Below are 55709 nucleotides of genomic sequence, written 5' to 3' on the forward strand. Positions count from 1 at the left end.
GCCAGGGCCGTTCGGCCCAGGGCAGCAGCGGGGGCGACACGTCGCGCACCTGCCGGTCGCCGCGGCGGTCGATGACCAGCCGGTATCCGGCCTCCAGCCGCAGCGTGCCCTCGGTGCCGTCGATCTCGATGAGGGTCTGGGGAAAGGTCTCGTCCCGCCGCGTCGCATAGGAGCAGTCCACGACCGACGTCACCCCACCTGCGTGATCCATCAGGATCGTCGCCACGTCCTCGCCGCGGATCGCGGGGTTGATGCGCGCGGTGCTGGCCGACAGGCGATCCACCTCTCCGAAGAGGGCGCGGGCGATGTCCAGGATATGGATGCCCAGATCCTGGATGATGAAGCGCGGATCGGTCGCCAGATAGGGCTGTCCCGAGAAGACGTCGTAGCCCGACCGGAAGCTGACCCGCCCGAAGAAGGGCCGCCTCACCGCGCCCTCGCGCAGCGCGGCCAGCACGGCGCGGATCGGCGACTGCCAGCGGAAGTTCTCATGCACCATCAGGACGCGGCCCGCGCGCTCCATCGCGGCGACCATGGCGCGGGCATTCTCCAGCGTCTCGGCAAAGGGCTTCTGGCAGATGGCGTGCAGGCCGGCCTCGGCCGCCGCCATCACCAGCGGGCGGTGCGAGGGCAGGGTCGTGGCGATGTCGACCACGTCCAGATCCGCCTCGCGCATCATCCGCGCCGCGTCGTCAAAGCGCTGCGCGATGCCGAAGCGCGCGCCCATCGCGGCCAGCCGGTCCGGGTCGCGGTCGCAGATCGCGGTGACCTGCGCCCCCTCGGCATCGGCCCAGCCCTGCATCTGGTTCACCGCGAAGAAGCCGCAGCCGATCAGTCCGACCTTGATCATGGCATCATCCACCAGCCCAGCCCCAGGGAGATGGCGGGAACATAGGTGATCGCCGCCAGCATCACCAGAACCGTGGCGATGGGCCAGACCAGCGACCGGAACAGCGCCTGCACCGGAACCTTCGCCACAGCGGCCGCCGCGAAGAGGTTCACCCCCAAAGGCGGCGTGATCATGCCCAGCGCCAGGTTCACCACGATGACGATGCCGAAATGCACCGGATCGATGCCGAAGCTGATCGCCACCGGCGTCAGGATCGGGGCCAGCACCAGGATCGCGGCGCTGGTCTCGATGAACATGCCCACGACCAGCAGCAGCAGGTTGACGCCCAGAAGGAAGGTCAGCGCGCTGCCGAAATTCTCCTGGGCCCAGGTGCCGACGGCACCGGGCAGGCCCGACAGGCTGATCAGGAAGCTGAACAGCGCCGCCGCCGAGATGATCAGCATGACCGCCCCCGACGACACCGCCGCCGCGCGGAAGATGCCCGGCAGGTCGGACCAGGACAGTTCGCGATAGACGAAGATCGACAGGATCAGCGCATAGATGACCGACACGGCGGCGGCCTCGGTCGGCGTGAAGACGCCGCCATAGATGCCGCCCACGATGATGATCGGCATCATCAGCGCCCCGAAGGCGCGGCGCGCGGCGGGCAGGATGGCCCGGCGGCCCTCGCCGTCCCGCTTGCCGTGGCCCTTCACTCGGCACCAGATCTGGACCATCACGACCAGAGCGGCGGCGATCATCAGCCCCGGCACCATGCCCGCCAGGAACAGCCGCGTGATCGAGGTCTCGGTCGAGACCGCATAGAGGATCAGCGGCACCGAGGGCGGGATGATCACGCCCAGTTCGGCGGATGACGCCTGGATCGCGCCCGCCATGCCCACCGGATAGCCGTGGCGCAGCATCGCCGGGATCAGGATGGACCCCACCGCGAAGGTCGTGGCCACCGACGACCCCGAGATGGCCGCAAACAGCATGCAGGTCAGCACGCAGCTGCTGGCCAGCCCGCCCTGGATGTTCCCGACCATGGATTTCACCAGATCGACCAGCCGGGCCGAGATGCCCCCCTGGGTCATGATCGCGCCCGCCAGGATGAAGAACGGCACCGCCATCAGCGGAAAGCTGTCCAGCCCGGTGAACATCTTCTGCGGGACGACCACCAGCGGTAGGTTCGAGAAGAAGTGGATCGCGATGATCGAGGCCAGCGCGATGGACACCGCCACCGGTACCGACAGCGTGAACAGGGCGATCAGCCCGGCAGCGAGGGCAGAGTTCACGGGCGTTCCCTTTCCTGATCAACATGGCGCAGCAGCACGCCCGGAATGGCCATCAGCGCGCCCAACGGGATCGCCGCATAGAACAAGCTCATCGAGGTGCCCAGCATCGCGACCCGCTGCGCCTGCACCCGCAGCGTCATGGACCAGCCCTGCCAGACCAGCACCGCCAGAAAGGCCAGCGTCAGCAGCGTGACCAGCCGGATCACCCAGATCTGCGCAGGGCCGGGCAGCAGCCCGCGGAGAAAGTCGATGGGGATCATCGCGCCAAGGCGGAAGCCCGCCGCCGCGACCAAGAGCGTGGACCAGATGATCAGGCCACGGGCCAGGATCTCGGACCAGCCGGCGGCATGGCCCAGGCCAAAGCGCGTGACGACCTGGAAGAAGACCAGCCCCGTCGCCACCGCCAGCAGCAGCGCGGCCAGGTTGTGGGCCAGCCGGACGACGCCCTCGGCCCAGGCTTCGACATGTCTCATGGTGATGACCCCGATATGGGGCGGGGCCACAGGCGGCCCCGCCGGACGCCCTAGTCCTGCGCCGCGCGGATGCGCGCGATCAGCTCGGGCGCATAGCGGTCGGCGAACTCGTCATAGGCCGGCTGGACCGCGGCGGCGAAAGCGGCCTTGTCAATGCCGTCGATCACCTCCATCCCGTTCTCGCGCATCAGGGCGATGCCCGATTCCTCGTTCGCGGCGACGGTCTTGCGCGATGCGGCGGCGGCGGCCTGGGCGGCCTCCACGAACCAGCCCTGCTGTTCCTCGGTCAGGCCGTCCCAGTGGATCGCGGACATGGCCACCACGGCGGGCGAGTAGACATGGCCCGTCAGGGTGATGTTGTCCTGGATCTCCCACATGTTGTTGGCGGTGACGATGGGGATGGGGTTCTCCTGCCCGTCGATGGTGCCCTGCTGCAGCGAAGTCAGCACCTCGGTCCAACTCATCGGCGTGGGGGCGGCCCCGGCGGCGCGGAAGGCCGCGATATGCACCTCGTTCTCCATCGTGCGCAGCTTCAGCCCGGACAGGTCGGCAGGCTCGCGGATCGGACGGACCGAGTTAGTGATGTGGCGAAACCCGTTCTCGGCCCAGGCCAGGCCCACGATGCCGTGCGGCTGGAAGCTGGCCAGCAGCTCCTGTCCGATCTCTCCGTCCAGGACCGCATGCGCGCTGGCGTAGTCATCGAACAGGAACGGAAAATCCAGTGCATAGACCTCTGGGACGAAGTTGCCGATGGGTCCGGTCGAGGAGATCGTCAGCTCGACCGTGCCTATCTGCAGCCCCTCGATCACGTCGCGTTCGCCGCCCAGGGCGCCTGCCGGGCGCAGCGCGATCTCGAAGGCACCGTCGGACCGTTCCGCGATGGTGTCGGCAAAGGCGCGCGCTGCGTCGCCGTAGTGGCTGTCGGCGGGCGGGGTGAAGGCCAGGTTCATCACCTTTGCCTGGGCCAGCGCCGGTCCCGCACCCAGCAGCATGGCCAGCATCGACGCGGCGGTCATCATCTTGGTCATCGAAGGTCTCCTCCCTTGTGTTGGTGATCGCGGCGGACGCTCCCCCGCCCGCCGCGCGATGTCAGGTGATGCGGTGGATGCTGGCCTCGACCTCGTCCCAGTCGAAGACGCGCTTCCAATCGTCGCGCATCAGCATCGGCTTGCCGAATTCGATGGCCTTGTTGCAGGCGTCCGAGAACGCGCCCTCGCGCTCGTTGAACAGCACCGCGCCCAGGATGTTCATATGGCCTAGCAGAAAGTCGCGGGCGCAGTCGTGGCTGACGCCGCTGCGCGCCACGCATTCGTCCAGCGCCTCGCGCATCACCGCCAGCAGCGAGGCGCAGACCGTCTCGGACAGGCCCGGCTCCAGCATGGCCATCTGCCTGACGGTCACCTCATGGCTGCGGGCGACGGGGGCATAGATCGCGCGGGCGATGCTGTCGCCCAGTGCGTAATGCTCGCGCGGGCCCTGCATCAGCGCGTTGACCACGCCCTGCTTGGCCGCCACGCCGCCGAAATGGTCGGCCCGGCCCTCGGGCGTGTCCTCGTCGTTCCAGATCGGCGGGTGGCAGGGATGGGTCACGAAATAGGTGATGTCGGCCCGCTCGGGCAGATGGCCCGCAAAGGGCGCGGCCGCATCCAGCACCACGACCATGGTCCCCGGCGCCAGCTGCGGCACGACCGCGCCCGCGACCTTGCCGATCACCGTGTCCGGCACCGCCAGGATCACCACCTCGGCGCCCGCCAGCGCCGCCTCCTGCGGGACGCAGCCCAGCCCCGTCTCGGCCTTCAGCCGGGCCTGTCCGGCGGGGCTGACCTCGACATGGGCCACCTCGAAATCGGTCCGGGCCAGGTTCGTCGCCAGACGCACCCCCATCTTACCGCCCGCCCCCAGCAGCGCCACCTTGGTCATCTCGGTCTCCTCCGGCCTTCGGGAATCACTTGCCTAACTGGTATGATGAGGTGATAATTATTCCGTTACGTCAAGAGGGGATGCGAATGACCGATCTGCGGCTGGCCTGGCTGGGCGACGACTTCACCGGCGCCGCCGCGGTGATGGAGGTGCTGACCTTCGCCGGCCTGCCATCGGTCCTGTTCACCGAACCGCCCACAGCCGCGATGATGGCGCGGTTCGCGGATTGCGCGGCAGTGGGGCTGGCCACGACCGCCCGCGCACAGGGACCGGACTGGATGGCCGAACACCTGCCACCGCTGTTCGCCGCGCTTGACGCGCTGCAGCCGCAGATCCTGCATTACAAGATCTGCTCGACCTTCGATTCGTCGCCACATATGGGCTCGATCGGCGCCGCCATCGCGGCGGGCCTTTCGGTGCGCCCCTCCCGAGCCGTGCCCCTGCTGACCGCCGCCCCCGCCATGCGCCGCTATCAGGCCTTCGGGCATCTCTTCGCGGGCAGCCCGCAGGGGGTGTTCCGGCTGGACCGGCACCCGGTCATGGCGCACCACCCCGCGACGCCCATGGCCGAATCCGACCTGCTGGCCCATCTGTCCGCGCAGACCGACCTGCCCGGCGCGCTGATCGACCTGGAGGCGCTGGCAACCGACCCGCAGGCCCGGCAGGAGGAGGCGCTGACCCAGGGCGCGCGCATCCTGTCCATCGACGGCATGGACCCGGCATCGGAGGCCGCGGCGGGCGCGCTGATCTGGCGGAACCGCGCGCGCATGGGTTTCGTCGCGGGCAGTCAGGGGGTCGAATACGCGCTGGTGCGCCACTGGCAGCAGACGGGGGACCTGCCCGCGCCGCCGCCGCCCGCCTCGGCCGGGCGCGTGGCGCGCATCGCGGCGGTGTCGGGATCGGTCTCGCCGGTGACGGCGGCGCAGCTGGACTGGGCGGGGCGGCACGGCTTTGCGCTGCTGCCCTTTGACGCGCGGGCAGCCTGCGGGTCCGAGGCCGATCTGGCGGCCGAGGTCGCGCGCCTGACCGCCGCCGCCCTGCGTGCCGCAAGTGACGGCTCCAGCCCGCTGATCCATTCGGCTGCGGGCCATGACGGCGCACAGGTCGGCGCGTTCCGCAGCGCTCTGTCGGCCTCCGGCCTGGCGCCCGAGACCGCCGCCCGGCGCATCGGAGAGGGGCTGGGCCGCATCCTGGACGGGGTGCTGCGCGGGTCAGGCATCCGCCGCGCGGTGATCTCGGGGGGCGACACCTCGGGGCACGCGATGCGGCAGCTGAGCCTCAGCGCCCTGACCGCGCTGGCCCCCACCATCCCCGGCGCCGCGCTGTGCCGGGCCTATGGTGACGGCCCGCATGACGGGCTGGAGATCGCGTTGAAGGGCGGGCAGATGGGCTCGACCGATTATTTCGGCTGGATCCGCGACGGCGGCGGCCCCCGACATCAGGAGCAGCCATGATCCGCGTCACCTATCGGCTGGAGACCCCGGGCGACCCGCGCGCCATGGCCGAGAAGATCGCGGCCGACCAGTCCACCGGCACTTTCACCGACCTGCCCGGAGAGACCGACGCCCTGCGCGCCCGCCACGCCGCCCGGGTCGAGGACGTGACCCTGCTGGAGCCCCTGCCCCAGCCCTCGCTGCCCGAGGGCGGGGGGCCGGTGCGGCGCGCCCGCGCGACCATCGCCTTTTCGCCCGACAGCATCGGCGGCGACATCGCGGCGCTGCTGACGGTCACCACGGGCGGCCTGTTCGCGGCGCGCGGCTTGACCGGCATGCGGGTGTTGGATTTCCACCTGACGCCCGATTTCGCGGCCCACCCGGGGCCGCAATTCGGCATCGAAGGCTCGCGCCGCCTGACCGGGGTGGCAGAAGGGCCGATCATCGCGTCGATCATCAAGCCCTCGCTTGGCCTGACCCCCGATCAGACCGCCGAGGTCGTGCGCACCTTGTGCGAGGCCGGGGTCGATTTCATCAAGGACGACGAAAAGATGATGTCGCCCGCCTATTCCCCATTCGAGGCGCGGGTCGATGCCGTCATGGCGGTGATCCGCGATCACGAACAGCGGACGGGCAAGCGGGTGATGTATGCCTTTGGCCTGTCATCCGCGGACCCGGACGTGATGATGCGCCGCCACGATCACGTCGTGGCACGGGGCGGCAATGCGGCGGTGGTGAACATCAATTCGATCGGGCCGGGGGCGATGGCCTTCCTGCGAAAGCGGTCGGCGTTGTGCCTGCATGCGCATCGCAACGGGTGGGACCTGCTGACGCGCCATCCGGGCCTGGGCTTCGACTTTCGCGCCTGGCAAAAGATCTGGCGCCTGCTGGGCGTCGACCAGTTCCAGATCAACGGCATCGGCGCGAAATACTGGGAGGGCGACGACAGCTTCGTGCAGTCGTTCCAGGACGTTACAACGCCAATCTTCTCGGACACGGACCGGGCGCTGCCTGTGGTCTGCTCGGGCCAATGGGGCGGGCAAGCCTTCGAGACCTGGGCCCGCACAGGCGGCACGCTGGATCTGATGTATCTGGGCGGCGGCGGCATCCACGGGCATCCGAACGGACCGGCCGCCGGGGTGCGCGCCATCCGCAATGCCTGGACTGCGGCCGGCGCGGGCCTGACGCCCGCCCAGGCCGCAGCCGATTGCCCTGACCTGGCCGCCAGCTTTCAGCGGTGGGGCATGCCCGCGACATAGGCCGCCAGCGTCGCCCGCACCCCGTCCCGGCGCAACGCGGCCAGCGCGTCGCCGAAGGCCGCGACCAAGGGCGCGGACCCCGCCAGATCGCCAAAGATTGCGTGCTGGGACAGGAACGCCTGCGGATCGTACTTTGCCGCCAGCGCATGGTCGCGCAGCGTCGCATGGGCGTCGTCATTGGGTGCGATCGGCGCGCCCGCCTCGGTCGTGCCTTCGCAATAGCGGCACCACAGCGCCAGCTCCAGGGCCAGCCCGTCGATGGGCGCGCCCGCCGCCAGCCGGTCGCGCAGCGTCGGCAGGATGAATTTCGGTTGGCGGTTCGACCCGTCCAGGCACAGGCGCGGGATGGTGTCGCCGATTTCCGGGTTCGAGAAGCGGCTGACGATCAGCGCCAGGTATTCGTCATAGCTGACGCCCGGAATGGGCTGAAGGGTCGGGATGATCTCGCGCGTCTCCAGCGCGCGCAGCCAGGCGGCGATGTCCGCGTCCGCCATCGCGTCATGCACGAAGTGATGCCCCAGCAGCGCCGAGGCATAGGCGATGGCCGCATGCCCGCCGTTCAGGATGCGCAGCTTCATCAGCTCGTGGCGGCTGACATCGGCGACGAATTCGGCGCCCACGGCCTCCAGCGCCGGGCGGCCTTGGGGGAAGTTGTCCTCCAGCACCCATTGGCGGAAGGGCTCGCAGACGACGGGGGCGGCGTCCTGGATGCCGAAGCGGTCGCGGACCAGGGCGCGCTCGCGGTCGCTGGTGGCGGGGGTGATGCAATCGACCATGCTGTTCGGAAAGGCCACGTTGGCCTGAACCCAATCGGCCAGCGCGGGGTCCTGCGCGCGGGCCAGCCCCGTCAGGGTGCGGGCACAAACATGGCCGTTTTCCGGCAGGTTGTCGCAGGACAGGACGGTGAAGGGCGCATGCCCCGCCGCGCGCCGCGCCCGCAGCGCAGCCAGGATCATGCCGAACACGGTGCGCGGCGCATCCGGCGCGCTTGCGTCATGGACCATGTCGGGGTGACCGGCATCGAAGCCGTCGGTCTTGGCGTCGACGTAATAACCGCCCTCGGTGATGGTCAGCGAGACGATGCGGATCGCCGGATCGGCCATCGCGGCGGTGGTGGCTGCGGGGTCCACGGCCACGAAATCGATCATCGACCCCAGCACCTGTGCGGACAGGCCCGCGGGGTCCAGCTCGACCAGCGTGGTCAGCCAGTCCTGGGCGGCCAGCCGTTCGCGCATCGCGGCGTCGCCCGGACGCACGCCCGCGCCGATCAGCGCCCAGCTGTGGTCGCGCCCCTGAGCGAACAGCCGGTCCAGGTACCACGCCATGTGCGCGCGGTGGAAATTGCCGACGCCGACATGCAGGATGCCCGCCGTCAGGGCGCTGCGGTCATAGGCGGGGCGTGCCACGGTGTCGGGCAGCCCGGCCAGCGCGGATTGGGTCAGTTGGATGGCCATGATCGGACCTTTCGTCAAATCGCCCCGTGGCCGCGGCGCAGGATGCGCGCGGGGGGCCGGGAATTGCAGGGGGTGCGGCGGTCAGCTGAGCCAGTTGCCGCCGTCGACATTGTAGGTCTGGGCCACGATGTAGTCGGCCCCGTCGGATGCCAGGAACACCGCCATGCCGGTCAGGTCGGCCGCAGTGCCCATGCGGCCGAAGGGGACGGCGGCGCCGACCTCGGCCTTTTTCTGGCCGGGGGCCTTGCCTTCGTATTTCGCGAAGAAGGCGTCCACGCCGTCCCAATGTTCGCCGTCGACCACGCCGGGCGCGATGGCATTCACGTTGATGCCGTGGGCGATCAGGTTCAGGCCCGCCGATTGCGTCAGGCTGATCACCGCGGCCTTGCTGGCGCAATAGACCGCGACCAGCGCCTCTCCCCGGCGGCCGGCCTGGGACGCCATGTTGATGATCCGCCCGCCCTTGCCACGCGCGATCATGGACCGCGCGACGGCCTGCATCATGAACAGCGTGCCCGACACGTTGACCGCCATGATGCGGTCGTAATCGGCGCGGGCGATCTCGGTGATGGGGGCGGCGGTGAACAGGGCCGCGTTGTTGATCAGGATGTCGATGCCGCCGAACTGCTGTTCGACGGAGGCCACGCAGGCGTCGATGCTGGCCTGATCGGTCACGTCCAGCGCCGCGGCGATGGCACCCTCGCCCAGACCCGCGGCCGCCGCGCGGGCGGCCTCCAGGTTGATGTCGCAGATGGCGACGCGCGCGCCCTGATCCAGATAGGCGCGGGCGAATGCCAGCCCGATGCCGCGCGCGGCCCCGGTGATCAGGGCGGTCTTTCCCGACAGCATCATGCCACCCGCGCCCCCGTGGCGTCAAAGCGGTGCATCTGCGCGTCGTCCGGGGTCAGCCAGACGGTGTCGCCGTGATGCAGGTCGATATTGCCGCCCGCGCGCACCGTGATGGTGTCGGCCAGACCCGTGTCCTCGACATAGAAGAACGTGTCCGATCCCAGATGCTCGCTGACGCCGACGCGCCCGCGCCACTTGCCGTGATCGGGCGACACCGCGATGTGTTCGGGCCGGATGCCAATGGTGTGGGCACCGTATTCCGCGGCCGCCGCCCCGTCGATCAGGTTCATCTTGGGGCTGCCGATGAAGCCCGCGACGAACAGGTTCCTGGGCGCGCGGTACAGCTCCATCGGGCTGCCGACCTGTTCGATGTTGCCGGCGCGCAGGACCACGATCTTGTCGGCCATGGTCATCGCCTCGACCTGGTCATGGGTGACATAGATCATCGTGGTCTTCAGGCGGTTGTGCAGCTCGCTGATCTCAAGGCGCATGCCGACGCGCAGGGCGGCGTCCAGGTTCGACAGCGGCTCGTCGAACAGAAACGCGGCCGGTTCGCGCACGATGGCCCGCCCGATGGCCACGCGCTGGCGCTGGCCGCCCGACAGCTGGCCCGGCTTGCGGTCTAGGTAATCGGTCAGGTTCAGCGCCTTGGCGGCCGCCGTGATGCGGCGGTCCTGTTCGTCCTGCGGCACACCCGCCATGCGCATCGGAAAGGCAATGTTCTTTCTGACCGACATGTGCGGGTACAGCGCATAGGACTGGAACACCATCGCCAGGCCGCGCTTGGCCGGGGGCGTGTCGGTGGCATCCTTGCCGTCGATCAGGATGCGCCCGCCCGACGTGTCCTCCAGCCCCGCGATCAGGCGCAGAAGGGTGGATTTCCCGCAGCCCGAGGGGCCGACGAAGACCACGAACTCTCCGTCGTTGATGTCCAGGTTCAGGGGCGGGATGACCTCGACGTCTCCGAACCGCTTGGTCACTGCTTCAAGGGTAATGCGTCCCATGATGGTCCCCTTATTTCACCGCGCCGAAGGTCAGGCCGCGGACAAGTTGTTTCTGGCTGAACCAGCCCATGATCAGGATCGGCGCGATGGCCATGACGGAGGCCGCCGAGAGTTTCGCCCAGAACAGCCCCTGCGGGCTGGAGAAGCTGGCGATGAAGGCCGACAAGGGCGCCGCGTTGGTGGTGGTCAGCTGGATGGTCCAGAACGCCTCGTTCCAGGCCAGGATGACGTTCAGGAGCATGGTCGACGCGATGCCCGGAACCGCCATGGGCGTCAGCACGTACAGGATCTCGTCCTTGAGCGTGGCACCGTCCATGCGCGCGGCCTCCAGGATCTCTCCGGGGATCTCGCGGAAATAGGTGTAGAGCATCCAGACCACGATCGGCAGGTTGATCAGCATCAGCATGACCGTCAGGCCGATCCGCGTGTCCATCAGCCCGGTGCGCAGGAAGATAAGATAGATCGGCACCAGCACCGCGACCGCGGGCATCATCTTTGTGGACAGCATCCACATCAGGATGTCCTTGGTGTGCTTGGTGGGAGAGAACGCCATCGCCCAGGCCGCCGGGATCGCGACGATCAGCGCCAGGATGGTCGAACCCACCGCCAGGATCACCGAATTGGTGAAGGGCTTCCAGTAGTTGTTCTGGGTCTGCACCGCCTCGAAGCTGGACAGGGTGAAGGACGGGATCAGGCTGAAGCCCGAAATGGCCTCCTGTTCCGTCTTGAGGCTGGTGATGATCGTGTAGAGGATCGGGAAGAAGATCACCAAGGCCACGATCCAGGCGGCAATGGTATAGCCGAACTTGGTGCGGGTGCTTACTGCGCGTGCCATGGGATGCTCCTCAATCCAGGTTCTTGCCGACGGCGCGCATCAGGAAGAACGCGACGATGTTGGCCAGGATGACCGCGATGATGCCGCCCGCGGCCGCACCGCCGATGTCGAAGTTCAGACGGGCCGCGCGATAGATGAGATAGGTCAGGTTGGTGCTGGCATTGCCCGGACCGCCATTGGTGGTCACCAGGATCTCGGCATAGATGCCCAGAAGGAAGATGGTCTGGATCAGCACCACGACGGTGATGGCGCGTGCCATGTGCGGCAGGGTCAGGTGGATGAACCGGCTGACGGCGCCCGCTCCGTCCATCTCGGCCGCCTCCATCTGTTCGCCGTCCAGCGACTGCAGGGCGGTCAGCAGGATCAGCGTCGCGAAGGGCAGCCATTGCCAGGCCACGATGATGATGATCGAGGTTAGCGGATATTGCGCGAACCAGTCCACCGGCTGCACGCCGATGGCGCGCGCGATGTCGGCGAAGACCCCATAGGATGGGTGCATGATCATGTTCTTCCAGATCAGCGCGGCCACCGGCGGCATCACGAAGAACGGAGAGATGATCAGGATCCGCACGATCCCCTGTCCGAAGATCGGCTTGTCGATCAGCAGGGCGATCGCGATGCCGCCGATGACGGTGATCGCCAGCACGCCCAGCACCAGGGCCAGCGTATTCCAGATCGCGTCGAAGAAGGCCGGATCGGTGTAGAAATACTGATAGTTGAACCACCCTGCCCAGCTGACGGAGGCCGGGTTCAGCAGGTTGTAGTTCAGGAACGAGTAGTACAGCGTCATCCCCAACGGGACGATCATCCAGATCAGCAGCAGGATGATGGCAGGTGCGCGCATCAGGCGCGCAAGACTTGCGGTCTGGCGGGTGGCCATGGCTTGCGTCCTTTTGGGGAAAGCGGGGGTGCGCCGCCCCGCATGTCGGGGGCGGCGCGGGTCGCGGCTTACTTGGGATAGCCCGCGCGCGCCATTTCACGGGCGGTGCTGGACTGTGCCGCCGCAAGGGCGTCCTCGGCCGACATCTGGCCTGCCAGCGCCGCCGAGAAGGTCTGTCCGACCGCCGTGCCGATGCCCTGGAATTCCGGGATCGCGACGAACTGGCCGCCGGTATAGGGAATGTCCTGGACCGACGATTTCTGCGTGTCGGCGGCGTTGATCGATTCCAGCGTCATGGCCGCGAACGGAGCCTCGGCCTGATAGTCGGGGTTCTCGTACAGCGACGTGCGCGTGCCCGGAGGTGCGGCGCGCCAGCCCTCGGCTTCGGCCACCATGTTGGTGTATTCCTGGCTGGTCGCCCAGGCCACGAAGGTCTTGGCCGCGTCCTGCTTCTGGCTGGAGGCCGGGATGGCCAGGTTCCACGCCCACAGCCAGTTGCCGTGGTTGTCGACGCCTTCCTTGTTGGGGAACTGCGCAAAGCCCACGCTGTCCGCGACGGTCGAATCCTCGGGGTCGGTCACGAAGCTTGCGGCGACGGTCGCGTCGATCCACATGCCGCACTTGCCCTGCTGGAACAGCGACAGGTTCTCGTTGAAGCCGTTCGACGACGCGCCCGGAGGACCGTATTCGTTCATCAGCGTCAGATAGTCGGTCAGCGTCGCCTGCCATTCGGGGCTGTCGAACTGGGGCGCCCATTCCATGTCGAACCAGCGCGCGCCATAGCTGTTGGCCATGGCGGTCAGGAAGGCCATGTTCTCGCCCCAGCCCGGCTTGCCGCGCAGGCAGATGCCATAGACCTCGTTATCCTTGTCCGTCATCGCCTTGGCGGCGGCGGTGATGTCGGTCCAGGTCGGGTTGTCGGGAATGGTCACGCCCGCGGCCTCGGCCAGGTCGGTGCGGTACATCACCATCGCCGATTCGGCATAGAACGGCGCGGCGTACAGCGTGTCGTTCACCGACAGGGCGGCACGCACGGCAGGGACCAGGTCGTCCACGTTGTAGCTTTCGGGAAGGTCGTCCAGGGGCGTCAACCAGTCCTGCGCCGCCCAGATCGGAACCTCGTAGGTGCCGATGGTCAGCACGTCATACTGCCCGCCGCTGGTGGCGATGTCGGTGGTGACGCGCTCGCGCAGGATGTTCTCCTCCAGCGTGACCCATTCCAGCTGGATGTTCGGGTTCGCCTCGGTGAAGGGCGCGGTCATCTGCTGCATGCGGATCATGTCCCCGTTGTTCACGGTCGCGATCGTCAGGGTCACGTTGTCCTGCGCGGCGGCCATGCTGCCGACGGCGCACAGGGCCGTAGCGCCCAGAAGGGCGCGGAATGTCGTGGTCATGTAGTCCTCCCTTGGCGGTTGGGCATTTGCCCTTCCGATGGGCATATACTCGCCCCGTCTTGCAAATCTGTCAACGCAGATTCCCCGCCGCAGCGCAGCGAGGGTGTAACAGCCTGACGACAGTGCAATTCTTCAGGCCAGCAGGCGTTCCGCCGTCGCCTCCGAGGTAATCAAGCCGTTGATCAGCCCCCCCACCATCGCCGCACGGATGGCCGGCAGCTTGGCCTGTCCCGAGGCGACGGCGATCACCGGACGGTCGCTCCCGCAGGGCAGCGGCGCCGACGCCACGCGGCGGTTGAAGTCGCAATCGATCACCTGGCCCCGGGCGTCATAGACCCAGCTGGTGATCTCGCCCACGGCACCGGCGCGGGCCAGCTGCGCCATTTCGGCCTCGCTCAGGAAGCCGTCGACATGCAGCGGCGCGGTCATGTCCATCTGTCCGATGCCCACCAGCGACAGGTCGGCGCGGGCGCACAGGTCGATGGTGTTGCGGGCGGCCTGCTGTCCCTGCATCGCCGCCAGTTCCGCCGCGTCGCGCGCCAGCACCGGCAGCGGATAGGGAAAGTGCGGCGCGCCGATGCGCTCGGCCAGCCGGATCGTGGCGTTGTAGGGGTGGCCGACCCGTCCTCCATCATGTTGCCGAGGCGGGACACGACGACATGCTGAGGACAGGTCATGCGGGGCAGCTGTTCCACCGTGGCGCGCAGGTTGCGCCCGGTGCCAAGGCTGACGATCCGCCGTTCGGGCGATTTCAGCACGCGTTCCAGATGCGCGGCGGCGGCGATGGCGATGCCAGCCAACAGGTCCGGCGCCTCGGGGTCCGACGGCGCGACCTCGGCCGTCAGCAGGCCGAACCGGTCCTGCAGCGCGCGCGCCAGGTCCATGCAGCGTCCGATCGGGTGATCCAGGCGGACCTTGACCAGCCGTTCGGCCAGCGCCATCGCGACCAGACGCTGCGCGGTCTGGCGGCTGACGCCCAGCTTGCGCGCGATCTCGTCCTGGGTGTTTCCGGCGACGTAGTACAGCCACCCGGCGCGGGCGGCATCGTCCAGGCGGGTCGTTTCGGGGGTGAAGTGGTTCTGGCTCATGCGGGCACCTGGATGCGCGCCAGCAGATCGGGGAACTGCGACCAGCAGTCAAAGCCCTCGTCCGTTGCGGGCTGTCCCGCCAGATGGGCGCCGCCGCGGTACTGCAGGACCCGCATTCCAGCCGCGCGGGCCGCCTGCAGGCCGGGCTGGCTGTCCTCGATCACCAGGGCATGGGCGGGATCGACGCCCATCCGTTCGGCCGCGAACAGGAACAGGTCGGGCGCGGGCTTGCCGCGCGCCACCTGGCTGGCCGTAAAGACGTCCGCGCCGAACCGCTGCGCCAGGTCCAGCACCGCCAGCGTCCGCGCCACCCGCGGCGGGCTGGACGAGGTCGCGACGCAGACCGGCAGCCGGATCTGCGCCAGCGCATCGGCAAAGCCCGGCGTCGTGCGCAGATCGGTGTCGAACCGCGCCAGCAGGCGGGCCCGATAGGTGGCCTCGAAATCGGCGGGCAGGGTCAGGGCAAAGCGGTCGCGGATCGAGGCTGCGACCGTGGGAAAGCTGCGCCCCAGGAAATCGCGGCGCACATCGTCGGGCGTCACGACGATGTCCAGACGCGCCAGCTGGTCGATCAGCACCTGCGCGGACAGCACCTCGCTGTCGGCGATGACGCCGTCGCAGTCGAAGATGATCAGGTCCACGCGCATCGGTCCGGCTCCCTTGCCTTGTGCGGCAGCCATAATCGCATTCCGCCCGGCGGGGAATAGGCCTCAGGCCGCGGCCATGCCCAGCAGCACCCCCGATATCGCCTCCGACAGGTCCGGCCCCACGCGCTGAAAGCCCAGAAGGCGCGCCACGGCGCGGGTCAGCTGGTCGGGCGTCATGCCGCCGTTCTCGGTCCGGATCATCCGCGCGGCGGCGGCGATCTCCTGCGGGGGCAGGCAGGCGGCCTTCAGCAGGCTGCCCGTCTCGGCGCTGCGGTCGCGGACGGGGGGGCTGTCGGCCTGCGCCCGGGTCATCAGGAAATCGCCCTGCCGCGTCAGATCGGCGTCGCCGCGCAGGGCCAACGCGGTGGCGCGGGCCACGGCCTCTCCGATCCGGCTGCCGGTGCGGGTCTTGCCGAACGCGGCGGCGATGCGGCGCGCCACCTCGTCGGCATGGACCGGACCTTCGGCGCGGATGACGGTGGCGGCCAATTCGGCCAGCACGGCATCGGGCTGGTCATGCGGCTCTCCCTCGGACGGGGCCTGCAACTCCGCCCGGCGATAGGGCGGCACCGACAGCGACGGCTGCGCCAGTTCAAGGGTCGCTTCCGGGGCGTCCAGCGGGACGGGCCGCGCCCCATGGTTCGCGCCGCGCGGGCGGATGCCGTCCTGCGCCGCATCGCGGGCCTTCGACAGGGCATCACGCAGCCGCGCGATTTCCGCCTCGCGGCGGTGGAACCAGTCGGTGCTCCAGATGCGGTGGAACCGCCAGCCCAGATTCTCCAGGATGTCCTGGCGCAAACGGTCGCGTTCGCGCGCCCACAGCGCACCGTGATAGGCGGCGCCGTCGCATTCGACCGCCGCCAGGTACTGGCCCGGACGGTCGGGATGGCGCACGCCCAGATCAATGCGGAACCCGGCACTGCCGACCTGCGGATCGGCCAGATAGCCCAGATCGCGGATCACGCGCGCGACATCCTCCTCGAACGGGCTGTCGGGGGCCAGACCGGTGGGGCGGCGTTCCTCGATGATGCCCGACTGCGCAAAATCCAGGAACCGCTTCAGGACGCGCGGCCCCTCGCGGGTGGTCCGCGACGGATCGATCTGGCCCGGGTCAAAGGACGCGAACACCTCGCAGCGGATGCGCGCGCGGGAAAACAGCACGTTCAGACGACGCTCTCCGCCCTCGCCGTTCACCGGGCCGAACTGCATCCGCGTCAGCGGCCCATCGGGTTCGGACGGACCGTAGCCGACCGAGATCAGGATCACGTCGCGTTCGTCGCCTTGCACGTTCTCGATGTTCTTGACGAACACGTCCTCGGCCCCGCCCTCGCGCAGCAGCGCGTCCAGCGCCGGGTCGCGGCGGCGGGCGGCATCCGCCACCTCGGTCAGCATGTCGGCCTGCGCCTTGGAGAAGGCGACCACGCCCAGGGACAGGCCCGGCCAGTTGCGGGCGTGATCGGCCATGGCGGCGACGACGGCCTCGGCCTCGATCCGGTTCGTGCCCGCGCGCCCCCGCCCGCTGCCGCGCGCGGCATAGGCGCCGGACACGCGACGGAACTTTAGCCCGTAATCAGGGTCCAGCTGCAGGGGCGACGGCGGCAAAACCAGCCGGTCGTCATAGAATTCCGCGTTCGACACCCGGATCAGCGACGGGTCGCGCGACCGGTAATGCCATTCCAGCATCCGCGACCGCAGCCCGCGCGCCTCGCACAGCGACAGGATGCTCTCCATGTCGGCCACGTTCGCGCCTTGGGGGCCGTCCTCGGGTTCGTCCTGGTCTTCGGCATCGTCGACCAGGCGGTCGAAGAACGATGTCGGCGGCAGCTGCTTCTGGTCGCCCACCACCACGATCTGGCGCGCGCGCGCGATGACGCCCAAGGCGTCCTCGGGGCGGATCTGCGACGCCTCGTCGATGACCAGCAGATCAAAACTGATCGCATCGGGCGGCAGGAACTGGGCGACCGAGATCGGGCTCATCAGCATCACCGGCTTGATGCGCTGGACCATCGCGCCCGCGTTGCGCATCAGCAAGCGCACCGGCTTGTGCGCGCGGCGGCGAGCGATCTCTCCGCGGATCAGGCCCATCTCTCCCTGGGTGCCGCGGGGCAGCTGATCGAAATGTCGCGACAGGATCAGCGTCTTGGTGGCCTCGATCCGCTCGGCCTCCAGCTGGCGGAACAGGCCGACCAGGTCGTGGCGATCCAGCATCGGCAGATCGTTCAGCGCGGGACGCGCCTGGCGGGCGGCGTTCCAGCGCGCCTCGGCGCAGGCATAGGCGAACTCGGTCGCGGCGTCCTGCGGGGCCAGATGCCCGGCGCGCACGGCCTCGACCACCGCGGCTGCGCCGTGGCGGCCCGCCACCTGTGCGTCGCGCGCCAGATCGGCCCATTCGGCATAGCGGGCGGGCGCGTCGGCCATGCCCGACAGCGCCGCCTGCCAATCCGCGATCGGCGCATCGCCCGCAAGGCCCGCGGCCTCCGCGTCCAGGTCCAGCCTGTCGCGAACCCGCGCCAGCGCCGCCCGCGCATCCTGCACGGCCGTCGCCAGCGCATCGCCCTGTGCCGCGGGGTCGGGAATGTCGGTCAGCGCTTGCACCACCGCCGCCCCGTCCGGCAGGCAGCCGTCCAACTCTCCCAGCCAGCCCGCCACCGCGGCCAGCCGTGCAAAGGGCGTCCGCTCGCCCCGCCAGTCGGTCCCCAGGGTCGCCGCCAGATAGGCTTCGTCGTCGGCCAAGATGCGGCGCAGGCGGCGCAGCGCCACCAGCTCATCCGCCAGCGCCAGCCGGTCGGCGGCCGCCGACGGCATCGGGCCGACCAGCAGCGTCTGCAGCTGTGCCGACGCCGCGCGATAGGGGCCGAACAGCCGACCCAGGAATGACCCCACCCCGCGCGCCAGCCCGGCCCGCAGGGGCGCGGGGTCAAGATCCGGCGCGGCGGGGGTGAAACGGGTCAACACCTGTTCCTGGGCCGCCGCCCATTCGGCGCCCGCCTGCAGCGCCTGGACCAGGCGGGGATCGCGGGCGGCCGCGAACAGGGTCGCGGCGTGATCCGCCGCCCCCTGGGGGGCGCGCGCCAGCAGACGCAGCATCCGCACCCGCGCTTCGGCCCGGTCCAGCGTCGGCTGGCCCTGTGCCGCGACCGCCTGCAGCGCCGCCAGCGCGGCGCGCAGGTCGTCGCCAAGCCGCGCCAGATCGGTCGGCTGCAGGTCCAGCGCCCGCGCGCCGCGGAACGGATGGGCCTGGGGCGGACCGGCCCGGTCGCGCGCCGCCACGAAACGGGCGATGGCCTGCGCCGCCTGTTCGCGTGCGGTGGCGTCCAGCGCCTCCAGGCCGTCCAGCGGGATGGCCGGCGGGCGGGCGCCCTGTCCGATGAACCCGATGATCCGCGACAGCGCCGCATAGGGCGCCTCGTCCCAGGGCGGCAACGGGTCGTGCAGCAAGCCCGTGACCGCGTTCAGCATGTCGCGCGTCTGGCGCAGGCGCGCGGGGTCCGCCGTGGCGGGCAACGGATGCGCCCCGGCCATCAGGGTCCGGCCCAGCTCCTGCGCCAGGGCCTTCTTGTTGGCGCTGCGCGAATGCAGCTCAAGGCAGATGTCGCGCAGGCCCGCGCGGGCAAGGCGGTCGTGGACGACCGACAGGGCGGCCATCTTCTCGGCCACGAACAACACCGTCTTGCCGTCATGGGCGGCGGCGGCGATGATGTTCGTGATGGTCTGCGACTTGCCCGTGCCCGGCGGGCCCTGCACGACCAGGCTGGCGCCCGCACGGACCTCCTCGATGACCTTGGTCTGGGATGCGTCGGCGTCGATCACCTGGATGATGCGCGCCGGGTCCAAACGGTCGTCCAGCCGGTCGCGATCGCCGAACAGCGGCGCGTCGCCCGCAAACCCCTGCGCCAGCAGCCCGTCCAGCAGTGGGTTTCCGTCGAACGCCCCCTCGGGGCCAGTTGGCGGGGTCCAGGTCGCGGTGCATCAGCAGCTTCGCGAAGGAAAAGAACCCCAGCTGCATTCCGTCGCGGTCCACCTGCCAGTCCTGCTGGCCGGACACGGCGTCCTGAACCAGGCTCAGATAGTCGCCGGGCGTCCAGTTGTCGTCCTCCTCGATCTCGGGCAGATGGATGCCGAAATCCTGGCGCAAACGCTCCTGCAACGGCAGGTTGGCGGTCAGGTCATCCTCGCGCGCCATCAGGTCGAAGGTCGAGCTGCGGTCGTTGCGCACCAGCTGCACAGGCAGCAGGATCAGCGGCGCCTCGCGCAGGACCTGCGATCCGGGCGCCTCGCGCCAGCGCAGGAACCCCATCGCCAGGTACAGCACGTTCAGGCCCTGCTCCTCCTCCGCGGTGCGGGCGTCGTGGGACAGGCGCAGCAGGCGGCGGGCCAGCGCCTCGGGGCCCAGGGGGGTCTCCAGTTGGCTGTCGGACTGGGTCTGCGCACCAGGCGCGGCCAGCAGCAGCACGCCCTCGGGCGTGGCCGTGTCGCTGCCCATGGCGCGAAAGCGCATGCGTTTGCCCTGGATGCGCAGCAGGCGCCAGACCTCGTCGCTGCGTTCGTGGATGATGTTCAGGCAGCTGGCGCGCTGATTGTCGCGGTTCACATGGATCAGGCGGTTGCGCGTCCCCGTCTCCAGCAGCTTGCGGCGGGCGGCATCCAGAGTGCGGGTCAGGGCGGCGGGCTGGGATTGGGTCATCGGTCCAGGTCTTCTCGTTGCGCGTCCGACCCCAGGGGGGCGGAAGGGGAACATAACCGCAACCTGAACGAAAGACGAGGGATTCCAGACGGAAAACGCCACTTCCTCGGGACATTACGAGGGGTGCGGCCCGGTTTGCCGGACCACGGGGGGCCATCAGAACCGCAGATCGGCCGTCAGCGCGATGCTGCGCCCCGGTTCCAGCTGCTGCACGACGGTGCTGAAATCCGCCCCATAGGTCGCCCGGTCGGCATAGGCGCGGTCGAACAGGTTGTTGACCTCGGCGCGCAGGGTCACGTTGCGGAACGCGGCCGGTTCGTATTCGGCAAAGACGTCGACGACGGTATAGCCGGGCCAGTCGCCGTCGACATCCACGCCCTGCCCGTCCTCCTCGATCGCGTGCTGGATGACGCCGCCCAAGGTCAGCCCGGCCATGACGGCATGGCGCGCCTCCAGCGACAGCATGCCGCCCGGCACGGTGCCCAGTTCGCGCAGGTCAAAGCTGGAGGCCGGCTGGCCGTCCAGCTCGACCTTTGTGTCGCTGTAGCGCAGCGCGGCAAAGCCGCCCTGCCAGTCGCGGCGGGCGGACAGACGGAACCCCCGGCTTTCCAGATCGCGCGACACCAGCCCCTTGCGGACCCCGTCGATGCGGGTCTGGAACAGCTCGGCCCCCAAGGTCGTCGCCCCCGGCTGCCATTCGACGCCCATCACCACGTTGCGCGCCCGCGTGGGCTCCAGCGCGTCATAGGCCTCGGGCGCGACATAGGGCGCGTCCAGCTCATAGACCGAGGCCAGCTGCGTGCCGCCGAACACCGTCGACCAGCCCGCGTTCAGACGCAGCGCATCGGTGGCGTGCCAGGTGGCCGCGGCGTTCGCGCTGGTCCCGTCGGTGTCCAGGCGCTGCCCCCCTGCGCCGGTGAACCGGCTGAAATCATGGCGCAGCCCCGCGCTGTAGTCGATGTCCCCCGCCGTGCCCCGCCCCTGCAGGAACAGTCCAGTCGTGGTTCGGTCCTCGCGGAACGCGGCGGCCGTGCCGCGGAACACCCCGTCATAGGTCGCGCGTGTGCGATAGTTGTCTAGGCCCGCGGTCAGTTCGACCCCGTGCACGGTCATCCGGTTCTGGAGGACGACGCTGACGGTATCCGCATCGCCATTGTTGAAATCGGGAACGGGGGCGTCGGGCGTGGGCAGGTCGACGGTGTCCAGCTGGTTGCGGCTGCGCGCGATGCGGATCTCGGGGTCCAGCAGGCCGTCCGCGACCGTGCGGCGCAGGGTCAACGTCTGGGTCGATTGTTCCAGCGCATAGCGGCGCGTCTCGGGGACCGGGCGGCCCCCGATCGTGCCGGTGAAGTTCGCGCGATAGGGGCGCAGCGCGTCGTCCCGGAACCGGATCGCGCCCAGCTCCGCCCGCCAGTCGCCGAACTCGGCCCCCAGCTTCAGCGCCTCGCTGTTCAGGTCGGCCCCTGTGCGGGCCACGGTACGGCCGTTCCCGTCCTGATAGGCGTCGCCCGTCGCCCGCTTGGCATAGATCAGCGCGTCGACCGGCCCCTGGCGCCCGTACAGCGTCACCGCCCCCGTCGCCGTGCCGCCGTTGTCGCCATAGCCGATGGTGACGCGCCCGCCGCGGTCGCGCCCGTCCTCCAGCATGTCGATGGCCGATTTCGTCTCATACGCGATGCTGCCGCCCAGCGCGGCAAAGCCCGCATCCGCCGGCGCCACGCCCGGAGCGACGCGCGCGGCCTTCAACAGGCCCGGATCGATCATGTTGGTGCCGGTATGGTGGAACATGCGGTTGTTCTGCGCGGCCCCGTCGACGCTGACCGACAGCTGCTGTTCGTCGATGCCGTTGACAAAGACGCGTTCCGCGATGGCGATGCCGCTGCTGACGGTCACGCTGGGTTCGGCGCGGAACACGTCCTCGATGGTGCCGGTGCGGGCATCCTCGATCTGTTCCGCGCTGGGGGCGATGCGGGCCGGGGCCTCGCCTTCGGCCGTCAGGGTGATCTCGTCCAGCAGGATCGGCTGGGACAGGGCGGGCAGGGGGCAAGCGCGGTGCCCAGCATCAGGGCGGCCAAGGGGTGTCGCGTCATCGGGTTCTCCATCCATCGGGTCAATGGCTGGCGATGGCGCGGGGCCGGGCTGGCAACGCCATCCTCATAGGGGCAAAGCCGCCGCCTGTTAAGCCCGGATCTCGCGCGGGCCCGCCACCCCTGTCACCCGATCGTCACCGCATCGTCGGATGGGTGTCACGCCCCACCGCTAGACGGCCCCCATGACATCGAGAGGCCCCATGCTGGACATTCGCGACGCCACCCGCATCTTCGGCCGCAAGGCTGCGGTCGACCACGTTTCCTTCCGCATCGACGGCCCGGCCTTCGTCGGCATCATCGGCCGGTCCGGCGCGGGAAAATCGACGCTGCTGCGCATGATGAACGGGCTGACCCCCGCCACCAGCGGCCGGATCCTGGTCGAAGGGCGCGACGTTGCCGCCCTGACCGGCGCCGCCGCCCGCCAGTGGCAAAGCCAATGCGCGATGATCTTTCAGCAGTTCAACCTGGTGCCGCGCATGGACGTGGTGTCGAACGTGCTGCACGGCATCCTGAACCGGCGCGGCACGCTTCAAACGGTGCTGAACCTGTGGCCGCGCGGCGACATCCTTCGCGCGCTGGAGATCCTGGACCGCCTCGGCATCGCCGAACAGGCGCCCAAGCGCGCCGAGGCCCTGTCCGGCGGCCAGCAGCAGCGCGTGGCCATCGCCCGCGCGCTGATGCAGGACCCCCGCATCATCCTGGCCGACGAACCCATCGCCAGCCTGGACCCGATGAACGCGCAGATCGTGATGGACACCCTGCGCCGCATCAACGTCGAGGATGGCCGCATGGTCATCGCCAACCTGCACACGCTGGACACCGCGCGGCGCTATTGCGACCGGGTGATCGGCATGCGCGACGGGCGCGTGGTGTTCGACGGGCTGCCGTCGCAGCTGACCACGGGCGTGGCCCGCGACATCTATGGCGCCGATGCGGATTTCAACGAAAGCGCGACCTCGACCGCCATGCCCACCGATACCAGCGCGGATGTCGAATACGCCGCCCGCATGCTGGCCTGATCCCGAACCGGAGAGCACCATGACCCGACTGCTGAGCCTGCTGGCCGCCACCGCCGCCCTGACCACCCCCCTGCACGCGCAGGAGATCACCGAATTCCGCATCGGCCTTTTGGGCGGAGAGAACGCCCAGGACCGCATGGCGTCGAACGAATGCCTGCGCGACTATGCCGAACAGGCCCTGGGCGTCCCCGTCCGCCTGTTCACCCCCGCCGATTACAACGGCGTCATCCAGGGGCTGCTGGGCGGGTCGCTGGACATGGCGTGGCTGGGCGCGTCGGCCTATGCCGCCGTGTACGTCGCCGACCCGGAGGCGGTCGAGCCGGTGCTGGTCAAGACCAACCTGGACGGCAGCTATACCTATCACTCGATCGGCTTCGCGCGCGCCGACAGCGGCATCACCTCGCTGGACGACATGGAGGGCAAGAGCTTTGCCTTTGCCGACCCGAACTCGACCTCGGGGTTCCTGATCCCGAACGTGGAACTGCCCGAGGCGGGCTATTCGATGACCGAAGGCGAGTATTTCAGCCGCATCGCGTTTTCGGGCGGGCACGAACAGTCGATCATCGGCGTCGTCAACGGCGATTTCGATGCGGGCGTGACCTGGGCCGACGGCCAGGGCGCGTGGGAGGACGGCTACAACTCCGGCGCGCTGCGCAAGGCGGCCGATGCGGGCATCGTCGACATGAACGACATCGTCGAGATCTGGAAATCCTCGCCCATTCCGGAAGGCCCGGTGGTCGTCCGCAAGGATCTGCCCCAGGACGTGCGCCAGACGATGATCGACCTGGTCGCAGGCCTGCACGCATCGGACCCCGAATGCGCCTATGGCGTCGCCGCCGGAGAGACCGCGGGCTTCAGCCCCGTCACCCACGCGGAATACGAGACGATCATCGCCATCCGCCGCGCCGAGATGAACTGATCGCCACCCCGTCCGTGCCGGGCCCCGCACAGGGCCCGGCCTTCGCATATCCAGGAGGCAGCATGGCACTGGCCGAAATCCAGCACGACTATCTGGCGCTGACGCGGCGGCGACGCCTCTATGGCGGGCTGCTGGTCGTCATCTTCGTGGCGATGATGGTGTCGGGGTTCCGCGTGGCCGACGCCCGCAACGCCGGCGGGTTCTGGCAGGGACTGCACCAGGTGGGCGATTTCCCCGCAGCCCTCGTGTCCGAGGCGGTGCAGAAATCGGCCAACCTGCCCGGCCACATGATCCGCGCCCTGCCCGCCCTGGTCGAAACGCTGAACATCGCGCTGGTCGCCACGCTTCTGGGTTGCATCGCGGGCACCGCCCTGTCGCTGGCGGCCACGCGTGGCCTGGCCCGGTGGCCGCGCCTGGTGCCGGTGGCGCGGCGGGTGTCGGACGTCTGCCGCGCCATCCCGGAAATCGTCATCGCGCTGGTGCTGATCTTCATCCTGGGCGGCGGCCCGGTCCCCGCCGTCATCGCCATCGCGATCCACACCGCGGGCGCGATGGGCAAGCTGTTCTCCGAAGTGAACGAGAACGTCGACCTGAAACCGGTCGAGGGTCTGGCATCCGTCGGCGCCACCTGGTCGCAGCGCATCTGGCTGGGCGTGTTCCCGCAGGTCGCGCCGAACTATCTGTCCTATGGCCTGCTGCGGCTGGAGGTGAACATCCGCGCATCGGCCATCCTGGGCTTCGTCGGCGCGGGCGGCATCGGATACGAGCTGCGCAACGCGATGACCTTCGGTCAGGGCAAGTTCGATCAGGCGGCGGCGATCTTCCTGCTGCTGTTCGCCACCATCGTGGTGGTGGACCAGATCTCGGGCCTGGCCCGCAACCGTCTCACGCATGGGGCCACGGTATGACCACGATGACCCTGCAGGACCGCACCATCCGTATCATGGACCGCAGGCGGCGCATGGCGCTGGCGGTGCCGGCGCTGATCCTGGCCTATCTGGTCTATGCCGCGATCAGCTTCGATCTGGCGGGGCTGGCGCAGCGGGCGCGGCTGGACAACGCGGCCGTGCTGATGGCCGACACGGTCAGCCACAAGATCCACGTGACCCGCGACAACCGCCGCGACGCCCTGTCCGTCAGCGTCGAGGGCAGCGCCCGCGCCACCTTTGCCCCCGACCGTCTGCCGGACTGGGTCGCGGCAGAGGGGTCGCGGACGGTGATCGACCTGGGCGCGGGCCATGTCGTCACCTATGACGGGCCGCGCACCACCTATGACATTCCCGATTACGGCCCCGTCACGCTGACCGTGGGCGACGGCGTGACGCTGGACACGCCCGACGGGCAGGTGCCCGCGTTCATCAACGCCAGCCCCGCCCGCGTAACCATCACCACCGATCAGGGCCGCGTCACCGCCACCCGCGCCCGCACGGAAACCCTGCGCTATTTCTGGGGGTGGGAGATGTTCTTCTTCGACCTGTCCAGCCCGCTGGCAGGCCTGTCCGCGGGACAGGTCGCGGCCGCGGTCCTGTGGGGCGACCGGATCGATCCGGCACGGCCCAATCTGTCGCTGGCCCTGTCGGAGTTCTGGACGAACGACATCTGGCAGCACGGAGCCGTGGCCTGGGCCCTGTTCGAGACGATCCTGATGGCGTTTCTGGGCACCTTCGGCGCGGCCTTCGTGGCGCTGCCGCTGGCCTTCCTGGCGGCGCAGAACTTTGCCCCGTCACGCATGCTGCGCTTTGCGGTGCGGCGCGTGTTCGATTTCGTGCGCGGCGTGGATGCGCTGATCTTCACGATCATCCTGTCGCGGGCCTTCGGTCCGGGTCCGCTGACCGGGGCGCTGGCGATCCTGCTGACCGATACCGGCAGCTTCGGCAAGCTGTTCTCCGAGGCGCTGGAGAACGTGGACGCCAAGCCGATCGAGGGCATCCGCTCGACCGGCGCGGGCGCACTGCAGCGCTACCGCTTCGGCGTCATCCCCCAGGTGATGCCGGTCCTGCTGTCGCAGATGCTGTACTTTCTGGAAAGCAACACCCGCAGCGCGACGATCATCGGCGCGATCACCGGGGGCGGCATCGGACTGATGCTGACGCAGGCGATCCAGACCACGCAGGATTGGGAAAAGGTCGCCTATTACATCCTGTTGATCGTGGTGCTGGTCATCGCGATGGACGGCCTGTCGGGCTGGCTGCGCCGCCGCCTGATCCGCGGGTCCTAATCCGCCAGCACCAGCGACACCCGGTCGCCCGCGAACCACGTCCGGCCGTATTCCACGGGCCGGCCCCGGTCATCCAGGTTCACCGCCACCGAGCGGAGCACCGGCGCGCCTTGCGGGATCTGCAGGGCCACCGCCTGCGTGGCATTGGCCAGCTTGGCCGTGATGCGGGTGCTGGCCCGCGTATAGTCGGCCACCCCGCAGGCGGCCAGCGCCGCGGTGATCGACTGATGGTCGCGGGCCTGGTCGCAGAACCCCGCCAGCCATCCCGGCAGCACCGACCGGAACAGCGCCAGCGGCTGGCCGTCGGCCAGCGACAGCCCCTCGACCACGTGGACCGGATCGCCGGGGGACAGGTCCAGCATCTGCGCCTCGACCGCGTCGCAGGGGCGGGTTTCCAGCCGGGTGAAGCGGTGCGACCCCGTGCGCCCCGCCGCCGCCAGGTTCTGCGAAAACCGCACCCGGCGGCCCAGGGCATAGTCGGTCGGACGCGCGGTCACGAAGACCCCGGCCCCGCGCCGCGCATGGACCAGCCCCGCGTCGGCCAGCTGCGCCAGCGCGTGGCGCACCGTGTGGCGGTTGACCCCGAAACGGGTGGCCAGCGCCGCCTCGGACGGCAGGCGGTCGCCGGGGGGATAGTGGCCCGAGGTGATCTCGGCCCGCAGGGTGTCGGCGATGGCCTGCCACAGGGGGGTCTTGTCCGTCATCAAAAATTCACACGGTTCCGGTTGAGAACATGGCGCGGGCGCGCTATCACTTGTCTAGTTGTATAGATAACGGGACACCCCGGCAAGATGTCAGCTTCCCCCCTTCCCCATCGCCACGACTGGCTGTCGATCCTGGCCCGCAGCGCGCCCGACCGGCTGGCGCAGCTGCTGCCCGACCTGCCCGATCACGCCCTGCTGCGCGCGCCCGAAACCGGCACCGTGATGGTCCAGGGCCGCGTCGGCGCCACCGGCGCGCCCTTCAACGTCGGAGAGATGACCGTGACCCGCTGCGCCCTGCGCCTGCCCTGCGGCACGCAGGGCCACGGCCATGTGCAAGGGCGGTCGCACGCCCATGCGCGGCGGGCCGCGGCGATGGACGCGCTGATGCAGACCGACCCCGCCACCCACGCCCCCCTGATCGCCGCGCTGCGCGACGATGCGCAGGCCGCCCGCGACACCCGCGCCGCCAAGGCCGCCGCCACCCGGGTCGAGTTCTTCACCCTGCAACGCGGAGAGGACGCATGACCGGCCACGGATTCACCGATCCCTCCCGCCAATCGGCCCAGGGGTTCCGCGTGCTGATGGACGCCATGGCCCGGCCCGGCACGATCCACCGCCTGGATCAGGCCCATGCCCCCGGGGTCGGCCCCGCCGCCGCGACGGTGCTGCTGTTGCTGGCCGATCCGACGACACCGATGCATCTGGCGGGCGCGCTGCCCGGCCTGGCCCCGTGGCTGCGGTTTCACGCGGGCTGCCCGATGGCGGATGCACCGTCGGCCGCGTTGGCGGTGGGGCGCTGGCCCGACCTGCTGCCGCTGGACCGCTTTGCGGTGGGCCTGCCCGATTATCCCGACCGTTCGGCCACGCTGATCGTCGAGCTGGACCGGCTGGACGCGGACGGTCCCGTCCTGCGCGGGCCGGGCATCCGCGACCGCGCAACGCTGTCCCTGCCCGCGACCGCGCCGTTCCGCGCCAACCGCGCCCTGTTCCCGATGGGGCTCGACTTCATCCTGACCTGCGGCGACCGGCTGGCCTGCCTGCCGCGCAGCACCCGCGTGGAGGCCGCCTGATGTATGTCGCCGTCAAGGGTGGCGAACGCGCCATCGAGAACGCCCATGCCTGGCTGGCCGAGGAGCGCCGCGGCGACCCCGACCTGCCGCTGATGTCGGTCGACCAGATCAAGGCGCAGATGGCCCTGGCCGTGAACCGCGTCATGGCCGAGGGCTCGCTCTATGACCCCGACCTGGCCGCGCTGGCGATCCGCCAGGCACGGGGCGACCTGATCGAGGCGGTGTTCCTGATCCGCGCCTATCGCACCACGCTGCCGCGGTTCGGTGCGTCCGTGCCGGTGGACACGGGCGCGATGGCGGTGGACCGGCGCGTCTCGGCCACGTTCAAGGATGTGCCGGGCGGTCAGGTGCTGGGGCCGACCTTCGATTACACGCACCGCCTGCTGGACTTTGCCGATCAGGCGGCGGTGGACCCCGCGCCGCTGGCCGCGCCCGACGCCGGCGCCATGCCCCACGTCATGGCGATCCTGGACCGCGACGGGCTGATCGAACCCAGCCCCCGCGACGACACCCCCGCCCCCGACCTGACCCGCGAGCCGCTGGAACTGCCCGCGAACCGCCCGCTGCGCCTGCAGGCGCTGGCCCGCGCGGACGAGGGGTTCGTGCTGGGCCTGGCCTATTCCACCCAGCGTGGCTACGGGCGCACCCATGCCTTTGTCGGCGAATTGCGCATCGGCCGCGTGCCCGTGCAGATGCACATCCCCGAGCTGGACCTGACCATCGACATCGGAGAGATCGCGCTGACCGAATGCGAGACCGTGAACCAGTTCAAGGGCTCGCGCACCGAACCCGCGCAATTCACGCGTGGATACGGCCTGGTCATGGGACAGTCGGAACGCAAGGCCATCGCCGTCAGCCTGGTCGACCGCGCCCTGCGCTGGCAGGAGCTGGGCGAGGATTTCACCGGCGCCCCCGCGCAGGACCAGGAATTCGTGCTGTCGCATTGCGACAACATCCAGGCGACGGGGTTCCTGGAGCACATCAAGCTGCCCCATTACGTCGATTTCCAGGCCGAACTGGAGCTGGTGCGCCGGCTGCGGGACGACAACGCAAAGGATGCGCAATGATCAAGGCAATCGTCTTCGACATCGGCAACGTGCTGGTCCGGTGGGACCCGGTGGCCGCCTTCCTGCCCCTGCTGGGCGACCGCGCGTCGGTCCTGGCGTTCCTGGATCGCGTGGATTTCGCCACGCTGAACCAGCGCGCGGACGGGGGCGCGTGCTTCGACGATCTGGCCGAGGCGATCGCCGATCCCCGCGACCGTGCGGCCTTTCTGGCTTATCGGGCCGGACACGCGGCCTCGATCCGCGAGCCGATCGAGGGGACATGGGCGCTTCTGGACCGCCTGCGGGCGCGGGGCCACGCGGTCCACGCGATCACCAACTGGTCCGCGCAAACCTGGCCTATCGGCCTTGCCACCCACCCGCGGCTGGCCACAGCCTTTGGCGTCACCATCGTGTCGGGGATCGAGGGCGTGTTGAAGCCCGACCCGCGGATCTTCGCCACGCTGTGCGACCGGGCGGGCGTGGCGCCCGACCAGTGCCTGTTCATCGACGACAGCCCCCGCAACGTCGCCGGCGCGCGCGACGCAGGCATGGCCGCGCATCATTTCACCGATCCCGCCGTGCTGGAGGACGACCTGATCCGACGGGGGCTGCTATGAGCGGTTACAACTTCGCCTATCTGGACGAACAGACCAAGCGGATGATCCGCCGCGCCATCCTCAAGGCACTGGCGATCCCCGGATACCAAGTGCCCTTCGCCAGCCGCGAGATGCCCATGCCCTATGGCTGGGGCACCGGAGGGGTGCAGCTGACCGCCGCCTGCCTGACCCCCGACGACCGCCTGAAGGTCATCGACCAAGGCGCCGACGACACCACCAACGCGGTCAGCATCCGCACGTTCTTTCAGCGCACGGCGGGGGTCGCCATCACCACCGCCACCGCCGACGCGACGCTGATCCAGACCCGCCACCGCATCCCCGAGACGCCCCTGACCCAGGGCCAGATCCTGGTCTATCAGGTGCCCATCCCCGAACCGCTGCGCTTTCTGGAACCGCGCGAGACCGAGACCCGCAAGATGCACGAGCTGGAGGAATACGGCCTGATGCACGTCAAGCTGTACGAGGACATCGCCCGGCACGGCCGCATCGCGACCTCCTATGCCTATCCGGTCAAGGTCGAGGGGCGGTATGTCATGGACCCGTCGCCCATTCCGAAATTCGACAACCCGAAACTGTCGGACAGTCCGGCGATCCAGCTGTTCGGGGCGGGGCGCGAACAGCGCATCTATGCCCTGCCCCCGCATACCCATGTCGTCAGCCTGGATTTCGACGACCACCCGTTCAGCCCCTCGAAGGCCGATCACGCCTGCGACCTGTGCGGCGCTGACGCCAGCTATCTGGACGAGGTGGTGACCGATGACGCGGGCGGGAGGATGTTCGTCTGTTCCGACACCGATTTCTGCACCGCGCGGGTCGCCGCCGGGCACAGGGGCCGCCTGGCCGCGAAGGCCGCATGAGCGCCCCCATCCTGTCCGTCCGGGACCTGGAACGCCGCTATGGCGCGCGGATCGGCTGCACCGGCGTCGGCTTTGATCTGTGGCCCGGAGAGGTCCTGGGCATCGTCGGGGAAAGTGGGTCGGGCAAATCGACGCTGCTGTCCTGCCTTGCCGGGCATCAGCGCCCCGATGCGGGCACCGTCACCTATGACGGGCGCGACGTGCTGGCGATGGCCGAAACCGAACGCCGCCGGCTGGCGCGCACCGAATGGGCCTATGTCCACCAGCATGCCCGCGACGGGCTGCGCATGGGCGTCAGCGCCGGGGCCAATGTGGGCGAACGGCTGATGGCCGTGGGCCAGCGCCATTACGGCGACATCCGCGCCGCCGCCATCGACTGGCTGGACCGGGTCGAGATCGCCCAGGACCGCGTCGACGACCGCCCGCAGGCCTTTTCCGGTGGCATGCAGCAGCGGCTGCAGATCGCGCGCAACCTGGTGACCGGGCCGCGGCTGGTGTTCATGGACGAACCCACGGGCGGGCTGGATGTCAGCGTGCAGGCACGGCTTCTGGACCTGCTGCGCGGGCTGGTGCGCGACATGGGCTTGTCGGTCGTCATCGTCACGCATGACCTGGCGGTGGTGCGCCTGCTGGCCGACCGGCTGATGGTGATGAAATCGGGCCGCGTGGTCGAACAGGGACTGACCGACCAGGTGCTGGACGATCCGCAGCACGGCTATACCCAGCTTCTTGTCTCCTCCGTCCTGCAGGTGTGACGATGATCCAGGTCGAAAACCTTTCCAAGTCCTTCACCCTGCACAATCAGGGCGGCACCGTCATCCCGGTCATGGCCGGGGCCGCGCTGCACGTCGATCCCGGCGAATGCGTGGGGCTGGTAGGCCAGTCCGGGGCGGGCAAATCCACGCTGATGCGGATGATCCAGGGCAACTATCTGCCGGGCGGCGGCAGCATCCGCATCGCCGGCACGGAACTGGTGGGCGCCGCGCCCCGCACGGTCACCGCGCTGCGGCGGGGCACCTTGGGCCATGTCAGCCAGTTCCTGCGCGTGCTGCCGCGGGTGCCTGCGGTGGACGTGGTGGCCGAACCGCTGCGCGCGCTTGGGGTGCCCGCCGCGACGGCGCGCGCGCAGCCGAGGGCCTGCTATGGCGGCTGAACATCCCGCGCCGGCTGTGGGGCCTGTCGCCCACCACGTTTTCCGGCGGCGAACAGCAGCGCATCAACATCGCCCGTGGCTTCGTCCATCCCTATCCCGTGCTGCTGCTGGACGAACCCACGGCCAGCCTGGACGCCGCGAACCGACAGGTCGTCCTGTCCCTGATCGCCGAGGCCAAGGCCCGCGGCGCCGCGATCCTGGGCATCTTTCACGACGCCGAGGCGCGCGACGCGGTCTGCGACCGGTTGGTGGACGTGACCGGGTTCACGCCGGGACGCGCGGCATGATCGCGGCGGTCGTCGGACCATCCGGCGCGGGCAAGGACACGCTGATCGCCGCGGCCTGCGCCGCGCGGCCCGATCTGCGCCTGGCGCGGCGGGTGATCACCCGCCCCTCCGACGCCGGAGGAGAGGATTTCGACGGCGTCACCCCGGCACGCTTCGCGGCCCTGCGCGACGGCGGGCATTTCGCGCTGGACTGGCGGGCGCATGGCCTGTGCTACGGTATCCCGCACGATCAGCTGACGGGGCCGTCGGTGATCTTCAACGGCAGCCGCGCGGCCCTGCCGCAGGCGCTGGCCCGGCTGCCGGACCTGCGGGTGATCCTGATCACCGCCCCGGCGGAGGTGCTGGCGCGCCGCCTGGCCGACCGCGGCCGCGAGGGGTCGGCCGACATCGCCGCACGCCTGCGCCGCGCCGCCTTCGCCATGCCGCCGGGCATCGCCCACCTGACCGTGTGCAACGATGCCTGCCTTGCGCAGGGGACCGCGCGCCTTCTGGCCGCGCTTCAGCCCGACAGGGGCGCGCGATGACGCAGGTGGAACCGGCCCTGCGCATCCTGGGCCACCAGGCACAGGTCGGCGATCACGAAAGGCCGCGGCAGAACAGGGCCCAGCCAGGCCTGCGCCGCGGCCTGCACCCCGGGCCGTTCCGCGGCGGACAGCCGGTCGGTCAGGGTCAGGTGAAACCGAAACTCCTCCATCACGAAGGGATAGCCCCACCGGTCCAGCAGGGCGCGCTGGCGCGGGGTCAGGCTGTCGGGGCGCCGCCGCGCGACCTCTTCGGCCGTCAGCGGCGCGCGCAGCGGATCGGTGGCGCGCACCACCGCATCGGCCAGCGCGATCAGGTCGGACTGGCCCCCGGTGGGCATCAGCGCAAGGAACCCGCCCAGATCGCGCAGCGCCAGCGTCCTGCAGGTCACCGCCGGACGGTTGCTGGCCAGCGCGTCGACGGCCGCGATCAGGTCCGCTTCGGGGACGACGGGGCGGAAGGGCGCGCGGATGGTGCCGTGGAACCCGTATCGGCGCGGCTGGCCCACCGGGCGCGCCGGCAGGGACGGATCATCGACCGCATGGCCGCCCGCCAGGTCCCAGCCCAGCCACGAGGCCGCACGGTCCGCGAAGATGCCGGGTTGCGGCGCGTAGTAGACGGCATATCGTGTGAAATCCTGCATGCGCGGCACCCTAAGCCCGTTGTGTCACACGGCTGTGACAGCCGTCTGCCAGATGACGCCCTTCGACATGATCCTTCAAGACGGAACCCGACCGCATGACCGACATCATCCTTGCCAACGCCCGCCTTGTCCTGCCGACCGAGGTGATCCACGGCCACCTGGTCCTGCGCGACGGGCTGATCGCCGAGATCGGCCAGGGCCGCGCCCTGCCCGCGGGCGCGCTGGATTGTCAGGGCGACCTGCTGATGCCGGGCCTGATCGAATTGCACACCGACAACCTGGAACGCCATATCGAGCCGCGCCCCGGCGTCGACTGGCCCCATGCCCATGCGATCATCGCCCATGACGCCGAACTGGCCAGCGTGGGCATCACCACCGTCTTTGACGCGCTGCGCGTGGGGTCGGTCGTGACGTCGAACAATGCGGGCTACGGCGAATATGCCCGCGCCCTGGCCGACGAGATCCTGGGCCTGCGCGCCCAGGGGGCGCTGCGGATCAGCCATTTCCTGCACCTGCGCGCCGAGATCTGTTCCCAGACCCTGCCCGAGGAGATGGCCAAGTTCGGCCCCCGGGACCGCATCGGCATCGTCAGCCTGATGGACCACACACCCGGCGAACGCCAGTTCCGCGACATCGGCAAGCTGCGCGACTATGTCTGCGGCAAGAAGGGCCTGTCGGATGCCCAGTTCCTGGACCATGTCGCCGACCAGCAGGCCCTGCGCGCCCGCGTGGGCGAGCTGCACGAGGCGACCGCCGTGGCCGAGGCGCGCCGCTATGGCGCGGTGCTGGCCAGCCACGACGACACCACCGCCCCTCAGGTCGCGGTCAGCGCGGCGCATGGCTGTCATTTCGCGGAATTCCCCACCACGGCGGATGCCGCACAGGCCTGCCGCGACCACGACATCCGCGTGATGATGGGCGCGCCCAACCTGATCCGCGGCGGATCGCACAGCGGCAATGTCGCGGCCAGCGACCTGGCGCGGGCCGACCTGCTGGACATCCTGTCGTCGGATTACGTGCCGTCGTCGCTGCTGTCGGGGGCGATGATGCTGGGCGATCTGTGGGGCGATCTGGCGCGCGGCATCGCGACCGTGACGCAGGCGCCTGCCCAGGCCGTGGGGCTGCACGATCGCGGCAGGCTGGCACCGGGCGCGCGGGCCGACGTCATCCGCGTGGCACAGATCGGCGGCGCCGCGGCCGTGCGGGGCCTGTGGACACGGACCGCCGCCTGAGCCGCGCGCCCCGCCGGGGGCGCGCGGCCGCGATCAGCCCGACACGCCGCGCAGCCGGATGATGCCGTCGGCATAGGGTTCGAACCCCTCGATCCCCTGGCGCATCGTGTAGAAGTACTTGATATGGTAAAGATAGATCAGCGGCAGATCCTGTTTCAGGATGTCGCGCGTCTGGTCGTACAGCGCCTTGCGGGCCGCGGTGTCGGGTTCAGACCGGGCCTGTGCCAGCAGGGCATCGATCTCCGCATTGCGGTAGTGCTGGTCGTTGTTGGCCCCGTCTGACCCGACAAAGGGGTGGATGTTGGCATCCGGGTCGATCCGGCCTGACCAGCCCTGCAGCGACATGTCGAAATTGCCGGCGACGTTCTCGGACAGCAGCGTCGCGAACTCCGTCGCGCGCAGAGAGATGTCGAACCCCGTCTCGGCCGCCATGGCTTGGACCACCTGGCCGACCTGCTGGGCGATGGGGTTGTTTCCGATCTGCATCTCGACGCGGATGGGGGTCTGGACACCCGCCTCGGCCAGCAGGGCGCGGGCAGCATCGGGGTCGCGCGCGGGGATCGGATCGCGGTCGTCGTAATAGGGGTGCCTGGCGCGGCCCATTGATTGCCGACCACGTATTCCCCCTCGAACACGACCTGGTTCAGCGCCTGGCGGTCGATGGACAGCGACAGCGCCTGGCGGACGCGGGCATCGGCGCCCAGCGGCGCCTCCGCGCGGGGTCCGTTGCCGACGTTGATGGTGATGCCCTGATAGCCGATGTTCGGCACCTCGAACAGCTGCAGGCGCTCGTCGGGCCGCACGCCCGGCACGTCGGCGGGGGCGGTGCGTTCGATGATGTCCAGATCGCCAGACCGCACGTTGGCCAGCCGCACCGTCGTGTCCGGGATCGGCAGATAGATCACCCGGTCGTAATGGAACTGGTCCGCGTCCCAGTGATCGGCAAAGCGTTCCAGCACGATCCGGTCGCCCTCGACCCGGTCGACAAAGGCATAGGGGCCCGAACAGACCGGGGCCCGGCCAAAGGCGGCGCCGGCCGCATCGGCGGCATCGGGCGAATACATTCGCCCCGCGTGATGGGCCAGCTGCGCCAGCAGCGTCACGTCGGGTGCAGTCAGCGTGATGGTCAGTTCATGATCGCCCGTCGCCTCGACCCGGTCGATCGATCCTAGCTCCGCCTTGCGGCGGCTTTCCTGCATCGTCATGTTCCGCTCCAGCACGCGGCGGGCGGATTGCGCGTCAAAAGGCGTGCCGTCGTGATGCGTCACCCCCTCGCGCAGCGTCAGGGTCAGGGTCCTGCCGTCATCGGACCAGGCCCAGTCGGTGGCCAGTTCGGGGATGATCTCCATGTCGGCATTGGTGTTCAGCAACCGGTCGCACAGCGATTCATAGACCAGCGAGGACACGAAGGTCCGCGACTGTGCGGGATCCAGCGAATCCGGGTCCTCGTTCAGGCCGATGCGCAGGTCGGCGGCGGCGGCCATGCCGCCGATAGCGGCGGTGCCCAGGGCCGTGGCCAGAAAGGTGGTCAGCTTCATCAATGTCTCTCGATCGGTTCCGGCGCTTGGAGACGCCCAGTGCGGCCAGCCCGAAATGGGACCGGATCATTAGTGCATACTAAGGTTCACAATCTGCGGCTGGCAACCGTGATGCGTCTGCGCCTCGAAATTGCACATCCTGCAAATTTCTTTCGGTCAGAGCATTGATGCAGGCCAACGATATCCTTAGCTAGCTAACGAACCAGCCGAAAGGACGCGTCATGCCCCGCGAAAGCCCGATCCTTGACACCCTGCTGCGGGTCATGCGGACCCTGCGGCGCAGCTATGACCGCAGGGCGCGGGACGTGGGCCTGACCCTGTCGCGGGCGCGCGCGCTGACGACGCTAGCGCATCATGACGGCATCACCCAGACCGAACTGGCCGCCGAACTGGCGATCGAGGCGCCGACCCTGAAACGCCAGATCGACGCCCTGGTCGCCGGCGGTTTCGTCGAACGGCGTCCTCTGGACGGCGACGGCCGCAAGAACGGGCTGGCCGTGACCGAACGCGGTCGCGACAGCGCCATCGTCGAATTCACGCACCGCCTGCGCGGCGAAGTGCTAGAGGGAATCGATCCGCAGGACCTCGACCGCGCGGCCCAGGTGCTGGACCGGATCGCCCGCAACATCGAACGGATGGACCGGACATGAGCGCCCCTGCCGCACCCCCGCCGCCGCATCCGCCGCTGCCCGGATTGCAGGCCGTGGCCTATATGCTGGCCGCCACCGTGATCGGCCTGTCGCAGGGCCTGCAGCAGGGCTTCGTGTCCACCAGCCTACCCCAGCTTGCGGGCGATCTGGGCATCACCACGACCAGCGCGGCCTGGCTGCTGGCGGTCTACATGATCCCGCGCGCGGCGCTGCCGGTGCTGCTGATCAAGATCCGCACCCAGTACGGGCTGCGGCGGTTCGCGGAACTGGGGATCATCCTCTATGCGCTGGTGGCGCTGGCGTCGCTGTGGGCGGTCGATTTCCGCTCGGCGCTGGTGCTGCAGTTCCTGGCGGGTGCCGCCGCGGCGCCCCTGTCGACGCTGGCCTTCCTCTACATGCTGGAACCCCTGTCCCCGCAGGCCAAGATGACCTTGGGCCTGCCTCTGGCGATGACGGTGCTGATGACCGGACCGACGCTGGCCCGGGTCGTGGGGCCGTACCTGATCGGCGACGGGGGCATGACGGCGGTCCACGTGACGGGCCTGGGCATGGCGCTGGTGTCGCTGATGCTGGTCTTTTGCCTGCCCCTGCGCCCCATCCCTCGCCAGAAGGTGATCGAGCCGCTGGACTTTGCCAGCTTCGTGCTGATCGGCGCAGGTTTCGGCGGGCTGATCGTGGCCTTTGTCATGGGGCCCATCTACAACTGGACGGATGTCGCGTGGATCGGCTGGCTGCTGGCCGGCGCGGCGCTGTCGCTGACCCTGGCGGTGGTCGTGGAGCTGAACCGCACCGCCCCCCTGCTGGACATCCGCTGGCTGGCCAGCCCGGCCATCCTGCACCTGACCGGCACGCTGTTCCTGTTCCGGCTGATCCTGTCGGAACAGTCGGCGGGCGCGCCGCGCATGTTCCAGGTGCTGGGTGTCGCGCCCCAGCAGATGACCGTCCTGTTCGCCGTGATCGCCCTGGCCAGCCTGATGGGCGCGCTGGCCTGCATCGCCTGGATGCGGCCCACCCGCGTGCCCCAGTTCCACCTGGCCGCCCTGCTGCTGATCGCCGCTGGCGCCTGGCTGGACAGCGGCGCCGGCGTGCTGACCCGGCCCGCGCAGATGGTGGTCAGCCAGGCGCTGATCGGCTTTGCCGCGATGCTGTTCATGCCGCCCGCGATGATGGCGGGCCTGCTGTCGGCCCTGGCCAAGGGGCCGCAATACATCCTCTCCTTCGTCATCGTCTTCATCTCGACCCAAAGCCTGGGCGGCGTGCTGGGGTCGGGCCTGTTCAACACCTTCACCACCCGGCGCGAGGCGCTGCACCTGCAGGACCTGTCCGTCCAGCTGACCGCCACCGATCCGGCCACAGTCGCGACCCTGGCGGGCCGGGCCGCAATGCTGGCCGCCCAGATCCCCGATGCCGCCGCGCGCCGCGCGCAGGCGGCGACCGATCTGGGCCAGCAGGTCGCGGCCCAGGCCTGGGTCAGCGCCTATGCCGATGCCTATGCGCTGACCGCGCTGGCCGCCCTGCTGGCGGCGGCCGTGCTGCTGCTTCACCTTTTGCGCGACGTGATGGCCCGCCGGGCCGCCGTCCAGAACACCGGAACCACGCCATGAAGAAAGAGAACCTTGTCCCGACCGCCATTGCCCTGATCCTGGGCCTGGCGGGCACGCTGCTGCTGCTGTTCGCATGGGGCCTGCCGCCCTTCTCGACCGCGGCCCCCCAGACCGAGAACGCCTATCTGCGCGCCGAGGTCACGATGATCGCCCCGCAGCTGTCGGGCTATGTCACCGCGGTCGAGGTCGAGGACTATCAGACCGTCGCGAAGGGCGACGTGATCGCCCGCATCGACGACCGCATCCCCCGCCAGAAGCTGGCCCAGGCCGAAGCCCTGCTGCAGGGCGCCCAGGCCGCGTTGAAGGTCGCCGAACAGGACGTCGTGTCGGCCGAGGCCGTGGCCCGCGCCGAACAGGCGGGCGTCGAGGCCGCCGACGGCGCGCTGGAGAATGCCCGGTCGCAGGCCGACCGCGCGGGGCAGCTGCTGGATCGGGGCGTGACGTCGCAGTCGTCGTCCGACCAGGTCCGCCTGGCCCTTCAGCAGGCCCAGGCCGCGCGAATCCAGGCCGGCGCCCGCCTGGACGTCCAGACCGAGGCGATCCGTTCGGCCAATGTCGCGCTGGACGCCCGCCGCGCCGACATCGCCAGCGCCGAGGCCGCCGTCCAGCTGGCCCGGATCGAGGTCGACAACACCGTCATCCATGCCCCCGCCGACGGCAGCCTGGGCCAGATCGCCGTCCATGTCGGCCAGTACGTGACCCCCGGCACCGCACTGGTCCCTCATGTCGGCACCGACCTGTGGGTCATCGCCAACTTCCGCGAAACCGCGATGCGGGGCTTGGCGCCGGGCTCCCCGGTCAGCTTTACCGTGGACGCGCTGCAGGACCGCCGGTTCACCGGTCAGGTCGAATCGCTGTCGCCCGCGACCGCATCGGAATTCAGCCTGATGGCGGGCACCGCAAGCGCCGGCAACTTCACCAAGATCGCCCAGCGCCTGCCGGTGCGCATCACCATCGATCCCGACCAGGACCGCGCCGCCCTGCGCCCCGGCATGTCTGTCGTGGTTCGCGCCGGGTCCTGACCCGCCGACGGCCCGGCACAGACCGGGCCACACAGGGGGGCAGCCGGCCCGGGGGCGCGGCAAGGACGCAGTCGGCGCGCAAGCGCAGCCGGGCCGGGCCGCAACCGGAGTGCCTCCGGGCCGGGATGATGCAGCGGCGCGGACCCGACCACTCACGGCGCCGGGCCGGTTTTTCCGCCACCACGGGTTGAAGCCCGCCACGGGCGGCACTATGGCCCATGCCGAAACGTCAGGGCGCAGGAAAGCTGTGCCAGAGGAGGCATCGGTGAAATCATTGGCATCACTTTCGCGGTTCGTCGGCAATACCTTTGCGGCCTGGGTCGTCCTGTTCGCGGTCCTGGGCTTTCTGCTGCCCGACCTGTTCCGTCAGCTGACACCCTGGATCGTCACCCTGCTGGGGATCATCATGTTCGGGATGGGGCTGACCATCTCGGGGCGCGACTTTGCCGAGGTGCTGCGCCGCCCGGTCAATGTCGGCGTAGGCGTCGCGTCGCAGTTCCTGATCATGCCGCTGCTGGCGGTGGCGCTGACCATGATCATCCCGATGTCCCCCGAGGTCGCGGCGGGCGTGATCCTGGTCGGCTGCTGCCCCGGCGGCACGTCGTCGAACGTGATGACCTATCTGGCCAAGGGCGACGTGGCGCTGTCGGTCGCCTGCACCAGCGTGACCACGCTGATGGCACCGATCGTGACACCCTTCCTGATGCTGATGCTGGCCAGCGAATACCTGCCCGTGGATGCCTGGGCGATGTTCCAGTCCATCGTCAAGGTCGTGCTGCTCCCGCTGGCCCTGGGCTTTGCGGCGCAAAAGCTGTTGCCGGCCTTCGTGCGCGCGGCTGTGCCTGCCCTGCCCTTGGTCAGCGTAACGGGCATCGTGCTGATCGTGGCCGCCGTCGTCGGCGCATCCAAGGGCGCGATCATCCAGTCGGGGCTGATAATCTTTGCCGTGGTCGTGCTGCACAACATGCTGGGCTATCTGATCGGGTTCATCGCGGCGCGGCTGGCCGGGCTGGACCTGGCCGCGCGCAAGGCCATCGCGATCGAGACCGGCATGCAGAATTCGGGCCTGGCGGCGGCACTGGCTACTGCCTATTTCTCGCCGCTGACGGCGGTGCCGGCGGCGATCTTCAGCGTGTGGCACAACATCTCGGGCGCGCTGGTGGCCAACATCCTGTCGCGGATGAAGGCCCGCTAGATCCGCCTCAGCGCCCCGTGATGCCCTCGATCTGCGGCAGCACGCGGGGCTGGGTCACCAGTTCCGGGCGGCGGCGTTCATAGAACGCGTTGCCGCCCGCCGTCACGACGTAATGCATGTTGTTGTAGGACGCGCGATAGCTGGCCGCGTGAAAGAACTGGGCGTTCTGGATCATCGGATGGCGTTCGCCGCGCAGCACGGACACGGCCGCCTCGCGCAGGCGCGGGGCCGACGCCCGGTCCATCCGCTTGGTCAGGACGCCGGGCGCGAACTGGTTCTTCTGCCCCACCACGCCGCAGACCGACCGCGGATAGTTGCCTGACTGGACGCGGTTCATCACCACGCTGCCCACCGCGATCATCCCGTCCCGGCTCGACCGGTTCGATTCGAAATACATGGCGCGTTCCATGCATTCCAGCTCGCTCTGGCGCTTGAAACCGCCGCAGGCGGCCAACGACGACAGCACCGCCAGCAACGCGGCGCCGCGCAGCATCCCCTTTGAAAAACCCATGCCTGTCCCTGCCCTTGCAGCCTTGTTGGTTTTCGCAACGCTTAGCAGCAGGCGGGCCGCGCGGACAACTGCCAGATCACATCTGAACTATGTCACATCCCTGTTGACAGAAGTCACCCGCGCCGATTAGCGTGCAAATGTCAGAGGGAGACTGACATATGTATCGGCACGCTTGGTGGGCGTCCGGCATGGGGGGACGACATGACCACGCCGCTGTTGGAGGCCTCGGGCTTTCGCAAATCCTTCGATGGCGTTCCCGCGCTGAAGCTGGGCCAGTTCCGGCTGGAGCCGGGATCGGTGCATGCGCTGTGCGGCGGCAACGGCGCAGGCAAGTCGACCTTCCTCAAGATCCTGATGGGCATCCATCACCGCGATGCGGGCACCCTGCTGCGCAACGGCCAGCCGGTGGTGTTCGACAACCCGTCCCAGGCCCTGGCGCACGGCATCTCGATCATCGAGCAGGAGCTGAGCCCCGTCCCGGCCATGACCGTGGCCGAGAACATCTATCTGGGCCGCGAACCGGTGGGGATGTTCGGACGCATCGCGTTCCGCGAGATGAACAGCCGCGCCCAGTCGCTGCTGGACGGGTTCCAGTTCGGCATCCGCGCGGACAGCCTGATGATGGACCTGACCGTGGCCCAGACCCAGCTGGTCGAGATCGCCAAGGCGCTGAGCTATGACGCCGAGGTCATCATCATGGACGAGCCGACTTCTGCCCTGGGCGAGGCCGAGGCCGACCAGCTGTTCGCCGCCATCGACACGCTGAAGGCGCGCGGCAAGGGGGTGATCTATGTCAGCCACCGCCTGTCCGAGATCTTCGGCGTCTGCGACAGCTATACCGTGTTCCGCGACGGCAGCTTCGTCGAAACGGGCAGCCTGGCCGACATCGACAAGGACCACCTGATCCAGCTGGTCGTGGGCCGCCCCCTGACCGAGGAGTTCGTCAAGGAGAACACCCCGCAGGCGCGCCGCCTGCTGTCGGTCGCGGGGCTTGCCGCCGATCGCGGCGTCCGGGACGTCAGCTTCGATCTGCGCGAGGGCGAGATCCTGGCGCTGTACGGCCTGATGGGGTCTGGCCGGACCGAGATCTTCGACCGCCTGTTCGGCCTGTCGGCCGAGACGGCCGGCACAGTGACCATCGACGGGCGCCCCGCCCGCATCACCACCCCGCGCGAGGCGATCGAGGCCGGGCTGGCCTATGTGACCGAGGACCGCAAGCGGTCCGGCCTGGTCCTGACGGGCGACGTGCGCGAAAACCTGTGCCTGGCCACGCTGGACCGCATGTCCGCGGGCCCGGTGATGAACGCCCGTGCCGAGGGCCGCGCCGCCACCCGGATGATCGACACGCTGAACATCCGCACCGCGTCGGACCGGCTGAACGTCGCGCATCTGTCGGGCGGCAACCAGCAGAAGGTCGTGCTGGGCAAGTGGTTCCTGACCGAGCCGCGCATCCTGCTGCTGGACGAACCCACGCGCGGCGTCGACGTGGGCGCGAAGCGCGAGATCTATCGCGTGATGTCCGATTTCGCCCGCGCGGGCGGGGCGGTCGTCATGGTCTCGTCCGAGACGGACGAGGTGCTGGGCATGGCCGACCGCGCGGTCGTCATGCGGGACGGGCGCGTGGCGGGCGAGTTGGATCGCGCCGCGATGTCGGCCGAGAAACTGCTGCATCTGGCGGTCTGACGCGCCGGGACGGACGCCGTCGACGGATGCATGAACGGGAGAGAGACAGGGTGGAAGACCAGATCAAGACCGCAGCGCAGCCGCGCCGCATGATCCCGGCGCGGATCGGACGTGACGCGCAGCGATACGGCATCCTGATCGCGCTGGCGCTGCTGTGCATCGTGCTGTCGATCGTCAGCGAGAATTTCCTGACCTCGCGCAACATCATCAACGTGCTGCGCCAGACCTCGATCAACGGGATCCTGGCGATCGGGATGACCTTCGTCATCCTGACGCGCGGCATCGACCTGTCGGTCGGATCGGTGGTCGCGCTGGTGGGCGTGGTCTCGGCCAGCTTCGCCACGACCTCGGCGGCGGGGTTCATTCCCGGCGCGCCCTACATGCCGCTGATCCCCATCGCGGTGGGCCTGATCACCGGCACCGCGATGGGCGCGCTGTCGGGGATCGCGGTCGCGCGCTTTGCGGTCCCGGCCTTCGTCGCGACGCTTGGCATGCTGTCGGCGGCGCGCGGGCTGACGCTGATCTATTCGGGCGGGCGGCCGGTCCCGGCGCTGACCGACGGCTATCGCTGGATCGGGACGGGCGACATCGCGGGCATCCCGGTGCCGATCATCCTGTTCGGCCTGGTCTTCGCGCTGTCGCATTTCGTGCTGACCCGGACCCGCTTTGGCCGCCACGTCTATGCGGTAGGCGGCAACCCCCATGCGGCCAAGGTGTCGGGCCTGCCCGTCCGCGCCATCCGGTTTTCGGTCTATGCCATATCGGGCGCGCTGGCGGGCATCGCGGGGATGATCCTGGCTGCGCGGACCGGCTCGGCCCTGCCCCAGGCGGGTGTCGCCTATGAGCTGGACGCCATCGCGGCGGTCGTGATCGGCGGCACCAGCCTGGCGGGCGGCGTGGGCCGGGTCACCGGCACCGTCATCGGCGCGCTGCTGATTGGGGTGATGAACAACGGCCTCGATCTGCTTGGGGTCGAATCCTATTACCAGCAGGTGATCAAGGGGGCGCTGATCGTGGCCGCCGTCATGCTGGACCGGTCCCGCAAGACCGAAGACTGAGATCCGGCGCGTGCCGGGACATGGTGTCACCGAGGGAGGAAACCAGATGACGACGAAGATGATGATGACGGCCAGCGCATTGGCGCTTGGCCTGGGCCTGGGCGCGGCGCAGGCGCAGGACGACCCGATCAAGATCGGCATGGCCGCCTATGGCCTGAATGCCGAGTTCATGCAGCTGTGGTCGGCGGCGGGCGAAAAGCACCCGGCGGTCGAATCCGGCATGGTCGAGCTGACCATCTTTGACGGCCGCTATGACGCGCTGGTCCAGCAGGACCAGTTCGAGACGATGATCACCCAAGGCTTCGATGCGATCGTCTTTGCGCCGATGGACGTCGAGGCCGGCGCTACCGCCGTCCAGCTGGCCGTCGATGCGGGCATCCCCGTCGTCGGATCGAACGCGCGGGTCAACAGCGACCTGCTGACCGCCTATGTCGGATCGAACGACGTCGAGGCCGGCTATCTGGAGGCCAAGGCCGTCCTGGACAAGATGGGCTGCCAGGGTGCGGTGGTCATCATCGAGGGCCCGATCGGCCAATCCGGCGAAATCCAGCGCGGCGAGGGCAACGAGAAGGCCCTGGCCGAATGCCCCGACGTCAAGATCCTGGAACGCCAGACCGGCAACTGGTCGCGCGCCGAGGCGCAGGCCCTGATGGAGAACTGGCTGACCGCGCATGGCAACGACATCAAGGGCGTGATCGGCCAGAACGACGAGATGGCCCTGGGTGCCATCGAGGCGATCAAGGCCGCCGGCATGGACGTGGCCGATTTCGCGATCGCGGGCGTGGACGGGGTGACCGACGCGCTGAACGCGGTCAAGGCGGGCCAGATGGATTCGATCCTGCAGGACGGCGAGGCCCAGGCCCTGGGCTCGATCGACGTGGCGATCAAGGCGGTAAAGCCCGACTATGAGCCCATGTCGGCGATCTGGGAACAGTATCCCGACATGCCGTGGAACAACGGCGCGGACAAGGAATACAACGTGCCCTGGACACCTGTGACGGCCGAGAACGTCGACGCCCTGCTGGCCACGCGCCAGTAACGACCACCCCCTTCGGCGGCACGCCTGCCGGAGGGGCCACCTGACCCACGAAAGGACTGCGGATGGCCGCTTCACTTGATTTCAGCCTGGGCGGCCAGACCGCCGTGGTGACGGGTGCCGGATCGGGCATCGGTGCCGCCATCGCGCAGGCCTTTGCCGCCCAGGGCGCGCGCGTCGCGCTGCTGGACATGAACCTGGCGGCCGCGACGGATGCCGCGGCCGCCCTGCCCGACGCCCAGGCCTTTGCCTGCGACGTGACCGACGCGGCCAGCATCGGTGCGGCCGTCGATGCGGTGACGCAGGCCTTTGGCGGCATCGACATCCTGGTCAATTCAGCGGGCATCGTGGACCTGGCCCCGGCCGAGGATCTGAGCGACGGCGCCTGGACGCGAACCATCGCGGTCAACCTGACCGGCAGCTTCCTGATGGCGCAGGCCGTGGGGCGCGGGATGATCGCGCGGGCCAAGGGCGGGCGCATCATCAACCTGGCCAGCCAGGCAGGCTCGGTCGCGATCGAGGGGCATGTCGCCTATTGCGCGTCAAAGTTCGGCATCGTCGGCGTGACCAAGACGCTGGCGCTGGAATGGGGCGGGCATGGGATCACCGTCAATTCCATCTCTCCGACCGTGGTGATGACCGATCTGGGCCGCAAGGCCTGGGAGGGCCCCAAGGGCGAGGCGATGAAGGCGCTGATCCCCGCCGGCCGCTTTGCCGAACCCCACGAGATCGCCGCGGCGGCGGTGTTCCTGGCATCGGACGCGGCGGCGATGATCAACGGCGCCGACCTGCTGGTCGACGGCGGATACACGGTGCGATGATGGGGGACGACATGGCGACCAAGGCGATGCAGCGTTTCGTCAACGACCCCGACGACATCGTCGACGAGACGGTGGCGGGCTTCATCAAGGCGCATCGCGACCTGGTGCGCAAGGACCCGGCCAACCCGCGCGTGGTCCTGTCGCGCTTTGCGCCCCAGAACGGCAAGGTCGGCATCGTGACCGGCGGCGGGTCGGGGCATGAACCGGCCTTCATCGGCTATGCGGGCCGTAACCTGGTCGATGCCGTGGCCGTCGGAGAGCTGTTCTCGTCGCCCACCGCGAAAAGCTTTGCCGATGCCATCCGGGCCGCCGATGGCGGTGCCGGGGTCGCGGTCCTCTACGGCAACTATGCGGGCGACAACATGAACGTGCACATGGCCGCGGGCATGGTGGCCGAGGACGGGATCGAGGTCGCCACCGTGGTGGCCAACGACGACGTCTGTTCCGCCCCCGCATCCGAACGCGCCAAGCGCCGCGGCGTGGCCGGAGAGATCTTCATGTGGAAGATCGGCGGCGCCAAGGCCGCGCTTGGCGGCACCCTGGCCGAGGTTCGGGCCGCGGCCCAGCAGGCGATCGACGCCTGCCGGTCGGTGGGCGTGGGCCTTGGCCCCTGCACCCTGCCCGCGGTGGGTCATCCGAACTTCCAGATTGCGCCCGGCACGATGGAGGTCGGTATCGGCCATCACGGCGAACCCGGCACGCGGGTCGAGGCGCTGAAGACCGCCGACCAGGTCGCCGACGACATGGTCCGGATCGTGCTGGACGATCACGCCCTGCCCGACGGAACCGAGGTCGCGGTGCTGGTCTCGGGCTTGGGCGCGACGCCCGTGAACGAACTCTATGTGCTGTACGACCGGATCGAGGTCGGGCTGGAACGCGCGGGCCTGCGGGTGCACCGGGCCTTTGTCGGAAACTATTTCACCTCGCTGGAGATGGTGGGGGCCACGCTGACGGTCATGGCGCTGGACGATGACCTGAAGCCCCTGCTGGACATGGATTGCGCGGCGCCCGGCCTGACCGTCGCGGGCACACGGCCGGCACCGGTGGGCGCTTTGTCGGGCGGTCCGCGCCACCGCGCCGCCGCCGCGGCCGCCGACACCGCCCCCCGCGCGCCCGAGGCCGCGGGCCATCCCCGCCTGTCCGTCGCGCAATCGGGCGACATCGTGGCCGAACTGGCCGCGGTGATCGTCGCCAACAAGGCGCACCTGTCCGAGGTGGACGGCCTGATCGGAGACGGCGATCACGGGATCAACATGGCCAAGGGCTTTGGCCGCGCGGCCGAACGCCTGTCGGGCCAGCCGCTGGACGGGGCCTTCCTGGTGCTGTCGGACGTGCTGATGTCCGAGATCGGCGGATCGATGGGGCCGCTTTACGGGTTCATGTTCCGCGACATGGGCCGCACCATCCGCGACCGCGCCGCCATCGACGCGGACGGGTTCCTGACCATGCTTCAGGCGGGGCTGTCCGCCGTCACCGCCACCGGCGCCGCCAAGGTCGGCGACAAGACCCTGATCGACTGCCTGGACCCGGCCATCGCGGCCTTCGACGCGGCACGACCCGACGGGTTCGCCGCGGCCTTGCGGGCGATGGCGCGGGCGGCGCAGCAGGGGCGCGACAGCACTGTCGACATGGTCGCCAAGCTGGGCCGCGCGGCGCGGTTGGGCGAACGGTCGCGGGGGGTGCCCGATGCCGGGGCGACGTCCTGCTGCCTGATCCTGACGACGCTGGCCGACAGCGTGGAACGCCGCCTGTCGCAGCCGTGACGTGCCGTTCCGGGACCGCTTGCAACCCTGCGGCGGGCCGTGCCAATGAGGTCCGACATGCAGACGTTCTCGCGCCATGATCTGACCGACCTGTTCCGCAGCCTGGCCGAGCGCATGGCCGCGGAACAATCCTATCTGGCCGAACTGGACGGAGAGATCGGCGATGCCGATCACGGCGTGGCGATGGCCGGGGGCTTTGCCGCCGCGGCGCGCGCCCTGGGCGAGGCGGGCGGGGCGGACCAGACGCTGGCACAGGGGCTGACCCTGGCCGCGTCGTCCCTGCACAACGCTGTCGGCGCCACGACCGGCCCGCTTTATGCCAGCGCCCTGCTGCGCGCCGCCTCGGCGCTTGGCGCCGAGACGCAGGTGCCCCTGTTCCGCCTGCCAGAGGTCATCGTCGCCATGGCCGAGGGGATCGCCGCCCGCGGCCAAGGCAAGCCCGGCGACAAGACCATGGTCGATGCCTGGGCGCCCGCCGCCCATGCCGCCCGCGCAGGCCTGCAGGCGGGCCAGCCCGCGACCGAGGTGCTGGCCGCCGCGGCTCGTGCCGCCGCCGACGGCGCACAGGCGACGCGCGCGATGATGGCCAGCCGCGGCCGCGCCGCCCGCCTTGGACCGCGCAGCGTGGGCCATCTGGACCCCGGCGCGGTATCTGCCGCGGCGCTGCTGGACAGCCTTGCGCACTGGGCCCGGCGCCGCGCGGAGGGGGCGCGCCCATGACCACCACCCCCCGCCAGCCCCTGCGCTTTGGCGAGGACCCGCTGCTGTGGGCGTCCTGGCTGTATTACCAGGAGGGCCTGACCCAGGGCGACATCGCCACACAGATGGGCGTGTCCCGCGCCTCTGTGAACGCCTATCTGGCGGATGCGCGCACCCGCGGCATCGTCTCGATCGAGATCGACCCCGAACGGTTCCGCGCGCTGAGCCTGGCGCAGGCGATGCAGGACCATTTCGGCCTGACCGACTGCCTGGTGATCCCGTCCGAAGGCGGCGACAGCCCGCTGATCGACCGGCTTGGCGCGGCCGCGGCACAGGTGCTGTCGCGGCTGGCGCGATCGGCCGACACGATCGCGGTGACCTGGGGACGGACCGTCCTGTCGATGGCCAGTCGCGTCGACCGCGCCGGGCTGCAGGACCTGCGCGTGGTGCAGGCGACGGGCGGGACCACCGCCAAGATCCCCTGGACGCCCGAAGCCTGCGCGACGCGGCTGGCGGAATCGATGGGCGCGCGGTGCATCCCGATCTCGGCCCCGGCAATCGTGTCATCGCCCGACATGCGCGCGCTGCTGCTGCGAGAGCCGGTGGTGGCAGAACAGATGGCGGTGCTGGCGCAGGCCAACCGGATCGTGCTGGGCATTTCCTCGCTGCGGCCGGAAAGCACCATCCACAGCAGCGGCTTTTTCGACGACGTGGCCATGCACGCCCATTACCACGCCGCGGTGGGCAGCATCGCGGGGCGGCTGATCGACGCCCAGGGCCAGCCCGTCGATGGTCCGCTGGAGGGGCGGACCATCGGCATCGACCTGGGCGGCCTGCGGTCCGTGCCCTGCCGGATCGGCGTTGCAGGCGGCATGGACAAGGTCCAGGCGATCCTGGCCGCGCTGCGCGGGAACTACATCAACGTGATGGTGACCGATGCCGACACCGCCCGCGCCATCCTGACCTCCGAAGGGCATGACGACACGCCCGCGCGGCGCCGCGACCAGGCAGCCCAGCCCCTGCCCGAACGCCTGCGGGTCAAGAAGTTCATCAACCGCCCCCAGGACGCCGTGAACGAGACGGTGGCCGGCGCCCTGCTGGCGCATGAGGACATGCTGGCCCCCATCACCGGTGCGCCACGCGCCCTGCGGGCCACGGGCGCCCCCCGGGCCGGCAAGGTCGGCCTGGTCATCGGCGGCGGGTCGGGGCACGAGCCGGGGTTCTTCGGCTATGTCGGGCGCGGATTGGCGGATGCGGTCGCGATCGGCAACGTCTTTGCCGCACCACCGCCCGACCCGATCCTGGCGGCGACGCTGGCCGCGGATGGTGGGGCGGGCGTGCTGCACATCTTCGGCAACTTCTCGGGCGATCTGATGAACTTCGAGATGGCGGCCGAGATGGCCGCCGCCCGCGGCGTGCCGGTGCGCACCATCGTGACCACCGACGACATCGCCTCGGCCCCCGTCGACACGCGGGCGGCGCGGCGCGGGGTGGCGGGCAATGTCTTCGTCTTCAAGGTCGCGGGGGCCGCCTGCGACCGGATGCTGCCGCTGGAGACCTGCGCGGGGCTGGCGCTGCGCGCCAACCAGCGCTGCTACACGATGGGGATCGCGTTGGAGCCCGGCGCCTCGGTTGACAGCCAGAAGCCCAGCTTTCGCCTTGGCGCCGATGACATGGAGATCGGCGTGGGCGTGCATGGCGAACGCGGCATCGCCCGTGCGCCCCTGGCCAGCGCGGACGGCGCCGCCGACCTGATCGTGGACCGCATCCTGGACGAGATGCGCCCCGCCGAGGGCGACCGGGTCGCCCTGTTGGTGAATTCGCTTGGCGGCACGCCCAAGATGGAGCTGTACATCCTGAACCGCCGGCTGCGTGAACGTCTGCGCGCACGGGGCGTGCAGGTGCATCGCACGCTGATCGGACATTACTACACCTCGCTGGACATGGCGGGCGTGTCGATCACCGCGCTGCACCTGGACGAGGAGCTGACCGCCCTGATCGACCACCCCTGCCATTCCCCGGCCTGGACGCAGCCCTAGGCGGCCCGTCGCGGCCTGCAACCCAGCCATGCCTTGCCGATCGCCGCGCAAATCGCCATGTTAGCGCCTGACAGACCTGAAAGGATGACCCATGACCGCCCGCCGTTTCGATGCCGTGATCTTTGATCTGGATGGCACCCTGCTGGCCACCGAACAGATGACCATCGAGACCGGAGAGGCGGCGCTGGCCCGCATGGGGCGCGTGGCCCCCGACGGGCTGCTGGCATCGCTGGTGGGCATCGACGAGCCGACCTCGCGCGGGATCCTGCGCGACCACCTGGGCGCGGATTTCGACTTTCCGCACCTGGACCGGATGTGGGCCGAGGCGATGATCGAACGGCGCGACCGCGACGGAATCCCGCTGCGCCCGCATGTCCACACGCTGCTGGACGCGCTGCGGGCGGCGGGACTGCCCTTTGCCATCGCGACCTCCAGCACGGGCGATCAGGCGCGGGAAAAGCTGGCGGCGGCGGGGCTGACCGACAGCTTTGACATCGTGGTGACGCGCAGCGACGTGCCCAGCCCCAAGCCCGCCCCCGACGTCTATCTGCTGGCGGCCCGCCGGCTTGGGATCGAGCCTGCCCGCTGCCTGGCCTTCGAGGACAGCGATGTCGGCGCCATCGCCGCACGCGCGGCCGGGATGACGGTCGTGCAGGTGCCCGACATGGTGCCCCTGTCGGGAGAGAATGCCGACTTTCTGGCGACCGACCTGATCGCGGGCGCCCGGGGCATCGGCCTGCTGGCTGCCTGACCCGGTTGTGGCCCCCGCGGCGCCCCGCTAAGGTGGCGCTGTGCCCGAGGGATCGATGACCGACACCAAGCCCGCCTACCAGGTTCTGGGCCCGGAAATACCGGCCCGAAACGTTCGCCGACCTGGTCGGACAGGACGCGATGGTCCGCACGCTGAAGAACGCGTTCGCCGCCGACCGTATCGCGCAGGCCTTCATCATGACGGGCATCCGCGGCACCGGAAAGACGACCACCGCGCGCATCATCGCCAAGGGCATGAACTGCATCGGCCCCGATGGCCAGGGCGGCCCCACGACCGAACCCTGCGGCGTGTGCGAACATTGCGTGGCGATCGCCGAAGGCCGCCATGTCGACGTGATGGAGATGGATGCCGCGTCCCGCACCGGCGTGGGCGATATCCGCGAGATCATCGAATCGGTGCATTATCGGGCCGCGTCCGCGCGCTACAAGATCTACATCATCGACGAGGTCCACATGCTGTCGACCAGCGCGTTCAACGCGCTGTTGAAGACGCTGGAGGAGCCGCCCCCGCATGTGAAGTTCATCTTTGCCACGACCGAAATCCGCAAGGTTCCGGTGACCGTCCTGTCACGCTGCCAGCGCTTCGACCTGCGCCGGATCGAGCCCGAGGTGATGATCGCCCTGCTGCGCCGGATCGCCGCGGCCGAGGATGCGACGATCACCGACGACGCGCTGGCGCTGATCACCCGCGCCGCCGAAGGGTCGGCCCGCGACGCGACCAGCCTGCTGGACCAGTCGATCAGCCATGGCGCGGGCGAGACCACAGCAGACCAGGTGCGTGCGATGCTGGGCCTGGCCGACCGCGGCCGCGTGATCGACCTGTTCGAAATGGTGATGCGCGGCGACGCCGCATCAGCGCTGACCGAGTTGCAGTCGCAATATGCCGATGGCGCCGATCCGGTCGCGGTGCTGCGCGACATGGCCGAGATCGTGCACTGGATTTCCGTCGTCAAGATCACGCCGGACGCGCTGGAGGATCCGACGATCTCTCCGGACGAACGGTCGCGGGGCAAGGACCTGGCCGAGCGGCTGCCGATGCGGGTCATGTCGCGGATGTGGCAGCTGCTGCTGAAGGCGCTGGAGGAGGTGTCCGCCGCGCCCAACGCGATGATGGCCGCCGAGATGGCGATCATCCGCCTGACCCATGTCGCCGACCTGCCCGACCCCGAGGCGCTGATCCGCCGCGTCCAGCAGGCGCAGACGGCAGGAGAGTTTGCGCGCGGACCTTCGGTGGCGGGCGCGCCCGCGGCCCAAGCCCCGCAGGCGATGCGCCGCGCCCGCCCCGCGCCGGCGGTCCAGGCGGCACGGTTCCGCGGCGCATGCCCTGGCCGTGACGCCCGAATTGGTCGAGAGCTATCCCGATTTCGCGTCCGTCATCGAACTGATCACCCGGATGCGCGACATGACGCTGCTGGTCTTGGTGGAACGCCACGTGTCGCTGGTGCGCTACAGCCCCGGGCGGATCGAGTATCAGCCCCGCGACAACCCGCCCGCCGATCTGGCGCAGCGGCTGGCTGAACGTCTGCGCGGCTGGACCGCCGGACAGCGGTGGGCCGTCACCATCACGAACGAGGACGGTGCCCCCACCATCGCCGAAACCCGCGAGGCGCAGGCCCGTGCCGACCGCGACCGCGCCTTGGCCCTGCCCATCGTGCAGCAGGTGCTGGCCGCCTTTCCCGGCGCGACCCTGACCGGCATCACCCGCGTCGCCCCGGAGGCCCAGGTCGCCGACCTGCCCGAGGGTGCGGCCAATCCCCATGACGGAACCGAAGGCCCGGTGGCCGAGGTTGAGGAATGGGGACCCCTTCGAGGATGAGGACTGAACGATGATCAAGGGATTGGGCGGCTTTGGCGACATGGCCAAGATGATGAAGGCCGCCAAGGACATGCAGGACAAGATGGGCCAGATGCAGGAGGACATGGCCCGCATCACCGTCACCGGCGAATCCGGCGCGGGCCTGGTGCGCGCGACCTGCACCGCCAAGGGCGAACTGACCGCGCTGGAGATCGACCCGTCGATCTTCGTGCCGTCGGAAAAGGAGGTGGTCGAGGACCTGATCCTGGCCGCCATCAAGGACGCCCAACGCGCCGCCGAGGAGAAGATGCAGGCCGAGATGTCGCGCATGACCGAAGGCCTGGGGCCTGCCCCCCGGCATGAAGCTGCCCTTCTGAGCGGCATGGAACAGGGCGGCGACGACATCCAGGCGCTGATCGCGCTGATGGCGCGGCTGCCCGGGCTGGGCCCGCGATCCGCCCGCCGCATCGTGCTGCAGCTGGTGCGCCGGCGCAGCCAGCAGATGGTGCAGCTGTCACAACTGCTGGACCGGGTGGCGCAGAACTCGCGCGAATGCGTGGTCTGCGGCAACATCACCGACCGTGACGAATGCGCGATCTGCACCGATCCGGCCCGCGCGACCGGAGAGATCTGCGTGGTTCAGGACGTGGCCGACCTGTGGGCGCTGGAACGCGGCCGGACCTTTCGCGGCCGCTATCACGTGCTGGGCGGCACCCTGTCGGCGCTGGACGATGTGGGACCGGAGGACCTGGGGATCCCCACCCTTCTGGCGCGCATTGACGACGAAAGCATCACCGAGGTGATCCTGGCGCTGAACGCCACCGTCGACGGCCAGACCACCGCGCATTACATCGCCGATGCGCTGGAGGGGTCACCGGTGACGGTGACGGGCCTGGCCCAGGGCGTGCCCATCGGCGGAGAGCTGGACTACCTCGACGACGGCACCATCACCGCTGCCTTGCGCGCGCGTCGCAGGCTGTAACGACAAAAGGCCGCGTCGGGGGACGCGGCCTTTCCATCGGATCTTGGGCGGACGGGGGGTCCGGGGGGCTGGCCCCCCGGCCCTCGCGGGACGCGTTCAGGCGTCCAGCTTGCCGACACGCGCCGGGGTCTTGGCGATCTCGATCCGGCGGGGCTTCAGCGCCTCGGGGATCTCGCGGACCAGGTCGATATGCAGCATCCCGTCGACATGGCTGGCGCCATCGACGCGGACATGGTCGGCCAGCGTGAACTTGCGCTCGAACGCACGCGTGGCGATGCCGCGATGCAGGAAGGTCCGGCCCTCGTCCTCGTCCGCCTTGCGGGCCGACACGATCACGGCGCCGTCGCGGACCTCGACGTTCAGGTCGTCGGCGGCAAAGCCGGCCACCGCGATCGAGATGCGATAGGCGTCCTCGCCGGTCTTCTCGATGTTGTAGGGGGGATAGGTGGTGCTGGCCACGTCGGCGGTCATGGCGCGGTCCATGACGTCGGCCAGACGGTCGAAGCCGACAGAGGCCCGGTACAGCGGGGTCAGGTCGAAATTACGCATGTGTCACATCCTGTTCAAAGCGATGTCAGAGTTGCCCCCCGAAACCGGGCGGGCAGGGAAACCGACGCCGTCATGGCCGCCGGTTTCCTGAATCTAGATCGCGCGAACCGCGTTTCAAGACCCCAATGCGGCAGGTTTCGGCCCGCCCGTGGCCCAGTCCAGCAGCTCGACCGTATGCACCACCGGCACCTGCGTCCCGCCGCCAATCTGCATCATGCAGCCGATATTGCCCGCCGCGATCACCTCGGGCGCGACCGCCTCCAGCGTCTCGACCTTGCGCGCCTTCAGCTCCGACGACAGTTCCGGCTGCAGCAGGTTATATGTCCCCGCCGACCCGCAGCACAGATGCGGGTTCGCGGGCTCCAGCACGGTGAAGCCCATGCCCGACAGCAGGTCCTTGGGCGCCGACCGGATCTGCTGGCCGTGCTGCAGCGAACAGGCCGAATGATAGGCGACGCGCATTCCCTGCCCCTGATCGCCTGCCCGCGCGGGCAGGCCCAGCCCGACCAGGAACTCGGTCACGTCACGGGCCAGGCCCGCGACACGGCGCGCGTCGGCCTCCATCGGGTCGCCCTTGAACAGGTGGCCGTAATCCTTGATCGTCGTCCCGCAGCCCGAGGTGTTGATGATCACCGCGTCCAGTGCACCCCCCTCTTCGGCCGCAAGCAGGCGGCGGATGCTGTCGCGGGCGCGGGCCTTGCCGTCAGCCTCCTGCCCCATATGCAGGGTCAGCGCGCCGCAGCAGCCGAAATCCTGCGGGATCACGACTTCGACCCCCGCCCGCTGCAGCAGGCGGATGGTGGCATCGTTGATGTCGGTGTTCAGCGCCCGCTGCGCGCAGCCGACCATCAGCGCGACCCGCGCGCGACGGGTGCCCTGCGCCGGGAAGGTCTGGCCGTCGTCGTTTCGGCTGACCCGGGGGATCGACCTGGGCGCCATGTCCAGCATCGCGCGCAGGCGGCGGTCCGGCATCAGCTCCTTGAAGGGCCGCGCGATCCGCGCGCCCATCAGCGCCAGCCGGAACCGGCCCGGATGCGGCAGCACGAATTTCAGCACCCACCGCAGGAAGCGGTCGGCGACGGGACGGCGATAGGTCTCCTCGATATGCTCTCGTGCATGTTCCAGCAGGTGACCGTAATGCACGCCCGACGGACAGGTCGTCATGCAGGACAGGCAGCCCAGGCAGCGGTCGATGTGCTTGACCGTCTTTTCGTCCGCCGGCCGGCCGGATTCCAGCATCTCCTTGATCAGGTAGATACGGCCGCGGGGGCTGTCCAACTCGTCCCCAGCACCTGATAGGTCGGGCAGGTCGCCGTGCAAAAGCCACAATGCACGCAGGTCCGCAGGATCTTTTCGACCGCGCGGTCAGCGGGTCGGACAGCTGTTCGGGCGAGAAATGGGTCTGCATCAGGCAAGGTTTCCAAACAGGCGCGCGGGTCGAAACCGTGCCGCAGGTCACGCTCCAGCCGGTCGGTCAGGGGGTCGGGGGCGGGCAGGATGCCCGGCGCGCCGCTGATGCGGCGGGCATGGCCCGAAAAGGTCGGCAGGTCGGGCATCTGGCGCGCGGCAGGC

The 55709-nt window shown here is 69.5% G+C and carries 46 protein-coding genes and 6 pseudogenes (1 of these 52 running past the window's edge); 30 read left to right on the forward strand and 22 right to left on the reverse strand.

All coding sequences use genetic code 11. The annotated features are described in order from the left end of the window. From F1642_RS06650 to F1642_RS06670, 5 genes are all read right to left on the reverse strand, one after another. Nucleotides 1-850, reverse strand: the 5' portion of a protein-coding gene (locus F1642_RS06650; RefSeq protein WP_194885830.1) for a Gfo/Idh/MocA family protein. Its footprint begins 161 nt before the window's first position; only the first 850 of its 1011 coding nucleotides appear in the window; it begins with the start codon at nucleotides 848-850; its stop codon lies off the left edge, out of view. Next, nucleotides 847-2124, reverse strand: coding sequence for a TRAP transporter large permease (locus tag F1642_RS06655; protein ID WP_194885831.1), 1278 nt, complete (start codon nucleotides 2122-2124; stop codon nucleotides 847-849). The genes F1642_RS06650 and F1642_RS06655 overlap by 4 nt, the downstream gene beginning before the upstream one ends. Continuing rightward, entirely contained in the window at nucleotides 2121-2597 is a 477-nt protein-coding gene (locus F1642_RS06660) for a TRAP transporter small permease (RefSeq protein ID WP_046001168.1), read from the reverse strand. The genes F1642_RS06655 and F1642_RS06660 overlap by 4 nt, the downstream gene beginning before the upstream one ends. Before the next feature lie 50 nt (nucleotides 2598-2647). After that, the gene (locus F1642_RS06665; RefSeq protein WP_052715293.1) at nucleotides 2648-3625 is read right to left on the reverse strand and encodes a TRAP transporter substrate-binding protein; all 978 of its coding nucleotides are present in this window, start codon (nucleotides 3623-3625) and stop codon (nucleotides 2648-2650) included. Between the two features lie 61 nt (nucleotides 3626-3686). After that, nucleotides 3687-4517 carry a phosphogluconate dehydrogenase C-terminal domain-containing protein gene (locus F1642_RS06670; protein ID WP_046001021.1) on the reverse strand — a complete coding sequence of 277 codons (831 nt, stop codon included), beginning with the start codon at nucleotides 4515-4517 and terminating at the stop codon, nucleotides 3687-3689. Between the two features lie 86 nt (nucleotides 4518-4603). Here F1642_RS06670 and F1642_RS06675 point away from each other — a divergent pair, with 86 nt between their 5' ends. Together F1642_RS06675 and oiaX are read left to right on the forward strand one after the other, a co-directional pair. Beyond that, entirely contained in the window at nucleotides 4604-5971 is a 1368-nt protein-coding gene (locus F1642_RS06675; protein WP_046001022.1) for a four-carbon acid sugar kinase family protein, read from the forward strand. Then, nucleotides 5968-7209, forward strand: coding sequence for a 3-oxo-isoapionate-4-phosphate decarboxylase OiaX (oiaX, locus tag F1642_RS06680; RefSeq protein ID WP_194885832.1), 1242 nt, complete (start codon nucleotides 5968-5970; stop codon nucleotides 7207-7209). The genes F1642_RS06675 and oiaX overlap by 4 nt, the downstream gene beginning before the upstream one ends. Here oiaX and F1642_RS06685 read toward each other — a convergent pair. The 11 genes and pseudogenes from F1642_RS06685 to F1642_RS06730 all read right to left on the reverse strand — a co-directional run bounded on the left by F1642_RS06685 (nucleotide 7182) and on the right by F1642_RS06730 (nucleotide 22150). After that, nucleotides 7182-8663 carry a mannitol dehydrogenase family protein gene (locus F1642_RS06685; RefSeq protein ID WP_194885833.1) on the reverse strand — a complete coding sequence of 494 codons (1482 nt, stop codon included), beginning with the start codon at nucleotides 8661-8663 and terminating at the stop codon, nucleotides 7182-7184. The two genes, oiaX and F1642_RS06685, sit on opposite strands and share 28 nt — an antisense overlap. An 81-nt stretch (nucleotides 8664-8744) precedes the next feature. Continuing rightward, on the reverse strand, nucleotides 8745-9515 hold the full coding sequence (locus F1642_RS06690; protein WP_194885834.1) for an L-iditol 2-dehydrogenase: 771 nt from the start codon (nucleotides 9513-9515) through the stop codon (nucleotides 8745-8747). Then, on the reverse strand, nucleotides 9512-10516 hold the full coding sequence (locus tag F1642_RS06695) for an ABC transporter ATP-binding protein (protein WP_045982118.1): 1005 nt from the start codon (nucleotides 10514-10516) through the stop codon (nucleotides 9512-9514). The genes F1642_RS06690 and F1642_RS06695 overlap by 4 nt, the downstream gene beginning before the upstream one ends. Nucleotides 10517-10526: 10 nt before the next feature. Continuing rightward, on the reverse strand, nucleotides 10527-11351 hold the full coding sequence (locus F1642_RS06700) for a carbohydrate ABC transporter permease (RefSeq protein WP_194885835.1): 825 nt from the start codon (nucleotides 11349-11351) through the stop codon (nucleotides 10527-10529). Nucleotides 11352-11361: 10 nt separating this feature from the next. Next, on the reverse strand, nucleotides 11362-12231 hold the full coding sequence (locus F1642_RS06705) for a carbohydrate ABC transporter permease (protein ID WP_046001028.1): 870 nt from the start codon (nucleotides 12229-12231) through the stop codon (nucleotides 11362-11364). Nucleotides 12232-12299: 68 nt separating this feature from the next. Continuing rightward, a complete protein-coding gene (locus tag F1642_RS06710) occupies nucleotides 12300-13625 on the reverse strand; it encodes a sugar ABC transporter substrate-binding protein (protein ID WP_194885836.1) in 1326 nt (441 codons plus the stop codon). Nucleotides 13626-13757: 132 nt separating this feature from the next. Further along, nucleotides 13758-14713 (reverse strand): annotated as a pseudogene (locus F1642_RS06715) (sugar-binding transcriptional regulator). After that, on the reverse strand, nucleotides 14710-15360 hold the full coding sequence (locus F1642_RS06720) for an HAD family phosphatase (protein WP_045982113.1): 651 nt from the start codon (nucleotides 15358-15360) through the stop codon (nucleotides 14710-14712). The pseudogene F1642_RS06715 and the gene F1642_RS06720 overlap by 4 nt, the downstream one beginning before the upstream one ends. Nucleotides 15361-15423: 63 nt before the next feature. Next, on the reverse strand, nucleotides 15424-19104 hold the full coding sequence (locus tag F1642_RS16110) for a DUF3320 domain-containing protein (RefSeq protein WP_370582824.1): 3681 nt from the start codon (nucleotides 19102-19104) through the stop codon (nucleotides 15424-15426). Continuing rightward, entirely contained in the window at nucleotides 19037-20044 is a 1008-nt protein-coding gene (locus tag F1642_RS16115; protein WP_304612891.1) for a DUF4011 domain-containing protein, read from the reverse strand. Before F1642_RS16115 ends, F1642_RS16110 begins: the two co-directional genes overlap by 68 nt. 156 nt (nucleotides 20045-20200) lie before the next feature. Beyond that, on the reverse strand, nucleotides 20201-22150 hold the full coding sequence (locus tag F1642_RS06730) for a TonB-dependent receptor domain-containing protein (RefSeq protein ID WP_194885837.1): 1950 nt from the start codon (nucleotides 22148-22150) through the stop codon (nucleotides 20201-20203). 184 nt (nucleotides 22151-22334) lie between these two features. On the opposite strand from F1642_RS06730, the gene phnC reads away from it, so the two are divergent. From phnC to phnE (F1642_RS06750), 4 genes are all read left to right on the forward strand, one after another. Beyond that, the gene (phnC, locus tag F1642_RS06735; RefSeq protein WP_046001033.1) at nucleotides 22335-23153 is read left to right on the forward strand and encodes a phosphonate ABC transporter ATP-binding protein; all 819 of its coding nucleotides are present in this window, start codon (nucleotides 22335-22337) and stop codon (nucleotides 23151-23153) included. Nucleotides 23154-23172: 19 nt separating this feature from the next. Then, the gene (gene phnD, locus F1642_RS06740) at nucleotides 23173-24072 is read left to right on the forward strand and encodes a phosphonate ABC transporter substrate-binding protein (RefSeq protein WP_139598413.1); all 900 of its coding nucleotides are present in this window, start codon (nucleotides 23173-23175) and stop codon (nucleotides 24070-24072) included. A 62-nt stretch (nucleotides 24073-24134) separates the two neighbouring features. Next, nucleotides 24135-24980 (forward strand): phosphonate ABC transporter, permease protein PhnE, encoded by an 846-nt coding sequence (phnE, locus tag F1642_RS06745; protein WP_194885838.1) that lies wholly within the window; start codon nucleotides 24135-24137, stop codon nucleotides 24978-24980. Further along, on the forward strand, nucleotides 24977-26290 hold the full coding sequence (gene phnE, locus F1642_RS06750; protein ID WP_194885839.1) for a phosphonate ABC transporter, permease protein PhnE: 1314 nt from the start codon (nucleotides 24977-24979) through the stop codon (nucleotides 26288-26290). The genes phnE (F1642_RS06745) and phnE (F1642_RS06750) overlap by 4 nt, the downstream gene beginning before the upstream one ends. On the opposite strand, the gene phnF is transcribed toward phnE (F1642_RS06750), so the two are convergent. Further along, complete coding sequence (phnF, locus tag F1642_RS06755) at nucleotides 26287-26994, reverse strand: phosphonate metabolism transcriptional regulator PhnF (RefSeq protein WP_127898974.1); 708 nt, start codon at nucleotides 26992-26994, stop codon at nucleotides 26287-26289. The genes phnE (F1642_RS06750) and phnF overlap by 4 nt on opposite strands. 87 nt (nucleotides 26995-27081) lie before the next feature. Here phnF and phnG point away from each other — a divergent pair, with 87 nt between their 5' ends. From phnG to phnN, 8 genes and pseudogenes are all read left to right on the forward strand, one after another. Further along, nucleotides 27082-27519 carry a phosphonate C-P lyase system protein PhnG gene (gene phnG / locus F1642_RS06760; protein WP_194885840.1) on the forward strand — a complete coding sequence of 146 codons (438 nt, stop codon included), beginning with the start codon at nucleotides 27082-27084 and terminating at the stop codon, nucleotides 27517-27519. Next, the gene (gene phnH / locus F1642_RS06765; RefSeq protein WP_194885841.1) at nucleotides 27516-28064 is read left to right on the forward strand and encodes a phosphonate C-P lyase system protein PhnH; all 549 of its coding nucleotides are present in this window, start codon (nucleotides 27516-27518) and stop codon (nucleotides 28062-28064) included. Before phnG ends, phnH begins: the two co-directional genes overlap by 4 nt. Then, complete coding sequence (locus F1642_RS06770) at nucleotides 28064-29131, forward strand: carbon-phosphorus lyase complex subunit PhnI (RefSeq protein WP_046001040.1); 1068 nt, start codon at nucleotides 28064-28066, stop codon at nucleotides 29129-29131. Before phnH ends, F1642_RS06770 begins: the two co-directional genes overlap by 1 nt. After that, nucleotides 29128-29727: an HAD family phosphatase gene (locus tag F1642_RS06775; protein ID WP_194885842.1), complete on the forward strand. Its 600-nt coding sequence runs from the start codon at nucleotides 29128-29130 to the stop codon at nucleotides 29725-29727. Before F1642_RS06770 ends, F1642_RS06775 begins: the two co-directional genes overlap by 4 nt. Further along, nucleotides 29724-30584: an alpha-D-ribose 1-methylphosphonate 5-phosphate C-P-lyase PhnJ gene (locus tag F1642_RS06780; protein WP_194885843.1), complete on the forward strand. Its 861-nt coding sequence runs from the start codon at nucleotides 29724-29726 to the stop codon at nucleotides 30582-30584. The genes F1642_RS06775 and F1642_RS06780 overlap by 4 nt, the downstream gene beginning before the upstream one ends. Next, entirely contained in the window at nucleotides 30581-31339 is a 759-nt protein-coding gene (gene phnK, locus F1642_RS06785; protein WP_194885844.1) for a phosphonate C-P lyase system protein PhnK, read from the forward strand. The genes F1642_RS06780 and phnK overlap by 4 nt, the downstream gene beginning before the upstream one ends. Before the next feature lie 2 nt (nucleotides 31340-31341). Beyond that, nucleotides 31342-32024 (forward strand): annotated as a pseudogene (gene phnL / locus F1642_RS06790) (phosphonate C-P lyase system protein PhnL). Then, the gene (gene phnN / locus F1642_RS06795) at nucleotides 32021-32548 is read left to right on the forward strand and encodes a phosphonate metabolism protein/1,5-bisphosphokinase (PRPP-forming) PhnN (protein ID WP_139598404.1); all 528 of its coding nucleotides are present in this window, start codon (nucleotides 32021-32023) and stop codon (nucleotides 32546-32548) included. Before phnL ends, phnN begins: the two are co-directional and overlap by 4 nt. On the opposite strand, the gene F1642_RS06800 is transcribed toward phnN, so the two are convergent. Beyond that, nucleotides 32524-33189 (reverse strand): DUF1045 domain-containing protein, encoded by a 666-nt coding sequence (locus tag F1642_RS06800; RefSeq protein WP_194885845.1) that lies wholly within the window; start codon nucleotides 33187-33189, stop codon nucleotides 32524-32526. The genes phnN and F1642_RS06800 overlap by 25 nt on opposite strands. A 95-nt stretch (nucleotides 33190-33284) precedes the next feature. On the opposite strand from F1642_RS06800, the gene F1642_RS06805 reads away from it, so the two are divergent. After that, a complete protein-coding gene (locus F1642_RS06805; RefSeq protein WP_046001046.1) occupies nucleotides 33285-34421 on the forward strand; it encodes an alpha-D-ribose 1-methylphosphonate 5-triphosphate diphosphatase in 1137 nt (378 codons plus the stop codon). Between the two features lie 33 nt (nucleotides 34422-34454). Here F1642_RS06805 and F1642_RS16420 read toward each other — a convergent pair. Next, a pseudogene (locus F1642_RS16420) lies at nucleotides 34455-35959 on the reverse strand (ABC transporter substrate-binding protein). A 221-nt stretch (nucleotides 35960-36180) separates the two neighbouring features. Between F1642_RS16420 and F1642_RS06815 the strand changes: the two are divergent. The 4 genes from F1642_RS06815 to F1642_RS06830 all read left to right on the forward strand — a co-directional run bounded on the left by F1642_RS06815 (nucleotide 36181) and on the right by F1642_RS06830 (nucleotide 40430). Next, nucleotides 36181-36609: a MarR family winged helix-turn-helix transcriptional regulator gene (locus tag F1642_RS06815; protein ID WP_194885846.1), complete on the forward strand. Its 429-nt coding sequence runs from the start codon at nucleotides 36181-36183 to the stop codon at nucleotides 36607-36609. Next, entirely contained in the window at nucleotides 36606-38213 is a 1608-nt protein-coding gene (locus F1642_RS06820; RefSeq protein WP_127898986.1) for an MFS transporter, read from the forward strand. The genes F1642_RS06815 and F1642_RS06820 overlap by 4 nt, the downstream gene beginning before the upstream one ends. Next, entirely contained in the window at nucleotides 38210-39235 is a 1026-nt protein-coding gene (locus tag F1642_RS06825) for an HlyD family secretion protein (RefSeq protein ID WP_046001049.1), read from the forward strand. Before F1642_RS06820 ends, F1642_RS06825 begins: the two co-directional genes overlap by 4 nt. 265 nt (nucleotides 39236-39500) lie before the next feature. After that, entirely contained in the window at nucleotides 39501-40430 is a 930-nt protein-coding gene (locus F1642_RS06830; protein ID WP_194885847.1) for a bile acid:sodium symporter family protein, read from the forward strand. A 7-nt stretch (nucleotides 40431-40437) separates the two neighbouring features. On the opposite strand, the gene F1642_RS06835 is transcribed toward F1642_RS06830, so the two are convergent. Next, a complete protein-coding gene (locus tag F1642_RS06835) occupies nucleotides 40438-40941 on the reverse strand; it encodes a cell wall hydrolase (RefSeq protein WP_139598400.1) in 504 nt (167 codons plus the stop codon). A 201-nt stretch (nucleotides 40942-41142) separates the two neighbouring features. On the opposite strand from F1642_RS06835, the gene F1642_RS06840 reads away from it, so the two are divergent. The 11 genes and pseudogenes from F1642_RS06840 (at nucleotide 41143) to recR (ending at nucleotide 53588) form a co-directional block, all read left to right on the forward strand. Further along, nucleotides 41143-42624, forward strand: coding sequence for a sugar ABC transporter ATP-binding protein (locus tag F1642_RS06840; protein ID WP_194885848.1), 1482 nt, complete (start codon nucleotides 41143-41145; stop codon nucleotides 42622-42624). 50 nt (nucleotides 42625-42674) lie between these two features. Then, on the forward strand, nucleotides 42675-43682 hold the full coding sequence (locus F1642_RS06845) for an ABC transporter permease (protein WP_232303354.1): 1008 nt from the start codon (nucleotides 42675-42677) through the stop codon (nucleotides 43680-43682). A gap of 58 nt (nucleotides 43683-43740) precedes the next feature. Further along, the gene (locus F1642_RS06850) at nucleotides 43741-44721 is read left to right on the forward strand and encodes a substrate-binding domain-containing protein (protein ID WP_205963219.1); all 981 of its coding nucleotides are present in this window, start codon (nucleotides 43741-43743) and stop codon (nucleotides 44719-44721) included. Nucleotides 44722-44783: 62 nt separating this feature from the next. Further along, nucleotides 44784-45539 (forward strand): GolD/DthD family dehydrogenase, encoded by a 756-nt coding sequence (locus F1642_RS06855; protein ID WP_194885849.1) that lies wholly within the window; start codon nucleotides 44784-44786, stop codon nucleotides 45537-45539. Then, the gene (gene dhaL / locus F1642_RS06860) at nucleotides 45536-47302 is read left to right on the forward strand and encodes a dihydroxyacetone kinase subunit DhaL (protein ID WP_206692693.1); all 1767 of its coding nucleotides are present in this window, start codon (nucleotides 45536-45538) and stop codon (nucleotides 47300-47302) included. The genes F1642_RS06855 and dhaL (F1642_RS06860) overlap by 4 nt, the downstream gene beginning before the upstream one ends. 57 nt (nucleotides 47303-47359) lie before the next feature. Beyond that, nucleotides 47360-48022 carry a dihydroxyacetone kinase subunit DhaL gene (gene dhaL / locus F1642_RS06865; protein WP_194885850.1) on the forward strand — a complete coding sequence of 221 codons (663 nt, stop codon included), beginning with the start codon at nucleotides 47360-47362 and terminating at the stop codon, nucleotides 48020-48022. Beyond that, on the forward strand, nucleotides 48019-50040 hold the full coding sequence (locus F1642_RS06870) for a bifunctional sugar-binding transcriptional regulator/dihydroxyacetone kinase subunit DhaK (protein ID WP_194885851.1): 2022 nt from the start codon (nucleotides 48019-48021) through the stop codon (nucleotides 50038-50040). Before dhaL (F1642_RS06865) ends, F1642_RS06870 begins: the two co-directional genes overlap by 4 nt. Nucleotides 50041-50131: 91 nt before the next feature. Then, nucleotides 50132-50791, forward strand: a complete 660-nt coding sequence (locus tag F1642_RS06875; protein ID WP_046001056.1) for an HAD family phosphatase — start codon at nucleotides 50132-50134, stop codon at nucleotides 50789-50791. A 55-nt stretch (nucleotides 50792-50846) separates the two neighbouring features. Further along, nucleotides 50847-52634 (forward strand): annotated as a pseudogene (locus F1642_RS06880) (DNA polymerase III subunit gamma/tau). 33 nt (nucleotides 52635-52667) lie between these two features. Beyond that, a pseudogene (locus F1642_RS16120) lies at nucleotides 52668-52937 on the forward strand (YbaB/EbfC family nucleoid-associated protein); the annotation flags it as partial. A 51-nt stretch (nucleotides 52938-52988) separates the two neighbouring features. After that, nucleotides 52989-53588 (forward strand): recombination mediator RecR, encoded by a 600-nt coding sequence (recR, locus tag F1642_RS15630; protein ID WP_255522225.1) that lies wholly within the window; start codon nucleotides 52989-52991, stop codon nucleotides 53586-53588. Nucleotides 53589-53684: 96 nt separating this feature from the next. Here recR and F1642_RS06890 read toward each other — a convergent pair whose 3' ends face one another. Both F1642_RS06890 and glcF read right to left on the reverse strand, forming a co-directional pair. Beyond that, the gene (locus tag F1642_RS06890; RefSeq protein WP_045982934.1) at nucleotides 53685-54137 is read right to left on the reverse strand and encodes an Hsp20 family protein; all 453 of its coding nucleotides are present in this window, start codon (nucleotides 54135-54137) and stop codon (nucleotides 53685-53687) included. Nucleotides 54138-54251: 114 nt separating this feature from the next. Continuing rightward, a pseudogene (gene glcF, locus F1642_RS06895) lies at nucleotides 54252-55545 on the reverse strand (glycolate oxidase subunit GlcF). Between the last annotated feature and the right edge of the window lie 164 nt (nucleotides 55546-55709).

It is taken from the genome of Paracoccus sp. NBH48, assembly GCF_015390265.1.
GTDB lineage: Bacteria > Pseudomonadota > Alphaproteobacteria > Rhodobacterales > Rhodobacteraceae > Paracoccus > Paracoccus marcusii.

Bases quoted from the DNA above. Each gene is read 5' to 3' on its own strand.
- F1642_RS06660 (WP_046001168.1), bottom strand. From the start codon at position 2,597: ATGAGACATGTCGAAGCCTGGGCCGAGGGCGTCGTCCGGCTGGCCCAC.
- F1642_RS06665 (WP_052715293.1), bottom strand. From the start codon at position 3,625: ATGACCAAGATGATGACCGCCGCGTCGATGCTGGCCATGCTGCTGGGT.
- F1642_RS06670 (WP_046001021.1), bottom strand. From the start codon at position 4,517: ATGACCAAGGTGGCGCTGCTGGGGGCGGGCGGTAAGATGGGGGTGCGT.
- F1642_RS06675 (WP_046001022.1), top strand. From the start codon at position 4,604: ATGACCGATCTGCGGCTGGCCTGGCTGGGCGACGACTTCACCGGCGCC.
- oiaX (WP_194885832.1), top strand. From the start codon at position 5,968: ATGATCCGCGTCACCTATCGGCTGGAGACCCCGGGCGACCCGCGCGCC.
- F1642_RS06685 (WP_194885833.1), bottom strand. From the start codon at position 8,663: ATGGCCATCCAACTGACCCAATCCGCGCTGGCCGGGCTGCCCGACACC.
- F1642_RS06690 (WP_194885834.1), bottom strand. From the start codon at position 9,515: ATGATGCTGTCGGGAAAGACCGCCCTGATCACCGGGGCCGCGCGCGGC.
- F1642_RS06695 (WP_045982118.1), bottom strand. From the start codon at position 10,516: ATGGGACGCATTACCCTTGAAGCAGTGACCAAGCGGTTCGGAGACGTC.
- F1642_RS06700 (WP_194885835.1), bottom strand. From the start codon at position 11,351: ATGGCACGCGCAGTAAGCACCCGCACCAAGTTCGGCTATACCATTGCC.
- F1642_RS06705 (WP_046001028.1), bottom strand. From the start codon at position 12,231: ATGGCCACCCGCCAGACCGCAAGTCTTGCGCGCCTGATGCGCGCACCT.
- F1642_RS06710 (WP_194885836.1), bottom strand. From the start codon at position 13,625: ATGACCACGACATTCCGCGCCCTTCTGGGCGCTACGGCCCTGTGCGCC.
- F1642_RS06720 (WP_045982113.1), bottom strand. From the start codon at position 15,360: ATGCGCGTGGACCTGATCATCTTCGACTGCGACGGCGTCATCGCCGAC.
- F1642_RS16115 (WP_304612891.1), bottom strand. From the start codon at position 20,044: ATGACCCAATCCCAGCCCGCCGCCCTGACCCGCACTCTGGATGCCGCC.
- F1642_RS06730 (WP_194885837.1), bottom strand. From the start codon at position 22,150: ATGGATGGAGAACCCGATGACGCGACACCCCTTGGCCGCCCTGATGCT.
- phnC (WP_046001033.1), top strand. From the start codon at position 22,335: ATGCTGGACATTCGCGACGCCACCCGCATCTTCGGCCGCAAGGCTGCG.
- phnD (WP_139598413.1), top strand. From the start codon at position 23,173: ATGACCCGACTGCTGAGCCTGCTGGCCGCCACCGCCGCCCTGACCACC.
- phnE (WP_194885838.1), top strand. From the start codon at position 24,135: ATGGCACTGGCCGAAATCCAGCACGACTATCTGGCGCTGACGCGGCGG.
- phnE (WP_194885839.1), top strand. From the start codon at position 24,977: ATGACCACGATGACCCTGCAGGACCGCACCATCCGTATCATGGACCGC.
- phnF (WP_127898974.1), bottom strand. From the start codon at position 26,994: ATGACGGACAAGACCCCCCTGTGGCAGGCCATCGCCGACACCCTGCGG.
- phnG (WP_194885840.1), top strand. From the start codon at position 27,082: ATGTCAGCTTCCCCCCTTCCCCATCGCCACGACTGGCTGTCGATCCTG.
- phnH (WP_194885841.1), top strand. From the start codon at position 27,516: ATGACCGGCCACGGATTCACCGATCCCTCCCGCCAATCGGCCCAGGGG.
- F1642_RS06770 (WP_046001040.1), top strand. From the start codon at position 28,064: ATGTATGTCGCCGTCAAGGGTGGCGAACGCGCCATCGAGAACGCCCAT.
- F1642_RS06775 (WP_194885842.1), top strand. From the start codon at position 29,128: ATGATCAAGGCAATCGTCTTCGACATCGGCAACGTGCTGGTCCGGTGG.
- F1642_RS06780 (WP_194885843.1), top strand. From the start codon at position 29,724: ATGAGCGGTTACAACTTCGCCTATCTGGACGAACAGACCAAGCGGATG.
- phnK (WP_194885844.1), top strand. From the start codon at position 30,581: ATGAGCGCCCCCATCCTGTCCGTCCGGGACCTGGAACGCCGCTATGGC.
- phnN (WP_139598404.1), top strand. From the start codon at position 32,021: ATGATCGCGGCGGTCGTCGGACCATCCGGCGCGGGCAAGGACACGCTG.
- F1642_RS06800 (WP_194885845.1), bottom strand. From the start codon at position 33,189: ATGCAGGATTTCACACGATATGCCGTCTACTACGCGCCGCAACCCGGC.
- F1642_RS06805 (WP_046001046.1), top strand. From the start codon at position 33,285: ATGACCGACATCATCCTTGCCAACGCCCGCCTTGTCCTGCCGACCGAG.
- F1642_RS06815 (WP_194885846.1), top strand. From the start codon at position 36,181: ATGCCCCGCGAAAGCCCGATCCTTGACACCCTGCTGCGGGTCATGCGG.
- F1642_RS06820 (WP_127898986.1), top strand. From the start codon at position 36,606: ATGAGCGCCCCTGCCGCACCCCCGCCGCCGCATCCGCCGCTGCCCGGA.
- F1642_RS06825 (WP_046001049.1), top strand. From the start codon at position 38,210: ATGAAGAAAGAGAACCTTGTCCCGACCGCCATTGCCCTGATCCTGGGC.
- F1642_RS06835 (WP_139598400.1), bottom strand. From the start codon at position 40,941: ATGGGTTTTTCAAAGGGGATGCTGCGCGGCGCCGCGTTGCTGGCGGTG.
- F1642_RS06840 (WP_194885848.1), top strand. From the start codon at position 41,143: ATGACCACGCCGCTGTTGGAGGCCTCGGGCTTTCGCAAATCCTTCGAT.
- F1642_RS06850 (WP_205963219.1), top strand. From the start codon at position 43,741: ATGATGATGACGGCCAGCGCATTGGCGCTTGGCCTGGGCCTGGGCGCG.
- F1642_RS06855 (WP_194885849.1), top strand. From the start codon at position 44,784: ATGGCCGCTTCACTTGATTTCAGCCTGGGCGGCCAGACCGCCGTGGTG.
- dhaL (WP_206692693.1), top strand. From the start codon at position 45,536: ATGATGGGGGACGACATGGCGACCAAGGCGATGCAGCGTTTCGTCAAC.
- dhaL (WP_194885850.1), top strand. From the start codon at position 47,360: ATGCAGACGTTCTCGCGCCATGATCTGACCGACCTGTTCCGCAGCCTG.
- F1642_RS06870 (WP_194885851.1), top strand. From the start codon at position 48,019: ATGACCACCACCCCCCGCCAGCCCCTGCGCTTTGGCGAGGACCCGCTG.
- F1642_RS06875 (WP_046001056.1), top strand. From the start codon at position 50,132: ATGACCGCCCGCCGTTTCGATGCCGTGATCTTTGATCTGGATGGCACC.
- recR (WP_255522225.1), top strand. From the start codon at position 52,989: ATGGAACAGGGCGGCGACGACATCCAGGCGCTGATCGCGCTGATGGCG.
- F1642_RS06890 (WP_045982934.1), bottom strand. From the start codon at position 54,137: ATGCGTAATTTCGACCTGACCCCGCTGTACCGGGCCTCTGTCGGCTTC.